Origin of the sequence: Rhizobium sp. 57MFTsu3.2 (assembly GCF_012932765.1) — a bacterium.
Taxonomy (GTDB): Bacteria; Pseudomonadota; Alphaproteobacteria; order Rhizobiales; family Rhizobiaceae; genus Rhizobium; species Rhizobium altiplani.
In genome coordinates this window covers 1-56,076 of the sequence record NZ_JDWI01000015.1, presented here as the reverse complement: position 1 = coordinate 56,076, position 56,076 = coordinate 1, and the positions used below count along the sequence as shown (strand labels likewise).

Here is a 56,076-nt window from a genome sequence, read left to right as displayed (position 1 = left end):
GCTGCTAAAGATCTCGACGGCCGCCGCGACAAGCTCGGCATTGTTCGCGGCGATCATCCCGCTGGGAAGGAGCTTTCCATCTTCCAGGCCGACGCGGGTGGAATAGCGTCGTTCCTTCGCCAGCCGGACAAACGGCCAGACGGTCGCGTCGAAGCCATGCATCAGGACGGACCGCTGCACATTCCCACGCTGTAGCGTGCCGACGATCCCCTCCGCGACATCGAAAGCGCCCCTCAGGTCCTGTTCGTTGTCAAGTTCGATGAGGATGCGCAAAACGCGCTCATGGGCTTCAAGTCCGATGTACCGCTCCGCATCCGCGACTGACGCCAACCCGACTTCAATCCCAACTCCCTTATCGCGGAGCAATGCCATGACGGCGGGGGCATCGTCCTCCGAGAGGTTCACCGACGCATAGTCGGGCAGGACACTCCAGCAACGAATGGCCTCAAGGGTGCGGTGCGCGTCGCCTTCAATCCAGGCACCGGTGGATATGCCGAGAAACGAACCCGGACAGGAGCCCCGAACCGCAGCAATGGTCTCATCAACAGCGCCGAGACTTTCCTTCCCGTCAACGGCACGCGGATGAATGTGGAGTTCCGCGGCACCGGCAGCGACCACGGCGGCGGCATCCCGTGCGATTGCTTCAACCGTGACAGGCAATTGCGGATGATAGTCGATTGGCCGCGCGCCGTTGATACAGGCCTGAACGATCATGGAAATTGAACCTCTTTCGTGTCTGCCTGGCGCAGTTGATACCTGCTGACGAGAAATGGCAACAAACGCGATCCGTCGTCGACGATCCGCATCTCCGTCGTGAGGAGACGATGGCCACGTTCCGAAGACGCTACCGGTTGACGGTCTGGAGTGAGGACGCCCCATCATGAGGCCCTCGCCCCCTTAGCGCGGAATGTCCGTTCGTCGTCATCATCGTAGGGCCGCTTCACATCGGACTCGGCTTGCGAAAAAGCGCACGTTGCGTTAATGACTGTCCAGTCAGTCATAATTGGATGCAAGAGAATGGCAGAGAGAAAGCGGGAGAAACGAGACCCCGAGCAGCGCCGCGCCGAGATCCTCGCCGCCGCCTTCGCCTGCTTTGCGGAGCGCGGTTTCGCGGCGACCCGCATGGAGGACGTCGCGGCGCGGGCGGGCATCGCCAAGGGCACGGTGTACTTGCATTTTCCCGACAAGGAGCGGCTGTTCATCGATCTCGTCTCCGGCATCGCCTCGCCGATCCTCGGCGAGGTCGGCGGCATGGTTGAGAAGGATGCGATCCCGGCGCGGGCCGCCGTTGCGATGTTCTATTCCATCTTCAAACGCGAGGTTTTGGAGACAGAGCGCCGGCACCTTCTGCGGTTGATCCTCGCGGAAGGACCGATGTTCCCTGTCGTGACCGAATTCTATTACCGCGAGATCATCACCAAGGGTCTAGCGATCCTGCGGATCGTGCTTGCCCGCGCCGCCGCACGCGGTGAACTGCGCAATCCCGCCGTCGCAGACGTTCCGCAACTGGTTATGGCGCCTGCTTTGATGTCGATCGTCTGGGCGACGCTCTTCGAAGGCTACGAGCACCTCCACGCGCAGAAGCTATTCGACACATTCCTCGACACGCTCTTCGTGCCCCAAGGAGGCGCGATATGAGACGAATCCTTACCGTCGCTCTCGTGGCCGCCGCGGCACTTGCCGCTCTGCCCCTCCTGTTTTCTGACAGGTCTCAACGTGCCTACCAGGGGTGGGTCGAGGCCGACACACTTTTCATCGGCGCCGACACCGGCGGGCGGCTGGTCAAGCTCGACGTCGTCGAAGGCCAGGCGACTGCGCCCGGTTCGCCGCTCTTCAGCCTGGATTCGCGGAGCGAGGAGGCAGCCGTCGGCTCCGCACGCGCTTCGCTGGCGCGCCTGCAGGCAGAACTGGAACTCGCCGAGGCCGCGCAAAAGCGACCGGAAGAGATCGATGTACTGCGCGCGAGCGAACGTGAGGCGATCGCCCGGCTGGAGCTTGCCGCACAGGAGCTCGACCGCACCCGGGTGCTGGTCCAGCGCGGCACCGCGACAAAGGCGGACCTCGATACGGCGACGGCCACCGAAGCCGCCAACCGTGCCGTCCTCGATAATGTCCGCGGCCAGATCACGCTCGCCAACCTGCCTGCCCGCATCGAAACGCTGCGCCAGTCGAGGGAAGCAGTCGCGGTCGCAAAGGCCGATCTCGCCGCTGCGGAAGCCGCGCTCTCCCGTCGCTTCGTCTCGGCGCCGGCAACAGGCAGTATCGAGACCATCTACTATCGCGCGGGTGAGGTCGTCCCTGCCGGCCGGCCGATCGTGGCGCTCCTGCCGCCGGAGAACATCCGTGTCCGCTTCTTCGTACCCGAAACCGAGCTTGCGCTTTTCTCGCTGGGCCAGCCGATCCGCGTTGCATGCAGCGCGTGCCAGCCGACCGACGCGACGATCAGCTTCATCTCAAAGAACGCCGAATACACGCCGCCGGTAATCTACAGCCTCGATGAGCGTGCCAAACTCGTCTACCGCGTCGAGGCGATCCCGACCGATCCCACGGCGCTGCGTCCTGGCCAGCCGGTGGATGTCACCGCGGGAGCGCGACCATGAGCGACACAGCCATCGCCGTCGATGCTCCGGAGACCGTCATCGACGTCCATCACCTCACCAAGAGTTTCGGCAGCCGAAAGGTGGTCGATGACGTGTCGATGACGGTCAAGAAGGGCCGCATCCACGGCTTTCTTGGCCCCAACGGTTCCGGCAAGACCACGACAATCCGTATGCTCTGTGGTCTGCTGACGCCAGACAGCGGCAATGGCACATGTCTTGGCTTCGACATCCTGACCGAGAGCGATCGTATTCGCCGCCGTGTCGGCTACATGACTCAGAAGTTTTCGCTTTATCAGGATCTGTCGATCCGGGAAAACCTCGAGTTCGTCGCCCGCGTCTACGGTCTGGCCGATGCCCGCGGCAAGGCAAGCGCCGCCATAGACCGCCTTGGCCTGAAGGGCCGCGAACAGCAGCTTGCGGGGGAGCTCTCGGGCGGCTGGAAACAGCGTCTCGCGCTCGGCGCCTGTATCCTGCCCGAACCGGCGCTACTCCTCCTCGATGAGCCGACCGCCGGTGTCGACCCCAAAGCCCGCCGCGACTTCTGGAACGAGATCCACGCCCTCGCCGCTGACGGCCTCTCTGTCCTGGTCTCCACCCACTACATGGACGAGGCCGAGCGCTGCCACGAGATCGCCTATATCGCCTACGGCAAACTGCTGGCGCAGGGAACGGTGGACGAGGTGATTGCCGGCACCGGCCTCGTGACATGGACCGTCTCCGGGCCCGAGGTGCATCGTCTCCAGTCCGAACTTGAGAATGTGCCGGGCATCGACATGATGGCACCGTTTGGGACCAGCCTGCATGTTGCCGGCCGCGATCCGAAGGCGCTCGAAAAGGCAATCGCGCCTTATCGCGAACGGCCCGACCTCAAGTGGCAAAAGGGTGAAGCGACGTTGGAAGATGCCTTCATCGACCTGATGCGTCGCGCGGAGGATAATTTCCAATGACGACGCGACCGGCAAACCGCAACGGCATCTCATTCGGGCGCTTCTGGGCGATGACCATCAAGGAATTCATCCAGATGACCCGCGACCGCATAACGTTGGCGACGATGGTCGCCTTGCCGATCATGCAGTTGTTCTTGTTCGGCTTTGCGATCAACACGACGCCGCACAATCTGCCGACCGCTGTGTTGATGCGCGAGAACACGGATGTCGGCCGATCTATTTTGGCCGCCCTCGAGAACACCGATTTCTTCCAGATCCGCTCTGTCGTTACCCGAGCCGAAGACATGGATTCGCTTCTGGAATCCGGCAGGGCTTTGTTCGTCGTGGAAATTCCGGAAGGGTTCGAACGCTCGCTTCGGCGCGGCGACACGCCCTCGCTACTGGTCGCGGCCGATGCCACCGATCCGGTCGCATCGAGCTCGGCGCTGGGTGCGCTATCAGGCATCGTGACGTCGGCGCTCGCCAATGACCGCCAGGTCGAGTTCTCCGAGCCGACCAGGCCCGCATTCTCGATCGTCCAGCACCGGCGCTACAATCCGGCCGGTTCGTCGACTTTGAATATCGTGCCCGGCTTGCTCGGCACGATCCTGACGATGACGCTGCTGATCTTCACGGCTCTTTCGGTCACCCGGGAATTGGAACGCGGCACCATGGAAAACCTGCTTTCCATGCCGATCAAGCCGCTGGAAATCATGCTGGGCAAGATCGCGCCCTATGTGCTGATCGGCCTCATCCAGTCGCTGCTCATTATCACGGCCGGCCTGTTTGTGTTCGGCGTTCCAATCCTCGGCAGCCCGGCTTCGCTCGCGGCCGCAACCGCGCTCTTCGTCATCACCAATCTGTCGATCGGCTACACCTTCTCGACGATTGCGGCCAATCAGCTGCAGGCGATGCAGATGGCGATGATGTTCTTCCTGCCGAATATCCTGCTGTCTGGGTTCATGTTTCCGTTCGCCGGCATGCCGCAATGGGCGCAATGGATCGGTGAGGCACTACCGCTGACCCACTATATCCGGATCGTCAGGGCAATCATGCTGAAGGGCGCCAGCATCCAGACCCTTGCCTACGACACCACTGCCCTGGCCTGCCTGATGGCGGTCGCCATGTTCATCGCCGTGCGCCGCTTCCGCAGGACATTGGACTAGTCACAGGCCGAACTCGCGGTTTCCCGCGCCGACCGCGCACATGCGCGAGCACGGTCTGACTATTTCGGCCGGCGGACGGCCCGGATCTTGCCGCTGTTTCCACCGCCGCAAAACAGCCGGTCCGCGCCATCGGACTCAAGTCCCGATACACCGATACCAGCCGGCATCTCGACCCGTTCCAGGACCTGCCCGGTCTCTGGTTCAATGTGCCTGATATCGCTTTCGTCGCCCTCCCAGGTGGCATGCCAGAGCTCATCGCCGATCCAGGTCACCCCGGTAACAAAACGGTTGGACTCGATACTGCGAAGGACAGCGCCGGTTTCGGGATCAATCTGATGGATCTTCCGGCCGCGATACTCTCCGACCCAAAGCGTTCCCTCCGCCCAGGCGAGCCCGGAATCACCGCCATTGCCGGGGGCCGGAATCGTCGAGACTATCTCGCCCGTCTTCGGGTCGATCTTCTGGATCCTGTCCTCGGCAATCTGGAAAAGATAGCGCCCATCGAAAGCCGTTCCGGCGTGTGCCGCAACGGCGATCGTATTCACGACCTCACCGACATCGGGATCGAGGGCATTCAGCCTGTCGCCGGACGCGAACCAGACATTCCGACCGTCAAAGGTCACGCCGCCCACCTGCTTCACATCTGGAAAGGGGCCATATTCACGAAGGATTTCAGCTTGGGAGTGTTTCATGGGCTTATCCTAGTCGTTGGGCAGTGGACCTGGGAGTAACAAAGTTGACGGGAATCCCGGTAGTGACGGGATAGTCCAGCGGCGTGCTGGTCCTCGTCCGAAAAACTGCACCTTGCCCGTTTCAGCGAGGGCATCAAGCGCGCGTTGCACGGTGCGCGCGCTCGCACCAATCGCGATTGCCAGCGCCGAACTCGACCAGGCCTCCCCATCGGCCAAAAAAGCAAGGATCTCACCATGCTGCTCCTCGACCGGTGGAGCCAGGATGACCACCTGGTCGGCACGCCGCGGCGCGAGCACAAAGCCGTCCTTGGTTGCCTTGATATCTGCTATGCGGTGAAGCTCGCCGCGCAGCCGCCCGATTTCGACGCGCAACCTGGCGCGATGCGATTCATCGGCATCCTTCGCCCTGAATGCACGGGCAACGAGCACGTTCCTCGATACATCCGCCGGCCAACTCTCCGCCAGTGCACGGGCGAGCGCGAACAAGACCGGGCGCGTTGTCAGCGACACGAACGCGTCGCCCTCCCGCACGACGTAGCGGCACGCGTCGACGACAAGCGTGCCGGACGACAGGACTGTCTCGACTTCTTGCAGCAGCAGCAACCGCTCCTCGCCGCGGCTGGTCAGTCGCGCCGCCGGCGCCTTCAGAACCTCGGAGACCCCTTCGACCTCCGCACGAAGCGCGGGGATTCCCGCCTCCCTCGCCGCATTTTCCGCCCGGAGCAGTGCCGCGCGCGCAACGCCCGTCTGGAGCCGGCGGATGGCGATCCCTGCGACGACAAGCTCGTTCGCCGTTCGCAAGGGCGGCGGGAGCGGTGTTGGATCGACCCCGGCGAGCAGCCGTTCGGCTTCGTCGAGATGGCCGATGAGCAGCGACCGCCTGGCTTCGAGATGTCGCGCATGTGCGGCGTTCAAGCGGTCATCATGCGCTTCGAGCACTTCCCGCGCGGAGCTGAGTGTCTTGGCAGGCCAGGTTAGATCGCGCGAGACCAGAGCGATTTCCGCCTCGGCGACGAGACAGCGCGCCCGTGCGACCGGCTCCCTTGGCCCAAACGCACGGGCAGCCGTCTTCAGCAGGACCTTTGCCCTCGCGAGATCCCCGAGCTGGGCCATCGCGATGCCGCGAAGGGCGAGCGCGGGCGCGTCATTCCGCAGCGCCACCCTCTTCAGCGCACCGAGAAGATCGCCTGTCGCAAGCAGCCTCGCCGCGGCGATGATCATCGAGTCCATCGAAATCCCGTCAAACTTGTAACTCCCACCCTCGCCCACTGCGGTCCTAGTCTGCTCACGATCACCAAGCAGCCGCAAGGAGCGGCATGCTACGTCAACAGGCACCAAGAGGAGAAGTATGATGACGATGCACATGACAGGCACACGCGAAGAATGGCTTGCGGCGCGGCTCGACCTGCTCGCAGAAGAGAAGGAACTGACCCGTCGCAGCGACATGCTGGCACAACGCCGTCAGGAACTGCCGTGGGTACGGATCGACAAGGACTACAGGTTCGAGACCGACAGCGGCAGCGCTTCGCTGGCCGACCTTTTCAAGGGCCGCTCGCAACTGCTCATCTACCACTTCATGTTCGGTCCTGACTATACAGCCGGATGCCCCTCTTGCTCCTCGATCGCGGACGGCTTCAACGGCGTTGTCGTTCACCTCGAGAACCATGACGTCGCCTTCACCGCCGTTTCCCGCGCGCTGCTTCCCAAACTACAGGCCTTCAAAGAGCGGATGGGATGGACCTTCGACTGGGCCTCTTCCTTCGGTAGCGATTTCAACCACGACTTCAGCGTTTTGTTTAGCCAGCAGCAACAGCGCGAAGGCGGGATAGAATATAACTACCGGCGTGAACCGCCGGCACCGGGGCCGCAGGAGAGCGAAACCGTACAGGAATGGAAGTTGCGCGGCAGCGAGACCCCGGTCGGCCAGATCGCCGCGATGACTGGAACCGACATCGCCACCTATACGCGCGACAGGCCGGGCCTCAGCGCCTTCGTGCTCGAGGACGGCGTGGTCTACCACACCTACTCCAGCTATGCCCGCGGCCTGGACGGTATTTGGGGCGTGTATCAATGGCTCGACCGCGCGCCCTTCGGCCGCAATGAGCAAGGTATCTGGTGGCGGCATCATGACGAATACGGCCGGAGGTAGAGCCGATGCTTTCCTCCGACCAGACAAGGCGCAGCGCATCGGTCGAGAAGCCGGCCGACAATGCAGCAAACATCGCCGACTGGCTGTGTATTGCGGCAGCGCCCACCTTCGCCATCATGGCGGTTGTCACCATGGCAAGCGGCGGAGCAGAGACAATCTGCTCCGCAATGCAGGATGTCTTTCCCATGGATGGCATGGCCATGATGTACCTGCTGATGTGCGCTTTCCACCTGCCGCCGTGGCTGCGTCTGATCTCCGGGCGCACGGTCAAGTCTGAACAGTCCTGACTTGCATTGCTCCCTGCCCGCTCCACTTAAGGCCCGAGCAAATCCACCTAACAGGCAATCGGGAGAAGATCAGTGCCAGGCAATTCCACGATCTCAGCGGCTGCATCGGGCCAATTTTCGATCGGTAGCATCGCGATCAACCGTCTCGGCTTCGGCGCCATGCGCATTACCGGACCCGGCATATGGGGACCGCCTGCGGACAAGGCCGGAGCACTGGCAACCCTGCGTCGCCTGCCCGAGATCGCGGTCAACTTCATAGACACGGCAGATTCCTACGGCCCCGACGTTTCGGAAGAACTCATCAGCGAAGCGCTGCATCCTTACAAGGGGCTGCTGATCGCGACCAAGGCAGGGCTGACCCGCGAAGGACCGGATCTCTGGACGCCAAACGGGCGGCCGGACTATCTTCTCGAGCGCGCGAAAGGCAGCCTCAAGAAACTCCGTGTCGACCGGATCGATTTGTGGCAATTGCATCGCATAGACCCGAAGGTTCCTCGCGACGAGCAATTCGGCGCGGTCAAGATGCTCCTGGATCAGGACATCATTGCCCATGCCGGCCTAAGCGAAGTTTCGGTTGAAGACATAAAGGCCGCCCGAAAGGTCTTTCCCGTCGCGACGGTCCAGAACCGCTACAACCTCGTCGATCGCGCCAGCGAGGACGTGCTTGACTACTGCGAGCGCGAGGGCATTGGCTTCATACCGTGGTACCCGCTGGCCGCAGGCGAGCTTGCCCGTCCAGGGTCCATCCTCGACAGATTGGCCAAGAGGTACGACGCGACGCCAAGCCAGATTGCTCTGGCGTGGGTGCTCAAACGCAGCCCTGTGATGTTGCCGATACCGGGAACCTCCAAGGTAAAGCATCTTGAGGAAAACGTAGAGGCGGCAAGCATCGCTCTCGATGAAGCGGATTTTATAGCGCTGGACACAGCGGCTCGCCAATCCGGCTCCTAGCGCCGACCTGGCCTCTAGTAGCATGTCCAACCGACGCACGAGGTGGTTCCTCACCTGCCTCTTATAGTCGGACGGGGTACCGCAACGAGCAGCGATCGCTTTTCTTGTGAAAGATCGCTGCGGTTGCATTCCCGCTCAGGTTTTTGTCATCAGGACGTTTTATCCCGATGCCACCGCTCTATATCGTGAAAGAGTTGCCTCCACCTAGGACTGTGCAACCGAGCGGAGAGGTAATTGGCAACAGAAACAGAACTGAAACTTGAACTGAGCGCCGACGCGGTGGACACATTGCTGGGATCCGGCTTGCTGGGAAGCCCGATCTCTGTCGATTCCATGACCTCCATTTATTTCGACACGCCCGACCGCCAGGCATGGGAGGGCGGCTATTCTCTGCGAATCCGTACGGTTGGCGAAGCGCACGTCCAAACGGTCAAGGCTGCGGGACCGAACAGGGCCATCTTTGCGCGCTCCGAGTGGGAAACGCCGCTCACGGGCAACACTCCTGTGATCGATTACACGACCCCGCTGAGGTCCGAACTCGATATCGAGGACGGCACTCTCGTCCGGCAGTTTTCCACCCTGGTAAAGCGACATCGTTGGAACGTCGATCAGGACGGGAGCCAGATTGAAGTTGCCCTTGACATGGGCTCGATCGTTGCCGGCGACCGCGAGATGCAGATCCGGGAATTGGAGCTGGAACTGAAGGACGGCAAGCCATATACGCTGTTCACCCTTGCCCGCAGAATCGAGGCGCTTGTCCCGATCCGTTTCGGTGTCGCTTCGAAAGCGGAGAGAGGATACCGCCTGCTCCGCGAGCAACAAACGGCATACAAGGCGGAACCCGTGCATCTCGACCGCGACCTGCGGGTCTCGGCCTCGTTCCAGGTCATTGCTGAAGCATGTTTCCGGCAGTTCCGGCTGAACGAATCGATCGTCATAAATCGCCCGAACCCATCGGCACTTCATCAGGCCCGCGTGGCACTCAGGCGGCTGCGATCTGCCTTCTCGCTCTACAAGGTGATCCTGGTCGACGCCGAATCTCAGCGGTTGAAGGAAGAGTTGAAGTGGCTGGCGGGCGTTCTCGGAGAGGCACGCAACATCGATGTACTGATTGCCAGGGTTGGAAACAGCGACGTAAAAAGTCGTTTGCTCGAAGCACGCGACAGCGCCTATGAGCAGGTGCTGAACGCGCTTTTCAGCTCGCGTGCCGAAGCCTTTATGCTGGACCTTAACGAGTGGCTGCATTGCGGAGAGTATCTCGCGCTGGTGGAAACGGCAGAGATTCGGAACGGACCGGTGGTCGATTTCGCAATCGACATCCTTGACCGTCAACGCAAGAAACTGAAAAAACGCGGCAAGTCTCTGGTCGAAGCCGACGATGAGCATCGGCACGAAACCCGCAAGGCGGCAAAGAAGTTTAGATATGCGAGCGAATTCCTAAGGTCCCTGTTCTCCAGCAAGCAGGCCGAGCGACGCTACGAAAAGTTCATCCAAGCGATGGAGAAATTGCAGGACGAACTCGGTCTCCTGAACGACATGGTAACCGCGCCGACTGTCATTCACAATTTGGAGCTGGAATCACATCCCGGCGTCGAATCCCTGATGGTCGCTGGCAACAGCGAAAAACTGATCACCGCCGCTCAATCGTCGTTGGACGAACTGATGGAGCGAAAAAGGTTCTGGCGGGGATGAAGCAGCCGCTCCGCGCTGCCGGGATGCTGTCCCACGCCGCGTGCCGAGATCGCCTGGCGCCGAGCGTACTCTTCTCATGTGAGATATCAGGAACAGAATATAAGCACTTTGCGGACGGCGAGAGTTAGTGCAGTCTGCGATATCAGTTCAGGTCGATGAATCGGGGCTATTGTGACCTGATCGCGAGAGGGGACAGGTTCATCATGAATAGCAGGATTTCACTGATCGCATGCGCCGCTGCCGCAATGGCGTTCGTCACACCCACGCATGCAGCAGATCTCCTGCCCGCCACGGCGCCACAACCTCAGGCCGTGCAACCGAATGGCTGGACGTTTTCCTTCGCACCCTACTTCTGGGTTGCGGGCCTCGACGGCAAGACTCAGGTGTTCGGCCTCCCGACCGTCGACATCAATCAGAATTTCAGCGACATCTTGAAGGATCTGGACTTTGCCTTCATGGCAGCCGGTGACGCCCGCTATGACCGGTTCAGCGTCTTCACTGACATAATCTATGCTCGCATAACGACGGATGCGGCAACACCGCGGGGCGTCGTCGCTGACGAGGTCGATGTCAAGTCAGTCACATTCAGCGCACTGTTGGGCGTCGGATACACCGTCTACGAAGATCCGAAGACTCGCTTGGATGTGGTTGCCGGTGCCAGATACTGGCATGCCGAAACAACGATAGGGCTAAGCGGTGGCCTCATCGGCAACGTGTCGCGGACCGATAGCGCCAATTGGGTGGACGGGGTCGCGGGCATCAAAGGCAACTACTCGCTGACCGACACGGTCTATCTCACCGGCTGGGGCATGATCGGCGGCGGAGGTGCCGACCTGGACTGGGACGTGCTGGCGGGCATTGGCTATAAGTTCAACGACACCGTCTCGGCGGTTGCCGGTTACCGCGCCCTCGGCGTCAACTACAGCAACGATGGCTTCACCTACGACGTGATCGAGCACGGCCCGATTTTCGGAGCGATCATCCGCTTCTAATCGCCGTTTCCTGATATACCGCCCCGGAGGCCTTTCACCCCGGGGCAGTGCCCGCCGGCATCAAACCGAACGGGTTAGTCCGCCGTCAACGCGAATATTCTGCCCCGTCATGTAGGCTGCACCGGTCGATGCAAGGAACGCAACCGTCGCTGCGATTTCCTCGCTCGTGCCATAACGCTTCATCGGAACGCTGTCGCGGCGCTCCTCCGTCGCCGGCAGGCTGTCAATCCAGCCCGGAAGAACGTTGTTCATGCGGATATTGTCGGCGGCATAGGTGTCGGCGAATATCTTGGTGAAGGACGCCAGCCCGGCGCGGAACACGGCCGACGTCGGGAACATCGGGCTCGGCTCAAACGCCCATGCGGTCGAAATATTGATGATCGCGCCGGCCTTCTGCTTCTGCATGTGCGGCGTCACCAGCCGTGTCGGACGGATGACGTTCAGAAGGTAGACCTCCATGCCCCGGTGCCAGTCCTCGTCCGATATGTCGAGGATGGGCGCGCGCGGACCGTGGCCGGCGCTGTTCACGAGCACGTCGATGCGTCCCCAAGTGGAGATCGCGAGATCAACGAGCTTGCGGAGATCGTCATTTGATTGGTTGGAGCCGGTGACGCCGACGCCCCCCAGCGCCTTTGCAAGCTCTTCGCCCTTCCCCGACGATGATAGGATCGCCACCTTGAACCCATCGGCTGCAAGACGCTTCGCCGCGGCGGCGCCCATTCCGCTGCCGCCGGCCGTGATCACCGCTACCTTTTCTACTGACATCATACTCTCCTGCCTTAAAGAGGACCCGCATGCAATTGCGGTCTACAGTTGCCTGCAAAGCGTGATATCACTCGTGTGGCATCGGTGCGAGCCAGTTTCGTTCTCAGAAAGCAGTAGAAAATCTATTGAATGGCAGAAGGTATTAGACGTCTTCCCTCGCTTAATGGCCTTCGCATGTTCGAGGTCGTCACACGGCACCTGAACTTTCGCCTGGCAGCCGAGGAAATCGGGGTCACCCAGGGTGCTGTCGCCCAACAGATTCGGGGCTTGGAAGCAGAGTTGGGCCTGAAGCTGTTCGACAGGCTTCCGCGAACGCTGGCGTTGACGGAGGCTGGCCAGAGCTATGTGACCAACATCCGCCGTGCTTTCGAGCTGATCTCGGAGGCAACCGAGACATTGAAACCAGAACCGCTTCACCTGACAATCAGCGTGACGCCGACATTCGCCTCGAAATGGCTGATCCCTCGCCTGCCGGATTTTACCGCGGCTCACCCCAACATTGATCTGCGCATCTTGGCGAGTGATCGCATTGCCAATTTCCAAACCGATGCGGTGGATCTCGCCGTCCGTCATGGCCGGCCACCCTTCGGACCGAACTTGAATGCGGAGCTGCTGTTCGATCACGTGATTATTGCCGTCGGCAGCCCGCTACTGGTGGAGAAGCTCGGCTTCCCCGACCAAGAGGACAATTTCTCGCGCTACCCGCGCCTTCACGATGGCCACGATCTCTGGCCGCAGTTTCTGGAATTGGCGTTTCCGAACGGAGCGCCGGCGACCGCCAAGAATATTCGGTTTAATCAGACCTCCCTGGCGATTGAGGCCGCGATTGCTGGCCAGGGCCTTGCTCTGACGAGCACGTTTTTTGTGGACGAGGACATTGCGTCGGGCCGCCTTCTCCGTGTGTTGCCAACCGAACTTACCGCTGGGTCGGATTTCTACGTCATCTCGCCACGAAAGCCCCGTCATGCGGCATCCGTGGCTGCCGTAAAAAGCTGGCTCGCGGACGCTGCGCGCCAGAACTGATAGGCCAGACGACGATCAACCGGCACCCGCGGGGCCGTGAATCCGCAATCAACGGACTAGAAGGTCACCCGGCGGGTCGGGATGGCCGGGCAGCATCGTTGAACGCCGACTTGGGGCAGGCGCGCAGTCGGTGGAACTCACAAGCAATGCGTCGAAATGAACGGAACTGGCTGGCACTGCGCCCATTTCTATAGTAGTTCCTCAGGTAGCTGTCAGAATTGCACGCTACGATGCGGGAGAACTATCATCGGAAAGTCTAGATGACGCGAAAGAACATAGGCGTGATGCAATTGGCCCTCGCGGCCTTGCTGTTGGCGGGATGCACCAAGGTAGAACCCTTGGAAACCACCGCGATCCCGCAGTCGAGTCCGACGCCTGCGAAGACGGATCAGGCGGTCATCGCAGATACGGTCAGTCGCGGCGCGGTCGGAGTGAACCCCCTTGCCTGGGCGAATCCGTCGACGGGAAGTGTGGGGGTGATCGAAGAAATTGGCGTTGATCCTGAAAGTTCATGCCGCGCCTTTGTAACGACCCAGCGGACGCTGGAGGGAGAAACCCGATTCAAGGGTCTCGCCTGTCCGTCTGGCGACTCGGATTGGAAGCTCGGACCCGCGCGATAGCCGGAATGCCACGCGTCCTCGCGTGGCCAAATCAAGCGCCGCCCGCTAGCCGAACAGACCCAACCTTGTTCTTGTGAGCCATTGCCGGCGGTCGACGACACGCCGGGATCTCTGCCTCGAACACCTAAAGCGCGTCGCCCGTTTTTTGATTCAGGTTCTCGAATCGGCCGATTTGTGATTCCTTCGTAGCTGGAAGGAGACCGGTCATGGGCAAATCACATCCGATCGAGTTGCGTTCCCGTGTTGTTGCGTTCGTTGAAGAGGGTAACACCCATCGCGAGGCGTCTCGTCATTTCCGTGTGTCGCCTCGATTTGTGAATAACCTTGTTATCCTGAAGCGTGAAACGGGCTCTCTGTTGCCAAGACGACAGGGCCATATTGGCGGCGGGAAGTTAAGCGACCACGGTGCGTGGTTCCGTGAACGTATGGCTGAGAAGGGTGATTTGACGCTTGACGAATTGTGCCTCGAGCTTGCCGAGCGCGGCGTCATTGTGCATCGCTCGAGCGTCGGGCGCATGTTGCACCGGCTCGGTTTGAGCCATAAAAAAAAGCCTCATGGCAAGCGAGCAGCTTCGTCCGGAAATCGCTCGGGCGAGAAGTCTATGGCTCGAAAGGCGCAAGCCATTCTTCGATAAGGCTCTGGCTCGCCTTACTTTTATCGATGAGACGTCGACGAATACAAAACTGACAAAACGCTCCGGTTGGTCGTTAAGGGGCCACCGTTACCGCAGTCATGCGCCTTTCGGATCCTGGAAGACGCAGACGTTTATCGCTGGCCTCAGATCGCATTCCATGGTTGCGCCGTGGATCGTCAACGCACCAATGAATGCCGAGATATTCGAGACTTGGATCGAAACGCAACTCGTCCCAACTCTATCCAGGGGCGACATCGTCATTGCCGACAATGTCCGTTTCCACAAAAGCCAAAAGGCCGAAAAACTCATCAGACAAACCGGTGCCAGGCTGCTGTTCCTACCTGCCTATTCGCCCGACCTGAACCCGATCGAAATGGCCTTCTCGAAACTCAAGTCGCTTCTACGAAAGAAAGCCGCAAGGAGCTTCGACGCAATATCGAATGCCCTCAGTGACATCTGTGCACTGTTCTCCGTTGAAGAATGTCGAAACTACTTCAAGGCCGCAGGGTATGAGGCGATTTAAGTGCGACAAGCTTTAGCGGATGCAGTCCCTACGGACTGATGACCGGCTTACGCGTGGATTTGATCTGAGATCTCACCGCGAGGCTTGATCGTGCTTTGCGTGGTTGCACGGTCAACTGCCTTGCCTGCAGGCGCTCGACCAAATCCGCCTGGATTGGTGATCTCCTCTTGTGCCTGGGTGGAGCTCGACTGTCCGAGCGACGGACCGGCCTGGTCGGGAAGCGATTGTGCGCCGCAAGGCGCAAACAGCCAGACCAACAGCAATGCGGATAAGGCAAGAGAAATACGCATCTCCATCATTGGATTGTTGGAGAGCCGTTCGAAACGCTTGATGTTCCGCGCGTGCACCCGTCCAATTCGGCAAGCGCCACAAATTGCATGGGCCCGCCAGAATGCCTGACGGGCCCGAGACGCAATACAAGCGGCCGCATCTGGCCGGCCCCATAAAACCACAACCGCGCATTGACTGCACGTACCTCATTGGCGGTAAAGCGGCCTACCTTTCGGTGATTTTCTGGTGCGAGCGCTTCAGCACCGTCACGTCGTCATAGACGTTCTACGCTTCGCACTTGGCGTGCTAACGGGCGTGGCTCATTGGCGGCGGTGCCGTCCTGCATCGAGGAACCGGCGTCACAACGGCTGATGCTGAATTTCTATATCAACCGTGCAGGTCAGCAACTCTCCAAGGCACAGCGAACAAAGCTGGAGAAGGCGAAGGACGAGCTTCGCAAGGATTTCGGGCGGAAGCCCAAGGGATGAGAAAGCAGAAAGCTGCTCAACCGGCGACCGAGACCTTCACCACAGCCGAGCGCGGTGACAATGAGGACGGATGCATGGACGCGGCTTACCGCCGCGCCCACCAATATTTTATCGATCAGGCCAGATCGAAACGATCGGCGTTCATCACCTTGTTCCAGGCTGCGACGAAGTCCTTGACGAACTTCTTCTTCGCATCGGACTGGCCGTAGACTTCTGCAAAGGCGCGGAGCTGCGAGTGCGAGCCGAAGATCAGGTCGACGCGGGTGCCGGTCCACTTAAGTTCGTTCGTCTTGCGGTCGCGTCCCTCGTAAACGCCTTCCTTACCCGCAACCGGGGACCACTGGGTGCCCATGTCGAGGAGATTGACGAAGAAGTCGTTCGTCAGCGCCTCGGGACGAGACGTGAAGACGCCATGCTCGGGCTGACCAGCCTTCAGCACGCGCAGTCCGCCAACGAGAACGGTCATTTCCGGCGCGGTCAGCCTCAGCAGTTGGGCGCGATCGACAAGGGCCTCTTCCGGCTTCATGAACTGCCGGCCGCCGACATAGTTGCGGAAACCGTCAGCACGCGGCTTCAGCGCGGCGAAGGACGCCACGTCGGTCTGTTCCTGCGAGGCATCCATGCGACCAGGCGTGAACGGCACGGTGACGTCATGACCGCCAGCCTTTGCCGCCTTCTCGACACCGGCAGCGCCGGCGAGAACGATCAGGTCGGCGAGCGAGATCTTCTTGCCATCGGTCTGGGCGGCATTGAAGTCCTTCTGGATAGCTTCGAGGACACCGAGCACCTTGGCGAGCTGCGCCGGCTGGTTCGCTTCCCAGTCCTTCTGAGGCGCAAGCCGGATGCGCGCACCGTTGGCGCCGCCGCGCTTGTCGGAGCCGCGGAAGCTCGAGGCAGAAGCCCAGGCGGTCGAGACGAGCTCCTGCACGGACAAGCCGGTCAAAAGAACCTTCTCCTTCAGCGCGGCGATGTCAGCATCGTCGACAAGCTTGTGGTCGACGGCCGGAATGACATCCTGCCAGATGAGGTCTTCCGCCGGGACTTCCGGACCGAGGTAACGGACCTTCGGACCCATGTCGCGGTGGGTCAACTTGAACCAGGCGCGCGCGAAGGCATCCGCGAACTGATCAGGATTTTCGAGGAAGCGGCGCGAGATCTTCTCGTATACAGGATCGAAGCGCAGCGACAGGTCCGTGGTCAGCATTGTGGGAAGCTGCTTTTTCGACGCATCAAAAGCATCAGGAATGGAAGCTTCGGCATTCTTGGCCTTCCACTGCTTCGCACCGGCCGGGCTCTGCGTCAGCTCCCACTCGAAGCCGAACAGATTCTCGAAGAAGTAATTGCTCCACTGAGTCGGCGTCTGCGTCCAGGTCACTTCAGGACCGCCGGTGATGGCGTCCTTGCCGACGCCGGTACCGAAGGTGCTCTTCCAGCCGAGGCCCTGCTCCTCGATCGCACCGCCTTCCGGCTCCGCGCCGATCAACGAAGGATCGCCGGCACCATGCGTCTTGCCGAAGGTGTGACCGCCGGCGATCAGCGCCACCGTCTCTTCGTCGTTCATGGCCATACGGGCGAAGGTTTCGCGGATGTCGTGGGCAGCCGCGACCGGATCGGGGTTGCCGTTCGGGCCTTCGGGATTGACGTAGATGAGGCCCATCTGCACGGCGCCAAGCGGTTCAGAGAGTTCACGCTCGCCGCTGTAGCGCTCATCGCCCAGCCAGGTTCCCTCAGGACCCCAGAAGAGTTCCTCGGGTTCCCATACGTCCGCGCGGCCGCCGGCGAAACCGAAAGTCTTGAAGCCCATGGATTCCAGTGCAACGTTGCCCGTCAGGATCAACAGGTCGGCCCAGGAGATCTTGTTGCCGTATTTCTGCTTGATCGGCCACAGCAGGCGGCGGGCCTTATCGAGGTTGGCATTGTCAGGCCAGCTGTTCAGTGGCGCGAAACGCTGCTGACCGGCACCGGCGCCGCCGCGGCCATCAGTGATGCGGTACGTGCCTGCGCTATGCCATGCCATGCGGATGAACAGGCCGCCGTAATGACCGAAGTCGGCCGGCCACCAGTCCTGCGAATCGGTCATCAGCGCATGAAGGTCCTTCTTCACCTCATCGAGGTCGAGCGTCTTGAATTCCTCGGCATAGTTGAACGCCGTCCCCATCGGATCGGACAGGTCGGAATGCTGGTGAAGGATCTGAACGTCCAGCCGGTCCGGCCACCAGTCGCGGTTGGATCGACCACGGGGCGTATTGCCATGCGCAACAGGACATTTGCCCGCGCTGTCGGTTTTCTGGTCCATAACGTTCTCCTTGATTACCTTGAATTTTCTGCCGTCTAAAGGGGGATCTGCCAAACCAGTCAACGGCGCTGCGCCGTTTCCAAATGAGGTTCAGCACTCAAGCCAAGGGTACACCGATCGACATACATCCTCCCTTTCCTCCTTCATATCGGAAAATGGCGATAATTCTAAGTTGGATTTACTGATCGTTACGATAACCAAAACCTATGAGTTGGATGGATTACGCTCCCCGCAGGATTTGCTGAACTTGTGTGGCAGAGATGGGGAAACAAGGAGATCCTGGCTCCAATCCCTCGGCCAGCCCCCCCGAGCGGGCGGCAAGGCCACGGGCGGAAGACCAAGTACCAAGCCTCTTTGCCGAACCCTACGACAAACCTCCCTACGGCGCCTTCGTTGACATGTTCATTTGACAGATATCCTACAAGTGGATATGTATCTCGGCATCTGAATTTCTGCAGCGAGACCCGGCATGCCCCTAAAGACCATGAAGCCTTTGACAAGAGCCCCCCTGCTGCATGTGTCCGTGCAGGAGAGCCTGCGTGCTTACATCAATGACAATGGCCTGAAGCCCGGAACCCTTTTGCCGGCAGAGAGCGAACTTGCGACCCAACTCGGCGTCAGCCGCAACTCCCTGCGAGAGGGCATCAAGGCGCTGGAATCCCTGGGCGTCCTGGAATCGCGCCGCGGCGTCGGAATCTTCGTGAAGGCCTTCTCGTTCGAGCCGCTGCTCGACAACCTTGCCTATGGCCTTGGCGGGGCGCTTCGCCAGATTGAGGAAGTGATCGAGATCCGCCGGACGCTCGAAGTCGGCCTGATCGGCAAGACCTTGGAGACGATCAGCAAGGACGACATTGCCGAGCTCCGCGCCACCGTCAACCGCATGAAAGCGCACGCCGAGCGCGGTGAATCCTTCGCCGAGGACGACCAGCTATTTCATCGTCTGCTCTTCCGCTGCCAGGAGAACGAAACGCTGAGCCGGCTAATCGACGTGTTCTGGCTCGCTTTCTACAAGGCCTCGGATTTCGTCAATCTCGATAACGTCGACCCGATGGCCACCTGGCGGGATCACGCCGCCATCGTCGATGCCGTCGAAGCCCGGGACCTGGAGGAGGCTCGCCGCCGCCTCGACCGCCACTACGAAGGCATCGCGCAGGTAATCACAAACAACAAGACAAGTTCCAATGTGGGAGGAACGCAATGAACACTCTGTCCCGACTTTCGGCGATCGCAATCGCCGCGATGATGGCAACAACAGTCGCGTCAGGCCTCACCCGCCCGGCGCAAGCCGCAACCCTGTCGGGCGGCTTCGACGTCGGGCCTGGCGGATTCCAAGGCAATTTCAATCCGCTTGCAGCCACCGCCGGCTTCACATGGCTCAGCATCTATTTCGAGCCGCTCGTGACTTACGATGCGAAGCTGCAGAAGCCGGTCGGCGTTCTTGCATCGTCCTATGAAGTGAGCCCCGACCAGCTGACCTACATGTTCAAGCTCGTCGACGCGAAGTGGCACGACGGAAAGCCGTTTACCGCCAAGGACGCCAAGTTCACGATGGAGCTTGCCAAGAACGCCAAGACCGGCTCCGTTCTCGCGGCCCGCCTGACGCCGGTTTCATCCGTCGAAGCTCCCGATGAGCACACGCTTGTTCTCAAACTCAGCGCCCCATCTGCAAGCCTCATGGATACGCTCACCAAGGTCATGATGCTGCCCGAGCATGCGCTCGCCGCAATACCGGCCGACCAGCTCGCCAAGAACCCATGGTGGTCGACGTCACCGATCGGCACCGGCGCATTCAAGTTCACCAAGTATGTCAACGACCAGTATGTCGAACTCGCCGCCAACACGGACTACCGCGGCGGGAAGCCGGCCCTGGAGAAGATCATCAATCGCTACTTCGCCGATCCGGCGGCGGCGATCGCCGCTCTTCGCGCCGGCGAAATCCAGTTCACCTATGTCGATTCCAATGAGGTCCCAACATTCAAGGAAGACAAGTCTTTCCGCGTGATCGAAGGCAATTCCTTCGTCGTCAACTATCTGGGATTCAATCATGAATCACCGATCTGGAAGGATTTGCGTGTTCGTCAGGCGGTGATGCGCGCCATCAACCGTGACGCAATCATCCAGAGTCTCTACGGCGGTGCTGCGAAGCCGGCCAATTGCGCCTATGTCGCTGACCAGCTCGTTCCGAAGGACATCGATCCCTATGCTTATGATCCGGAAAAGGCAAAAGCGCTCCTGAAGGAAGCTGGCTGGGACCAGATCAACGGCGGCAAGCCGATCACGCTCCTGACCTACTACACGACGCCCTTGGCGACCAATGTGCTGGCCGCCGTTCAGGCGATGCTGGCGCAGGTCGGCATTAACGTCGTGCCACGTGCCGTCGATGCGCCGACCTATAACAGCATCGTCCTGAAGCCGGACGCGGATATTTCGCAGTTTCAGCTGGTTTATGCCGGCCTGCAAAACGGACCGGACGCCGGCAGCATCAATGTCGGGCTAAACGAAAAGCAGATCCCGCCGGCCGGCCCGAACGTCGTTCGCGCCCGGATGCCCGATCTGACGGCCGCGCTCGATGCCGCCCTCGGCGAGCCAGACGCGGCAAAGCGCGACGGGCGCTATCAGCAGGTCTGCAAGGTCATGAACAGCCAGCTCCCGTGGGGCACGCTCTGGGTGGCAAACCGCTATGGCGTCGTCTCCACCAAGGTCAAGGATTTCGTCTGGACTCCCGCTCCCGGAGGCGGTCCCTACCAGGCCGATCCGCAGCGCTGGTCGATCGCCGAGTAAAGACCGCCCATTGGTACGAGGGGGTGGCATCTGCCACCCTTTCAGGACGGAGTTGCAATGCTGAGATACAGTCTCCGGCGCCTGGCGATTGGGATAGGCATGCTGCTTGCCTTGAGCATGCTGATTTTCCTTCTGCTGCGCCTCACCCCTGGCGATCCGATCGACGCCTATATCGATCCGAATATTCCCATGTCGCCAGCTGATTTGGCCGAGCTGCGCAGCAGGCTCGGTCTCGACCAGCCGCTGCCCGTACAATATCTGGCCTGGTTGCAGCAGGCCTTGGCCGGCAATCTCGGCTACTCGATCAAGCGGATGGATCAGTCGGTGCTCGGCCTCGTCTTGTCGCGGATCGGCCCCACCGTCCTATTGATGGGAACGGCTCTCGTCATCTCGATCATCGTCGGCATCGCCACCGGCATCGTCAGCGCCGTACGGCGCAACTCCTTCGCCGACCTCTCGTTTTCGGTACTTGCCCTCACAGGCATTTCCAGCCCGGCTTTCCTTAGCGCGTTGATCGGACTTTACGTCTTCGCGGTGCGGCTCAAATGGATGCCATCCGGCGGCATGCTGACGCCTGGCGAGGCCTTCTCGATCCTCGATCTGGTGCATCACCTGATCCTGCCTGCATCTCTTCTTGCGGTCGCTCAAGCGGCTCTGATCATGCGCTATATGCGCGCCTCCCTGCTTGAAGTGCTCAATCAGGATTATGTTCGTACGGCGCGGGCGAAGGGTGTCGTCGAGTTCTGGGTGATCGTCAAGCATGCCTTGCGCAATGCGCTGCTGCCTGTCGTTACGCTCATCGGCTCGACCATCGGCCTTGCCATCGGCGGCGCAATCTTCATCGAGAGCGTCTTCAACTGGCCGGGTATGGGCCTGCTGCTGGTCGATTCCGTCGAGACCCGCGACTACCCGGTCATCATGGGCGCGACGCTCATTATCGGAGCCTGCGTGATCGTCGTGAACCTTCTAACGGATATCACCTACGCGGTGATCGATCCGCGCATCAAGGTGGCGTAACTATGCTGGCCAGAACCCCTAGCCGCAGTCCCGGCCCCCTCGCCCGTGCACTCGACCGCTTCCTGATCAACCGCGCCGCCGTTTTCGGTGTCTGCCTGGCTGTTCCTGTCCTGGCAATGATCCTCACCTATCCCCTTTGGTGGAGCTTCAAGCCGAACGACATCGACCTGTTGGCGATGAACTCGGGCCCAAGCCTGAAACATTGGTTCGGTACCGATGGCGTCGGGCGCGATGTGTTTGCCCGCGTCATGGAAGGCGGCCGCATCTCGCTCCTCGTCGCTATTGCGTCGACGCTGCTGTCGGCCGTCATCGGCTTTCTCTTCGGTGCTGTCTCAGCCCTTGGCGGCCGCTGGGCCGACGCCGTGGGCATGCGGTTCGTCGACCTCGTGATGACGTTGCCGCCGGTGATTTTTCTCCTCGTGCTCGCCTCCATCGCCGGCACGGGCATCTGGCCGACGGTACTCGTCATCTCGTTGCTGTCCTGGCCACTTCTGGCGCGAATGGTGCGTGCACGGCTTCTGGAACTCCGTGAGCGTGACTTTGTCATCGCCGCTCGGGGAATGGGCGCCGGCCTGCCGCATCTCCTCTTCCGGCATGGCTTGCCGAATTCGATCGATATCCTTGTTGTCTACGCGACTTTGCAGATTGCCAACGCCATCCTGCTTGAAGCCGGACTTTCCTTCCTTGGCCTCGGCATCGCCCCGCCGGCCGCAAGCTGGGGCAACATGCTGAATGCTGCCCGGTCGACGGCGGTCCTCGAACAATATCCCTGGCAATGGCTGTTCCCGGGTGGGGCGCTCATCCTTGCCGTGCTTGCCATCAACTTCATCGGCGACGGTCTTCGGGACGCTTTTGACCCTCGTGCTGAACTAAACTGATCATCCGAAAGAAAGAGACAATGACGAAATTCAAAGGTGTAATTCCTCCGGTCGTGACGCCACTCAATGCGGATTTCACGGTCGACTATCCGTCCTACACGCGGGTCCTGGAGCACCTCATCGAGGGCGGCTGTCACGGTGTTTTCGTGCTCGGCTCGACAAGCGAAGTAATTTTCCACGATGACAAGACCCGCCGCGAGATCATCGAGCATTCGGCAAAGGTGGTGAATGGCCGCGTGCCCCTGATCGTCGGCGTCATCGATCCGACAACAGATCGCGTCATTCATCACGCTGACGTTGCCAAGCGTGCCGGCGCCGACGCCGTCGTTGCCACCGCGCCTTTCTATACTGTCACCAGCCAAGCCGAGATCCTCGACCATTTCCGCTTTATCCGCGACGCCGTCGACGTACCGCTCGTCGCCTACGACATTCCGGTCTGCGTTCACGTCAAGCTGCAGCGCCAGACGACGGTGACTTTGGCAAGAGAAGGCACGATCATCGGCCTCAAGGATTCGAGCGGCGATGACGGCAACTTCCGCTATGCCCTGCTCGATCTTGCCGATCAGCCGGACGTGTTCCTGATGACCGGCTCGGAGATTGTCGTCGACAACGCCCTGCTGATGGGCGCCCACGGCGTAGTCCCTGGCATCGCCAACGTCGATCCGCATGGTTACGTGCGCCTGTGGGATGCCGCCCAGCGTGGCGACTGGGTCGCCGCACGCAAGGAGCAGGAACGGCTTTGCCGGCTCTTCGAAATCGTCTGGGTTGCCCAGGGCCGCGTCAGCGGCGGCGCCTCCGGCATCGGTGGCTTCAAGACCGCGATGAAGAGCCTCGGCATCATCGACAACGCCGTCATGCCGCGCCCGCGAGCAGCGCTCGACGAAGCTGAAACAGCGAGGATCAACGAGATCCTGCGTGCAACCGGTCTGCTTCGCGGGTGATCTCCATGCAGTCAACCGAACCGATCCTCGCCATTCAGGGCCTCAAGACCATCTTCCGCATTCGCGGAGGCGATGTCACGGCTGTCAACGACGTCGACCTGACCGTCGGCGCGGGAGAGACCGTGGCCTTGGTGGGAGAATCGGGTTCGGGCAAATCGGTAACCAGCCTTTCCGTCATGCGACTTCTGACCCGCAACATCGGGTCGATAGCGGCAGGCAGCATCCGGCTGCGCCGAAAGGACGGATCCGGGTGTAATCTGGTTTCGCTGACGGAAGTCGAGATGCGCGACATTCGCGGCGACGACATCGGCATGGTCTTCCAGGAGCCGATGTCCAGTCTCAATCCCGTCTGTACGATTGGCGACCAGATCTCCGAGCCCATTCGCATTCATCGCGGAGCAAGCCGGAGAGTCGCGATGGCCAACGCGATTTCGCTGCTGGAGAGCGTCGGGATTCCAGACGCCAAACGTCGGGCTGGCCAGTATCCGCACGAGCTGTCCGGCGGCATGCGTCAACGTGCGACGATCGCCATGGCGCTTGCCTGCGATCCAACCTTGCTGATTGCGGATGAGCCGACCACCGCACTTGACGTGACGATCCAGGCGCAGATCCTGGACCTGTTGCTGAAGCTCCAGCGCGAGCGCGGCATGGCCATACTGTTCGTCACGCACAATCTCGGCGTCGTCGCCCAGATCGCCCATCGCGTCGCCGTCATGTATACCGGCCGCATCGTCGAGGAAGGCCCGGTCGGCGAGGTCTTCAACAATCCAAAGCACCCGTACACGAAGGGCCTCCTCGCCTCGATGCCCCGGCCTGGCGATGCGACCCGGATGAAACAGTCGGGCGAAAAGCTCGCGGCCATCCCCGGTGTCGTTCCGAGCCTCATGAACATGCCTTCCGGCTGCGCCTTCGCACCGCGCTGCCAATTTGCAATCGAGGCCTGCGGGAAAGCGGTTCCGGCACTCGAAGCCGTCGGACCGCTTCATAAGAGCCGATGCATTCGCTGGCGGGAGATTTAGATGACCGAGCCTTTGCTTTCCGTTCGCGACCTGTCGAAAAGCTACGCATCCCACGGTACGCAGCTGACAATCCTGAAGGACATTTCCTTCGACATCGGTAAGGGTGAAGTCGTAGGGCTCGTCGGCGAATCCGGCAGTGGAAAAACGACAATCGGCCGCTCTGTCCTTCGCCTGGTCGAGCCGTCATCTGGCAACGTCCGCTTCGATGGCGTCGAACTGACCGGCCTTTCATCCACGGCGATGCGACGCATGCGTCCGCGCATGCAGTATATCTTCCAGGATCCCTTCGCCAGTCTCTCGCCGCGCATGACCATCGGTGAAATCCTGACCGAGGGCCTGAAAATCCAGCGCATCGGAACCCGCAAGGAACGGCTCGAACGCGCCCGTGTGGCTCTCGAACAGGTCGACTTGCCGGCAGAAGCGATCAATCGCTACGCGCACGAGTTCTCGGGCGGCCAGCGCCAGCGCATCGGCATTGCGCGAGCGCTGACCCTGGCCCCGGAACTGATTGTCGCCGACGAGCCGGTGTCGGCGCTCGACGTTTCCATTCAGGCGCAGGTCATAAACCTGCTGCGCGATCTGCAGCAGCGGCTCGGGCTGACCATGCTGTTCATCTCGCACGACCTGGCCGTCGTGGAGTACATCTGTGACCGGGTGATCGTCCTCTATCTCGGTCGCATCATGGAAATCGCGACGAGCAGCGATCTCTATGCCCGGCCGCAGCATCCCTATACGCGCGCGCTTCTCTCCGCCATTCCCTCCACGGATGTCGGCGCCAAACGCGACCGGCAGGTGCTGAGGGGTGAAATTCCAAGCCCCGCCAATCCTCCGAGCGGCTGTGTTTTCCGCACCCGCTGTCCGCACGCAATCGAAGCCTGCAGCCAGGCCGTTCCGGAGTTGCGGGAAGTCGCGCCGGGGCATCTCAAGGCGTGCATTCGCGACGACATACCTTTGGGAGCCATGCCTTGACGACGCAGAGACGACATTCGATCGCCGGCAATTGGGCGAGCCTTCTCCTGCCGCTCATGGGGAACGACGCGATCGATTTCGCGGCACTCGGCGAAGAGATCGACATCCTGATCGAAGCGGGGGTCGATGGCATCTATTCGAACGGTACGGCTGGCGAGTTCCACAATCAGACCGACGCCGAGTTCGAGAGGATCCAGATCACCCTCGCGGAGCGTTGCACGAGTGCCGGCATGCCCTTCGTGATCGGCGCTTGCCAGCCCGATCCGCACATCGCTCTGTCGCGTGTTGCACGCGCATCCGCTCTGAAGCCGCTGGCGATCCAGGTCATTCTGCCGGACTGGTGGCCGGTCACGGATGTTGAGGCAATCGATTTCCTGAAACGCGCGGCGAATGAGGCAGAGGCAATCCCCCTGATCCTCTACAATCCCCCACATGCCAAGCGGGCACTGTCGCCGCGCGATCTGGCTGCCATCTGCCGCCCGTTGCCTGCCGTCGTCGGCATCAAGCTCGCCGATGGCGATGCCGCTTGGTATGCCGCTGCCCGCGAATACCTTGACGAGTTCGCACTTTTCATTCCCGGCCATCACCTCGCGACCGGCATGAAACACGGCGTTGCCGCCGGCGCCTTTTCCAACGTGGCCTGTCTCAGCCCGCGCGGCGCCCAGTGGTGGACCGATTTGATGGCAGAAGACATCGACGCGGCGCTGGCCATCGAGAAGCGGATTTGCGCGTTCATGGACAGCCACATCGTTCCATTCCGCCAAACTTACGGCTATTCGAATGCCGCGCTCGACAAACTGCTCTGCGCAATCGGCGGCTGGGGCCCCGTCGGAACGGAGCTGCGCTGGCCATACCGCTCCATCGAGAAAGCCGAGGCAGACCGGCTCCGAGCGATCGCCCGAGCGGAGTTGCCCGAACTCTTCCGTTGAGCATGCGAAGATCCAACTTCAAGGACCGGACGGATTTCGCGGACCCTACGCACTGTGGCGCCAATGTATCTGACGGAAGAGCGCAAGCGCTCGACCGTCTGGATCTCGCCGTGCCATTTCGTCAATCGTCAGTCGGAATATGCGAGTCAGCCGCTATTGTCTCGATGTTGTTCCGGACATGCCGCACGCCATCGACAGCGAGTACCGCGAGTTCAACCTTGCGTGCCATTCCTATCGTTTCGACTTGTCCCTCAAGGGTCACGGTATGGCCGTCCGCGTGAACGTCAATACTGTCGATATCAAGGTCAGGGATGTTCTCGAGGTTCTCAGTCACCTTCGCTTCCAGTTCACCGCTGTCGTCGCGATCGATCATACCTGGGCGCAGCGAATCCTTGAGAGGATTCTCATTGCCATCCTCGTCCACACCGTCCACCCGGAAGCCACTATTGTCGTCTCGGCCGGAGTCATCTGAACCATAGGCGCGATTTGCCGAAGCGGCTCCTTTTGGCCCCTTATCGGCATAAGGCCAGCCTTCATCGATATTGCGCTCTTCGAGATCGCGATAGTCTTCTTCACGCGACAGTTCCTTGTCCTTCCCGGGCATGATGATCTCCATCGGTTGCGCTGTCTTGAAGAAACTCATCGGTCCCGAGATTGTTCAGGACCGGGTCCGGCGCTCAATGCCGGCGGGACACAATGGCACGCTGATCGCATCGCACTAGATATGGCGGCGAAAAGGTGATTGCATGGCGCCGTTTTCACAGGCTGCTTCGGCGCGTTGAGCCGGACGACGCAGAGCGCCGTTTGCGAAGGGAGCAGCAATGTCCGTATCATCTTTCAGCCTTGAGGGCCGTATCGCCGTCGTGACCGGTGCCAGCCGTGGGCTCGGCCAGGCGATCGCGCTGGCGCTTTCCGATGCAGGCGCGGATCTGTGTGTGACGGCGCGCGAGGAAGCTGCCCTTGCTGAGACCAGAGCGCGCATCGAGGCGCGCGGCAGGCGCTGTTATATTGCGGCCCAGGACGTGACCGACCTCGCGTCGATCGAAACGACCCTGTCAGCCTTTGAGGATTCGGCCGGCCATATCGACATTCTGGTCAACAACGCCGGCGTCGAGCAGGTGTCCCCGTCGCTGGATGTCCATGGCGAGCTCTGGGACCGGATCATCGACACCAACCTCAAGGGCTCCTTCTTCTGGGCACAAGCGACGGCCCGGCAGATGGCGCGGCAAGTCTCGGGCGGCAGCATCGTCAATCTCTGCTCACTAACTTCCTTCGTCGGCATTCCGACCGCGGTGCCCTACGGGGCATCGAAATCCGGACTGCTCGGGATGACGCGGGCGCTGGCCACGGAGTGGGCGGGAATGAACATCCGCGTCAACGCGATCGCGCCCGGTTATTTCCGTACCGCGATGACGGAGGACTTCTATCGTGACGAGGCCTGGCAGGCGCGCATGCTGGATCGGATCCCGCAACGCCGCTTCGGCGAAGCCGCCGACATCGGCGGCGCCGTGATTTTCCTCGCCAGCGACGCGTCCGCCTACATCACCGGCCACTGCCTTCCAGTCGACGGCGGTTTCCTTGCGTCAATCTGAGAGATCTTCCGCAGAACTCAGCCCTACGGCCGACCCTATCTGAACCGGTACGCGGCTTGCTCGGCTAATGAGTAGCGGGCGCCGCCGCCCAGGATCGGACTACCTTCCTGGCAATGCCGGCAGCAGCCTTTTGCATAAGTGTTTTCGCATGTTAGTGCCGTGGAGGCCAAACCGGTGCGAAGGGCAAGGCGGCTGCGGCGACGATCATGGAACACCTCGCAGCTGTGCGAAAAAGGCGTTGAAGGCGCCGATGGCGAGAGGTACGTACATAACGGCTACGGTGAAGCGCAGAGACCGCATGAGCGCAAAACCGTGCGAGGACTATCCGCGCCGTTTCCGGCGCAAACGAGGGCACCTGCAATGAGCGACGTTTCCTTTTACGACTATGCCAAGCTGAGTGCGGAGGCGAAAGCCAATCTCCTGCGCCGATCTGAGACCGATATTTCTGGTTTCATCGAAAAGGTGCGGCCGATCCTTGAGGCGGTGCGCGCTGAAGGCGACCGCGCGGTGGCGCGCTTCGGGCGGGAGCTCGACAAGGCCGACATCTCCGAGGATCGCATCAAGGTCAGCGAAGCCGAGTTCGACGCCGCCTTCAAGCTCGTCGATGACGCTGTCATCGACTCTATCAAGTTCAGCATCCAGAACATCCGCTCCTTCCACGAGGAGCAGAAGCCGCCGGCCATGTCGCTGAAGGAAATCCGGAACGGGGCCTTTGCCGGTGACCGGTTTACGCCGATCCGGTCCGTGGCACTCTACGTGCCGCGCGGCAAGGGCTCGTTTCCGTCAGTGACGATGATGACTTCGGTGCCGGCCGTGGTCGCAGGTGTTCCCGAGCTTGCCATCGTCACGCCACCGGCACCTGATGGCACGGTGGACGCGGCAACGCTGGTGGCCGCCCGCCTTGCCGGCGTCGAAACGGTCTACAAGGTCGGCGGCGCACAGGCGGTTGCGGCCGTCGCTTACGGCACGGAGACGATCAAGCCGGCGCTCAAGATCGTCGGTCCCGGCAGCCCTTGGGTGGTCGCGGCCAAGCGCAGCCTTGCCGGCGTCATCGACACCGGCCTGCCCGCCGGCCCCTCGGAAGCCATGATCTTCGCCGACGATACCGTGCATGGCGGCCTTGCGGCACTCGATCTCTTGATCGAGGCCGAGCATGGGCCGGACTCCTCCGCCTATCTCGTCACCCACAGTCGCCGCGTCGCGGAAGAGGCGCTCGCGGCCCTGCCGCAGCATTGGGCGCGGATGACCGAACAGCGCGTCGCCTTTTCCCGGACGGTCCTCTCGGGCACCTGCGGCGGCATCGTGCTGACTTCGTCGCTCGAAGAGAGCTACGAAGTCGTGAACGCCTTCGCGCCCGAGCACCTGGAAATCCTGTCGCGCGACGCCTTCGCCCATCTCGGCCATATCACCGAGGCCGCCGAAATACTGCTCGGCCTCCACACGCCTGTCAGCATTGCCAACTTCTGCCTGGGGCCGAACGCCGTGTTGCCCACGAGCCGCTGGGCGCGCACCTTCGGGCCGCTCTCGGTCACCGATTTCGTCAAGCGCAGTTCGATCGGCTACGTCACGGCGCCGGCATATCCTGAGTTTGCCCAACATGCCCACCGGCTCGCCGTCTACGAGGGCTTCTCCTCGCATGCCCACGCGGTCTCGCCGGTCCGCGACGCCTATCTGCGAAGGGATGGCGAACGCTGAAGATAGATAGCAGTGGCGTTGCCGATTATGCCTAAATCAACAACTCAAAGGACAAAGAGAGGGTAACCATGACAGACCAATCCATCAGACACCAATTCTCTCGCCTCGCCTTCGCCGTCGGCCTCGTCGGGCTGCTGACGCAGGCGCTGCCTGCCGGTGCGGCCGACATTCCAGCCAAGCCGGAGGCGGGCAGCTTCAAGCTCGGCATCGAGCCCTGGCTCGGCTACGGCCAGTGGCACGTGGCAGCCGCCAAGGATCTCTTCAAGAAGCAGAACCTCGAAGACGTCCAGATCGTCAATTTCACCGAGGACAAGGACATCAACGCAGCGCTGGCGAGCGGCCAGCTTGATGCGGCCAACATCGCCACCCACACCGCCATGGCGATGGTCGCCGCAGGCCTGCCTGTCAAGATCGTCTCGCTCCTCGATTTCAGCCTCTCGGCCGACGCGATCCTCGCCGGCGGTGACATCAAGAGCGTGGAAGACCTGAAGGGCAAGAACATCGCCTTCGAAGAAGGAACGACGAGCGACATCCTCCTCAACTACGCGCTGGCCAGCCACGGCCTCACCATCGATGACATCACCCGCGTGCCGATGCCGGCCGCCGATGCGGGCTCGGCGCTGATTGCCGGCCGCGTCCCCGTTGCCGTCACCTACGAGCCCTATATCTCCGCCGCCCGCGCCCAGGACAAGAACATCAAGATGCTCTTCGAGGCCGGCAAGGATCCGGGCCTCGTCTCGGACGTCTTCGTGGTGCGCGAGGAAGTGCTGAAGTCGAAGCCAGGCCAAGTGCTGGCGATGCTGAAGGCCTGGGACGCCGCGCTCGCCGACTACAAGGCCAACACGGCGGAAGACCGGACGATCATCGCCAAGGCAGTCGGCGCCTCGCCGGAAGATCTCGCGACCGCCTTCGACGGCGTGCAGTATTACTCGACCGCTGAAGCAGCAAAGGCCTTTGCCGGCGACTTCACCAGCAGGACCTTCGGCGACGTGCTCAAGGCGGCCAAGCAGGCTGGCATTCTGACCGCCGACGTATCGGCCGAGAAGATCATTGATCCCTCCTTCGTCGACGCTGCCAACAAGTAGCGGCGCTTCAAGAAACGGATAAGCCATGTCTGCTCCCGAAGCCTCCTCCACATCCAAGGGCGGCTCCCGAGCGCAACCGCGCGCGGGCGTCGGCCGACCGCCGAGCGCCTTCCGCATCGGCGATCCGCTCGGCGCGCACGCGTTCGTGGCGATTGCAGTCTGCGTCTTTGTGCTGCTCTTTGCGTTGTGGTGGGCGGCGACGGGGACGGGCTGGGTCAAGCCGATCTTCCTGCCGCACCCTGGCGCTGTTCTTTCCAAGATGGTGGAACTGGCGCTGGACGGTACGCTCTTAAGCGACGCCGGCGTCAGCCTTTACCGTATGGCGGTCGGCTTCGCGCTCGCCTCGGCGATGGCGATTCCGATCGGCATCATGATCGGCTGCTTCAAGACCTGGGAAGCGGCGATCGAACCCTTCGTCGATTTCGTGCGCTACATGCCGGTCGTAGCCTTCGTGCCGCTGACCATCCTGTGGGCCGGCACCGGCGATATTCAGAAATTCGTGATCATCTGGATCGGCACCTTCTTCCAGCAGGTGCTGATGGTGATGGACTGCGTCAAGCGCGTGCCGCCCGATTTCGTCGGGCTCGGGCGCACGCTCGGCCTCTCGGAAACGCGCATTCTGACACGCATCGTGCTGCCCTCGTCGCTGCCCGGCATCTGGGATACGCTGCGCATCAGCCTCGGCTGGGCTTGGACCTGGCTGGTGCTCGCGGAACTGGTCGCCGCCACGTCGGGGCTGGGATACCGCATCGTCGTCTCGCAACGCTATTTCCAGACGCAGACGATCATCGGCTACATCCTTCTGCTTGGCGTGCTCGGCCTGATCACCGACCAGAGCATGAAGGCGCTGGAGCGCGTCCTCTTCCGTTATGCGTCGAGGCATTGAGATGAGCGAGCCGAAACTGAAGCTACAGTCCCTCAACAAGTGGTACGGTTCGAAGAAGAACCGCATGCACGCACTGAGCGACATCGACCTGGAACTGGCCGATAACGAATTCGTCTCACTGGTTGGCGCGTCCGGCTGCGGCAAGAGCACGCTCCTGTCGATCGTCGCGGGCCTGCAGGGCTTCGACGACGGCGTGCTCCTGACGGACGGGGTGCCGATCGTCGGACCGGGCCTCGACCGCGGGGTCGTCTTCCAATCCTATACGCTTCTGCCCTGGCTGACGGCGCAGCAGAACGTGGAATTCGCGCTGAGCGCCGCGGGGCTCACGGGTGCGGAGTGCCGCGACGTCGCGCGCCACCATATCGAGTTGGTGAAACTCGGTCGCTTCGCCGACAGCTTTCCCTCCGAACTCTCCGGCGGCATGAAGCAGCGCGTGGCGATCGCTAGGGCCTTGTCTTATCGGCCCAAGATGCTGCTGATGGACGAGCCGTTCGGCGCACTCGATGCCCTCACCCGCCACCAGATGCAGGAGCTTCTGACCCAGATCTGGGAAGAGCACCGCCTGACCGTGCTCTTCGTCACCCACGACGTCGAGGAGGCCGTCTACCTTTCGGACCGGATCGTCGCCATGAGCATCAATCCCGGCCGCATCAACGCGACCTTCCACGTCGGCCTCGCCCGGCCACGGCATCAGGACATGATCGCCACGCCGGACTTCATCGCCCTGCAGAAGGACGTGCTCGCCGCCATCCGCGCCGGATCACAACAGGACGACGGCCACTGATCTCGTTCGCGGTGCTTTGTCGAGCATCGGACGGGGGACGAACCAGCAGGGTCAGGGCCCGCCGTCCTTACCCGCGCGGCTCCAATCGCCGATGAACCCTCTTTGGCGCGGCGTATCGGTTCCAGACCTCTCGGCGTCTTCGCCTAATCGGCGACCGATCAATGTCGGCGACGTGTCAGCGCAATGCGAGACAACTGCCTCCTTCCAACTTCTCGTCTGACGGCAGGAGCGCGTGGTAGTGGAAAACCATTGCAGGGAGCCTTCCGAGGAAAAATCTTTCACCCTATGACCGCACACACGAAAAAATAAAATCTATGTAATCTATATACTATGTGCCAGTCTTTCCCGACTTGCCCGCCTGCCCGTCCGGCAGCAGCGTGAAGCAGCAACGGGAGATTGAAAATGACGCGACAGATCAAGCTTGGTGCATTCCTTCCCGGTGGCGGGCAGCACATTGCGTCCTGGCGTCATCCGGATCAGCCGCTCGACGGGGCGACGAGCCTGAAGTTTCACATCGAGCTTGCGCAGGCGGCCGAACGTGGTCTTTTCGATGCCTATTTCCTGGCGGACGGGCTGGCGGTGGCTTTCGGCGGCGGCATCGAAGGCGGCAATGCAAAGGTAGCCGGGTTCGAGCCCGTCACGCTGTTTTCAGCCCTGGCGCCCTTCACCGAAAATCTCGGTTTCATAGCGACGGCGTCAACCACTTACGAGGAACCCTATTCGGTCGCCCGCAAATTCGCTTCGCTCGACCTGATCTCCGGCGGGCGCGCCGGATGGAACGTGGTGACCACCGCAACCGAAGCCGCGGCACGGAATTTCAACCTCGACAAGCAAATCCCTCATGCCGCACGCTACCGCCGGGCCGAAGAGCATCTCGCGGTGGTGAAGAAGCTTTGGGAAAGTTTCGAGGATGACGCCTTTATCCGCGACCGCGAAAGCGGTGTCTATTTCGATGTTGACAAGGTGCATCGCACCAATCATCGCGGCGAGCACTTTTCCGTCGAGGGGCCGCTCAATGTTCCGCGTTCGCAACAGGGACATCCGGTGATCGTGCAGGCCGGACAATCCGATGACGGGCGCGGACTTGCGGCGGCGACCGCCGAAGTCATCTTCACGGCACATCAGAAGCTCGAAAGCGCGCGGGAATTCTACCGGGATGTCAAGAACCGTGCCCGCGCCTTCGGCCGCGATCCGTCCCATGTCCTGATCATGCCTGGTGTCTCGCCTTTCGTCGGCCGGACAGAGGCCGAGGCGCGTGAAAAATACGAGCGACTGACGAGCCTGATTGTGGAGGAGGACGGACTGGCGCTGATCAACGCGCTGACCGGTGGCGAACTCGACCTTGCCGGCTGCGATCTCGATGGTCCGCTGCCGCTGGCGCCGCCGACAGAGGGGATGAAGAGCCGGCAGGAGCTGATCCGCCGCATCGCGGACGACAACGATTTTTCTATTCGCCAGCTCTATCAATGGATCGCGTCCGCGCGCGGCCATTTCACGATCGTCGGCTCGGCCGAACAAGTCGCCGATACGCTGCAGGAATGGTTCGAGAACGAGGCTGCGGACGGCTTCAATATCCTGCCGCCCTGGCTGCCTACCGGCCTCAACGATTTCGTGGATCTCGTCATTCCCGAACTGCAGCGCCGCGGGCTGTTCCGGACTGCTTATGAAGGCAAGACGCTGCGCGAAAATCTCGGGCTGCCATTTCCCCACACGAGGTGGAGTGCCGCCTACACCGAAGCCGCCGAATAAGCGAAACCGCAAAAGGAGCACTGGCCATGGCCCTGGATACGGAACAGCAGATCGCCCTGCAGAGCTATAACATCACCTCTTTCTGGCGGCAGAAGCCGGTGCGGGAGGCCCTGGCATTCTTGCGCAATTTCCTGTCGCGCTATGGTCTGCTGATTGTCTTTGCGCTCTTTTGGGAGATCGCACCGTCGCTCGGCTGGACCAATCCGGCTGTGTTGCCGCCGCTGGGCGCGATTTTGCGGGCCCTCTGGAACGGCGTTACCGTCGGCACCTTCTCCGGCGACATTCTCATCAGCCTGCAGCGCGCGGGCACAGCCTTTGGCGCGGCAGTCGGCGTCGGCATTCCGCTCGGCCTGTTCATGGGGCATATCCGGATCATCGAGCGCAGCCTCGATCCCATCCTGCAACTGTTCCGCCAGACCTCGGCGCTCGCGCTTTATCCGGTCTTCATCCTGCTGCTCGGTCTCGGCGAAACCTCGAAGATCTTCGTGATCTTCTGGGCGACGCTCTTCCCGATCCTGCTCGCCACCATCGGCGGCGTGAAGCAGGTGGATCCGAAGTTGATCGAGATGGCACGCGTCTATGGCACCAAGCCGCTCACCGTCTTCCGCCGTGTGGTTTTGCCGGCGGCCCTGCCGCAAATCTTCGTGGGCCTTCGACTCAGCGCCACGACCGCACTTCTGCTGCTCATCGCCGCCGAAATGATCGGCGCCAATTCCGGCATCGGCTTTCAGGTGATGAACGCCCAATACAACTTCCAGATTCCATTGATGTTCGCCGCCATCCTTTTGCTCGCCCTCCTCGGTCTGTCGGCGAATTTCATTCTGGAGACCCTGCAGGCCCGGCTCTGCCGCTGGTCCAAGGTCAAGAACTGATCATCCGCATATCTCAGCCCTTCCACTCCAAACTTTCCACGGAGACTAACATGCAGATTTCCCGTCGCTCCTTCGGCCGCATGGCCGCCGCCGCTAGCCTTCTCCTCGCGGGCACGGCTGGCACCGTCTTCGCAGCCGAGCCCGAGCAGGTCACCATTCGCTATCTCGCAAGCCAAGGCGGCCTTTCCGGTCACGAGCTTGCCGAAGCACTCGGCTATTTCAAGGATACGGGCATCACCTTCAAGAATGTCGGCTATGCCCAGGGCGGGCCTGCCTCGCTCTTCGCGCTGGCTTCCGGCGACGTCGAACTCGGCAGCGCGGCGACGGCCGCCGTCCTGAACTCGATTGCTGGCGGCAATGATTTCGTCGCCGCCTATGCGTCGAACGGCATCAACAAGACCACCGAGAGCATTTTCTACACGCTTGAAGGCAACCCGATCAAATCCATCAAGGATCTCGCCGGCAAGACGATCGCTGTCAACACGCTTGGCGCCCACCTCGACTATACCGTACGCGAGGCGCTCCACTCCGTCGGCCTGCCGGAAAACGCCGCCAAGCTCGTGGTCGTGCCCGGCCCGCAGCTGGAACAGGTCCTGCGCTCAAAGCAGGTCGACATTTCGGCTTTCGGCTATTGGCAGAAGACTTTTGAAGGCGCCGCCCTGAAGAACGGCCCCCTTCAGAAGGTTTTCGGTGACACGGATGTTCTCGGCGAAATCGCCGGCGGCTTTGTCGTGCTGCGCCGCGACTGGATCAAGCAGCATCCGGCCGCCGCCAAGACCTTCGTCGAGAAGTCGCAGGCCGCGCTCGAATATGCCCGCCTCCATCCCGAGGAAACGAAAGCTGTCATCGCCAAGGTTCTTGCCTCGCGCAACGAGAACCCTGATATCGCGCAGTATTTCACCGGTTACGGCGTGCGCGAGGGCGGCAAGGCCGTTCCACGCGACTTGCAATTCTGGATCAACATCCTCGCCCGCGGCGGCGTCCTGCAGCCGGGACAGCTGAAGGCCGAGGATATTCTTTACGATCCGGCGAACTTCGCCGTCGCCGCGAATTGAGGAAGCAGACAGATGGCACTCGCTGAACTTGCCACGCGTGGAGAGGTGACGATCCGGAACCTTTCCAAATCCTTCTCGATCAACGGGCGCCATCTCAATGTGCTCCAAGCGGTCAATAACCAGATTCGCGCCGGTGAGAGTCTGGCTATTGTCGGAGCCTCTGGCTCCGGCAAGACGACCCTGCTCAGGGTTCTCGCCGGCCTCGAAGAGGCCGACCGAGGCGAGGTATTGATCGACGGTCAGCCGGTCCATGGTGTGGGCACCGATCGTGCCGTGATCTTTCAGGAGCCACGGCTTCTCCCTTGGCTGAGCGTGCTCGACAACGTCGCCTTTCCGCTGGAAAACCGCGGATTGCGAAAAGCAGAGGCTCGGGATCGCGCCCGACACTACGTGGAACTCGTCGGTCTCGGCGATTTCACCGAGGCGCTGCCGGCCCAGCTCTCGGGAGGCATGGCGCAGCGTGTCGGCATCGCAAGGGCGCTAGCGGTGAAACCGGAAATTCTGCTTCTCGACGAGCCCTTCGGCGCGCTTGATGCCATGACCAAGATCACGATGCAGGAAGAGCTGGCGCGCATCTGGCGGGAGGAAAAGGTCACCATGATCCTGGTAACCCACGATCTCGAGGAGGCCGTCTACCTTGCCGACCGGGTCCTCATTCTCGCCAAGGAGAAAGGCGGCCGCACACGCGAGATCGACATCGACCTGCCACGCCCACGTAACCGGAGCGAGGCGCGTTTCGTCAAGTTCCGCGAGCAACTCTTGAACGAGTTCGGGCTGCACTGACCGCGGGCCTGGAACACAAACAGAAGAACGTTATCCAGCAGATCAGCGACCGTGCGGCGAACGCCGTCCGCCCACGATCGAGGCCGAGGGTCGGGAGGCTGTTCGCGAGATCGTTGCGGCCGGCGGCTGTGTTGGTTTGTTTCCCGGGCCGAGTTTGGACGGGGCCGATGCTTTGTTCCTTTGGAAATCGTGGGGGCCGACGACATGCTTATGGACGAGGCCCTGATCTGTCTCAAGGAGCGAACCGGAGCCAAGCCAGTCAACGCCTTCTTCAAGATCGCGCGGTCGGAGGACCTCGTCAAACATTGATGAAGGCGGGTGCCGGCCGTTCTATTCCGCGACGGCGTCCCTCAACGATCGACAACACCTTATCGCAAACTCCGAAATGCCGCCCTGATCTCTTCGCTGAACAGTTTCGGTTCCTCCCAGGCGGCGAAGTGGCCTCCCTTCGAGGCGCGGTTATAGTAGACCAGCTTGGGATAGGCGCGGGAGAGCCATTCCTTCGGGGGCTTGTAGACCTCGCCGGGGAAAACAGTCACGCCGACGGGCACCTGAATCGCCGTAAGCTTCACGCCTGAGACCGTGTTCTCCCAGTAGATGCGTCCGCTCGAAGGCCCGGTGTTCGTCAGCCAGTAGAGGGTGATGTTGTCGAGGATCATGTCCTTTGTCAGAGCCTTTTCAGGTTCACCGCGCGTGAAGACCCAGTCTGCGATCTTGTCATAGAGCCAGGCAGCTAGGCCGACTGGAGAGTCCGCAATACCGTAACCGACAGTTTCCGGACGCGTATTCATGATGGCGGCGTACCCGAAGCCATTATTCAGAAAATCCCTGGCATCGTCGAAGATCTTCTTCTCGTCGGGAGAAAGAGTCGCGGGGGCCGGGGCGCCGTTCTTGAGCGCCTGGGCAGCGTCCGGCGGAAAGGTGGTGCCCCGCTCGATCCGGTTGACGTGAATGCCGAGTAGGCCTTCCGGTGCCCGCCGGCCAAGGGCATCGGAAATGATCGCGCCCCAGTCACCGCCTTGGGAGACGTAGCTTTTGTAACCTAGACGCTTCATGAGCACGTCCCAAGCGCTCGCGATGCGCTGGGGGTTCCATCCGGTCGTGTTCGGCTTCTCCGAAAAACCGAAGCCCGGGATGGACGGCAGCACGAGGTGGAAGGCGTCTTCGGCCTTGCCTCCGTGCGTCGTTGGATCGGTTAGCGGGCCAATCACATTGAGGAGTTCGAACACTGAGCCCGGCCAACCATGCGTCATGATCAACGGCAGCGCGTTCTCGTGCGGGGAACGCACGTGAATGAAATGAATATCAAGCCCGTCGATGTTCGTCAGGAACTGCGGAAAGGCATTCAGCCTCCTCTCGGCGTTGCGCCAGTCGTAGCCGGTCTGCCAGTATTCGACGAGACCGCGCAGCTTTTCCGGCTGGACGCCTTGGGATCGATCTGTGACGGTCTCACCGTCAGGCCAGCGCGTGGCGGCGAGCCGCCGCCGCAGGTCAATCAATTCCGCTTCAGGAACCTCGGCCTTGAAAGGGCGAATTTCGCCGTTCCAGCCCGGTTTCGCCATTCTGGTTTCTGCCGCTTTCGCAAGCGACGGCAACACCGCGGTCGACAGGGCGATAGCCGTTCCCCCGAACAACAGCGTCCGACGAGAAAGGTCGATGGCTTCTACCTTGGCACTTGCTGTCATGACGTATCCTCCTCCTTTGTCGGACTATTTCACGGTCTCAAGGAGCTTCGCATTCTTGGTGACGATGTATGTCGCCAATTCCGAAGCCTTGCCTTCGCCGACGTTGCGCGCGGAATGGACAACGCCATCGGGGATGAACAGGGTCTCGCCAGCTTTGAGCGTCAGGGCTTCCCTGCCCTCTAGCTTGTATTCGAGTGTCCCTTCGAGAACGTAGGCAACTTCCTCGCCAGGATGTCTATGATTCACTGCGAAAGCGCCGGGATTGAAGTCGACGCGCACCTGGACGACTTCCTTGCCGGCGACGCTGATGTCCTCCTTCACCAGATCGGTCCGCTGAATTTCGGGCTGCTGGGCCTGCGCGGGCTGGTAGATGACGGCGGCAGCGACAAGAGCCGCGGAGACGATAAACCGTGCGTTCATGGATTGCTCCTTCGTTGGCACTAGCAGGCGCAACCAATGCCCCATGCTTCCGAGCCAAAATCGGACCGTTCGGTATCCCGGATATTTCTGATGCCGGTCGCAAATGTATCGGAACCAAGCCAACCGAGGGTCTGGATACAATGCAATACAAAATCGTCCGCCGCAGATTCTGCGTGGCTTGACGATATGTTGCATATGCATCATTATGCCTTACAGGGAATGAGCCCAACGGTCTCTCCTGTACAATATCATCATTCTAGAACAAACATTCTGTTGCGTACGCAACATACAGGCAAATTGGTACGGAACTGGTTGGCGACGGTCTCGCCAAGCTTCCGCAATCACTATCGTCGCCTCCAGAGGCGAGCAACAACACACGAAGGAGCCTTGAAATGTTGAAACACTCGATACCCCTCCTTTCCTCGCTCATGCTGAGCGCGGCATCGGCTGGTTCAGCCGGCGCTTCTCCCAGCAGCATCCATGCCGAGATCGGATACATAGAGGTAGCCCCCGACATCACGCTTCGACGCATGGTCGCCCACAGCGCCGCGCCTAAGGGGACTGTTCTCTTCCTCCACGGATTTCCGGAGACGCTACTCGTCTGGAAGGATATCGCGAACGCACTTGCGCGGGACTACGAAGTCCATGCTATCGATTGGCCAGGCTACGGAATGTCATCGCGACCCGCAGTCGCGACGTTCTCGTATTCGCCACGAGACTATGCCGACATTCTGAGAGCCTACATCAAGTCTGCGCATGTCGATCGCTCAAGGCTGACAATTTACGCGACCGATATCGGATCGCTTCCCGCATTGCTGGCAGCGATTGAGGAACCTGATATCGCCAAGAACATCGTCGTCGGAGACTTCGCTCCGTTCAACAGGCCCGAATACATGTACAAGAGCCTCCAGAACCTCAAGAGCGAGCCGGCGGCATCCAAAACCCGTATCCACATGAACGGGACGAGCGCGGAAATCCTCGCAAACGCCTATCGCCGCGGCCTGCCACCCGAGGAACAGTTCGACCTTCCGGCCGAGGTGCTGAAGGACATGACGGAGGGATGGGGGCACGGCGACATCACGTCCGCTGACGCGTTCTACCAATACTACTCGCACTTCACGCGCGACCAGGACTATCTCGAAGAGCACCTCGGTGAACTCAAGACTCCCGTCAAACTCGTCTGGGGCGAAAAGGACCTCTACATCAAGAAAGAGATGGGAGAGGAATTTGCGCGGCGAACCGGTGCGCCCATGACTGTTTTGCCGGGTATCGGCCACTACCCGCACCTCCAGAAACCTCAGAATACTGTCGCTGAAATACGGGCGGCGAAGTAGCGCCGACGAAGCGTGGTCTGTAAGACAACGGCCCTGCCCGATGAGCGCAAAGGCTATCGTGCAGGACTGGGATCAACGGCGTCGCCGAGGCTTTGCTTCACGTTGAGAAAGTTAAGGAACCGAGGCGCCGAGATCGTCTTCACTTCTGCTCGTCTACTCTCGGAAGACTCTCGGCAACGCCAATGATGGCTTTTGCACCAACATCGCCAACGAGCTGGCTGGCTTTCCGCTGCGCCTCGCGCCAGGCAGGCGCGGCGTCATTGAGGAGCTTTTTTCCAGAATCCGAAATGACGACCGGTCTACTGCGGCCGCCATCCGTCGGAAGCTCTTCGATCCAACCTTCTGCAAGAAGCGGTGCAAGACTGCGGGTCAAGGTCGTCCGATCCTGAAAGTTTGCGCGGCCGATCTCGGCGCGGCTAGCACCACCCAGTTTTGCAATCATGATCAACATCGAGAACTGCGATGCATTGAGGCCGTAGTCACGCAATTCCTGATCATAGATGTTTGTAATCACCCGGGAGATGCGCCTGCTCCTCGTCATCAAGCACCGGGATACGACCTCGCTGACGATATCAGAGTTGGAATCACGTCGATCCATGGCCATCTCGCCCCAGCATTCAATCGGATCTCGTTTTGTAGTGCATATGCAACATTTCGTCAATTGAGCTGCTTTGTCGACATGTCCATTAGACTTTCAGATCGCCAACCTACTCCGGCAGACCCGCTAGTCGTAGGCCTTCGATGTATTTGGCCATGAGCGTCTTATCGAGATAGGGTGCACGCGAACTGTAACGCTCGATCGAGAAGTCAGGATTGACCTTCAGAAGTTCGCGCGCGGCCTGGCGCGCCTCTTCAAGCCGCCCCAGTTGGGCGTAGGTCGCTGCAAGCAGGCGATAGGCGGGCCCAAGCTCGGCCATTTTCTCCAGAAGGGACAGTGCCTCCAAATATTTTCCCGAAAGAAATTTGGCTGCGGCGATATCCCAGAGATACCAGTCGGGGCGGCTCGGATTGAGGCGAACGGCAAGCTCTCCCATCCTAACGGCATCGTCAAGGCGCCCAAGATAACCAAGGGCATCGCAATATTCGGCGAGGAGGTCACAGTTGCTGGGAGCCAGTTCTCGGGCGCGCTCATAGCAGGCTACGGCTCGCTCGGCCTCTCCCCTCCAAAGGTGAACGACGCCAAGAGCCCAGTGGGTATCAGCGTCGATCGGGTTTAGCTTCAGGGCTTTGCTTAGCAGGGCCGATGCGGTCGCAAGCGCGGTATCGATTTCAACGATTTCGTTCCATTTCAGCTTCCGAAGCTCGATCCAGGCCAACCCGATGTAAGGCCGCGGAAACTCCGGATCATCGGCTATCGCGGCGAGATACATTTCCCGCGCAAGTCGCACATCCTCTTGGCTCGAGCCCTGATGAAGATGCCGGCCCCGCAAATACAGATCGTAGGCTTTCAGCGATGTAACAGGCTTGCTCAGGGCGCGTTGACGCTCCGCCTCTTCTATCTTGACGCTCAGCGCGGCCGGTATGGAGCGGGACAGCTCGTCCTGAATGTGAAAGATGTCGATAAGGTCGAAGTCGTATTTTTCCGCCCAGATTCGTTCACCCGAAACATTGATGAGGTTGGCACTCACCCTGACACGATTGCCAAGTCGCCTCACGCTCCCCTCGAGGACGTAGTGCGGGATTGACTCGGCGTGCTGTTGCCCTGAGGGCGGTTGTTGAGCGACAACGATCAGCCTGGAGAACCGCGCCAAACCTGCCGCGACATCTTCTGTTAATCCCGCCGCGAAATAATCCTGGTCTGGATCGCCGCTGAGATTTGAGAACTTCGAAACGTACAGCAATGTTCTGTTCGGCGAAAACTCCGGCCCAAGGCGCGTTCCGACCGACTGCACGGCAGGCTTGGGTGTCGCAATAAACTCAGGATTCGCCCCTTCTGCACCGTCGTCGACGATGATGTTGAAGATGCGAATTGGCCGCTCGATGTTCTTCAGTGCGTGCTCGCCCACATCTTCGAAGCGGATGCCCAGACGCTTGCCTAAGGTGTCGCGCACCGATGCGGATATCGCTATGCCTCCCGGTTTCGCGACATTCTCAATGCGAGCTGCAACGTTCACGCCATCGCCGTAAACATCGTCGTCCTCGAAGATAAGGTCGCCGATATTTATACCGATCCGAAATTCTATCCTGCGATCGCCGGGGACACGCGCATTGCGTTTCTGCATCTCCGATTGGATCTCGATCGCGCACAGGACCGCCTCTTCAGCAGTCTGAAACTCCGTCAGCATCCCATCGCCAACAAGCTTGATTGTATGGCCCTGATACAACGCGATTTTCACGTCCCAAAGTTCGTGTCGGTGCAATTTTAGAGCGGAAAGTGTGCCTTTCTCGTCGATCCCCATCAGTCGACTATAGCCGACCACGTCAGAGGCCATGATGACAGAAAGCCGTTGCTTCATTGTCGCCCACCCCCATCAAGTCAGCCAATGGCCACTCAGATTAGCATATACGCAATGTCGAGACACTTCCTGGCGCGCTCAAGAATTCGTCTTCGCTCGCCCCGTGGCGGACGGTGTCCACTTCGCGCCAGAAGCAGCCTGCGCTATAAGTTACAACCTGGACATGGACCTTGAGGTCTGCACCCACGTCGAATGTTAGTAGCCTCCGTGTCAGGGCGAGTGATACAGAAATTCGAGGTGCCCATATGAAACTCATAACGGGTTGGCTCACCTGCAAGCAGGGAATGCGAGAGGCGTTCCTTGCCGCTATGGAGCCGCATGTTGTGTCCACGCGCGCTGAGCCAGGCTGTGTGTTTTTTGAGTATCATCGGCACAAGGATGAAGACGACGTGGTGGTTCTGATCGAAGGCTTTCGCGATGCGGAGGCACACGAGTTCCATAGGCGAACCCCGCACATGATCGCGATGCAGGCCGATGTGCGGCGGCTCCTGGCAAGATTGAGTTTGATCGAGACGGTCTCGGATGAAGTCGCACGTTATGATCTCGATTTCATCGCAAATCCGCCGGGCCCCTATCGTCCTTAGTCCTGCAGGCAGCTTGCACGTCGATGTGCGTGCTCCCACAGCACCGTTCGCACCCGCCGCTGTCGTTGGCAATCGTAAAACACCCAAGCCTGTTGATGTGCTACATTGTCACCACGTGCTTTTGTGGCGGGAGGGATCGAGAATGCAGCGCAAGCTGGCCACGATCATGGTCGGAGATTTCGTCGGCTCCACCCCTGCGATGGAAACGGACGAGGAAGGAGCGATCACCCGGATTGACGCTGTCCTCGACACTGTTCGCATGGTCATCCAGCGCCATGATGGCCGCGTCTTCGGCACCGCGGGCGATGCCCTGCTCGCCGAGTTCGGCAGCCCAGTCAATGCGCTTAGGGCCGCCATCGAGGCGCGCGCCGAGATCGCTGCCCTTCCTGGCTCGAGTGGCGGCGACATGCGTTTCGGCCTGCATGTCGCGGATGTCGTCGTCGTGGGCTCGGACTTGCGCGGCGATGGCGTGAACATAGCCGCGCGAATTGAGGCGTCTGCGCCACCTGGCGCAATCGAGGTTTCGGGGGTGCTTTACGACCAGGTCCGTCGGGTCTCGCCTTGTGGATTTGAAGACATCGGCGAACGTCGACTGAAAGGAATTTTCGAGCCGATACGGATTTACCGGGTTACTGAACTGGTGGACCGCCACCTCTATCAGTTCGCTCCAACACGATCCTCTCCCAATGCTGCACAGCCTCCCCGGACAAACTCGATCGCCGTGGCGCGGTTCGACATTGCGCCCGGCGCCATTGCGGATCAATCCTTCCTGGCGGACGGCATCACCGACGACCTGACTCTTGAACTGAGCCGGCTGAAGGGGTTGTTTGTCAGTTCCCGTTCGGCCGCGACCGCACTGACGACCAAAGACCCGGTCGAGATCGGCCGCCTTCTCGGCGTCGGCTACGTCGTCAGCGGCTCGATCCGGCAAGCGGGCGACGACCTCAGGGTCAACATCTCGCTGACGGAAACCGGAGAGGGTCTCGTCATCTGGTCCGATCGCATAACGCGTCCGTTTCGCGAACTGCTTGATGTCATGGATGAAATCATCGCGCGTGTCGCAGCAACCGTGTCCGGACGGGTCGAGCAGTCGGAACTTGCGGCCGCGCGGCTAAAGCGCCCGGAGAACATGACGGCCTATGAGTATTACCTACGGGGACTGGACCATCATCGCTTGGTTGGCGTTTCGGACACCCACATACACGAAGCCATGACCTGGTTCGAGCGGTCAATGACCGCTGATCCCGGTTTCGGCCGCCCCTTCGCCATGCACGTCTGCTCGTGGAGCAACTTGCCAAGCTTTGACCTTCATGAGGCCGAAAAGCAGGTTGCGCATGCGCTTGCACTCGACCCGACCGACCCGGAAGCCCATCGCATCATGGGCGCGATCAAGATGAAATCGGGCGACTTCGCCTCGGCGCGTTACCATCACATACGCGCCAAGGAACTCGCTCCGAACGACGCCTATATTCTCGGCCGCAGCGCCGCGTTCTATGTCTATGTCGGAGAGGCTGAGCACGCCCTTGGAATGCTTGATCGTGCCGAGACACTCGATCCCTTTCTGCCGGTCTGGATCACTGAAGAGCGGGTGGCGGCCCTCTACGCGCTGGACCGCTTCGAAGACATGATGCGCGTCGCCCTGACACTACCGTTTCAGACCAGGCGGACGTTGCTTTATCAGATCGCGGCTAGCATGGCCTGCGGCAACAGCGGAAAGGCTGAACTCTTGGTTCGGCAAGCGCTTTCCCTCGATCCGGGCCTGTCTGCGATATACATCCGGATGCAGGAGACCTATGCCGACGAGTCCGTCACCGAAGCCCTGATCGAGCGGAACTGCGATGCCGGCCTGCCGCCAAAGCCGCGGAAGCCTACACCCCGCAAGAAATCAACTTTGCTGAGATGACGAACGGCCGATCAGCCACCCACGCGGCGCAGAACAGGTGGCGTCACGGAGCTTCACCTGGCTCAGCATGGAGCGCGGAAGCCCGGCCGCCCCGCACTGGACCGGCAGAGCCGCCACGGTCGATCACTACTTAATCTGGCGCCCCTACTCTCCAGCCTGCCTGAGGGGCGTGAAGCCGATCTGCATGCGCTGCGGATTTTCCTGGCGGAGCGTGCGCAGCATCTCCTCATACTCCCGTTCGGCTTCTGCCGTGACCGACGGTCGAACCTCCTGCAGGGCCATGGCGAAATTCTCCTTTGTCACCGTCGACGCAGTCAGAGACTGACGCAGTGCAATCAGCCCTGCTCGCCGTGTCAGGTCTTCGAGATCTGCCCCTGTAAACCGCTCCGTCTTGTCGGCGAGTTCATCGAGATCAACATCGTCGGCGAGCGGCATCTTCTTCGTATGGATGCCAAGGATCTTCCGCCGCGCTTTTGCATCCGGCACGGGAACATAGACCAGTTCGTCAAAGCGCCCCGGTCGCAGCAGTGCCGGATCGAGCAAATTCGGCCGATTGGTCGCTGCCATCACGACGACGCCCTGCATGTCTTCCAACCCATCCATTTCGGCCAGTAGCGTGTTGACGACCCGCTCGGTCACCGCCGGCTCACCCAGCCCGCCGCCGCGGACGGGGGCCAGCGAGTCGATTTCATCGATGAAGATGACGGTCGGGGCAACCTGTCGTGCGCGTTCGAAGAGCCGCGAAACCTGCTGCTCGGACTCGCCGTACCATTTCGAAAGCAGATCGGACGATTTGGTTGCCACGAAGTTCGCTTCGGCTTCGCGCGCCACGGCCTTTGCCAACAGTGTCTTCCCGGTCCCAGGAGGTCCAAACAAGAGAAATCCCTTTGCAGGGCGAATGCCCATCTGCCTAAAGGACTGCGGTGACCTGAGCGGCAGTTCCACCCCTTCCTTCAGTCTCATCTGCGCTTCGTCCAAACCTCCGACATCGTCCCAACGGACGTTCGGCGCCTGGATCATGATTTCGCGCAACGCGGAAGGTTGAATGCGCTTCATGGCGGACGTGAAATCGTCCTGAGAGACCGTGAGCTTTTCAAGGATCTCGGTTGGGATACCCTGCTTCAGATTGATATCGGGAAGAACACGGCGCAGCGCATCCATCGCCGCTTCGCGAACCAACGCACCGAGATCCGCTCCGACAAAGCCGTAGGTCGTCCTCGCGATCTCATCGAGATCGGTGTTCTCGGCGAGTGGCATGCCCCTGGTGTGGATCGCGAGCACCTCGCGCCGGCCGCGCTGGTCCGGTACGCCAATGACGATTTCGCGGTCGAAACGCCCGGGACGGCGGAGCGCCTCGTCAATCGCGTCTCGCCTGTTCGTCGCGCCGATGACAACAATATTCTGCCTCGGCTCCAGCCCATCCATAAGGGTTAGCAACTGGGCGACAATTCGCCGTTCGACTTCTCCGGTCACCTGCTCGCGCTTTGGCGCGATGGAGTCGATTTCGTCGATGAAGATGATTGATGGCGCATTCTGCGAGGCTTCCTGAAAGACCTGCCGCAAACGTTCCTCGGACTCCCCGTAGCGGCTGCCCATGATCTCGGGACCGGCGATGTGGTAGAAGTTGGCTTCCGTCTCATTGGCGACAGCACGGGCCAACAGCGTCTTGCCGGTGCCCGGGGGGCCATAGAGAAGCACGCCCTTTGGCGGTTCGATGCCGAGGCGCTGAAACAACTCGGGATGGCGCAGTGGCAGCTCCACCATCTCGCGGACTTGCTCGACAGAGGTGCCGAGTCCGCCGATATCGTCGTACGTTACGTCAGCTCGGCGTGCTTCCTTCGGTTCCTCAAACTGCGAACGCAATTCGACAACCGTCTGCTCGTTCATCTGGACGATGCCTCTCGGCTGTGTCGAGACAACGACGAGCCTGATTTCCTGCAGACCGTAGGCGGGAAGATCGAGTACGCTCCGTAGCAGCGGGTCCGCAGCGCGGGGATCTCTTACGCGTTGCTGGACTGAGGTCGATACAACGTCGCCGGCCACCATTGGGCGGTGAAGAAACGTGCGCTGCAAAGCTTCACCCGGTCCCTGCAACACCAGGTTCTTCTGCGCCGGCGCGAGGACAACCTTCGTCGCCGGCCTGACCTCCGCCTTGCGAACTTCGATATGGTCGCCGCTTGTTGCGCCTGCATTTACGCGCTGAAGGCCGTCGAGCCTGATCAGGTTCAGGCCCTCATCATCGGAATAGGGCCCCATCGCGATCGCGGCCGTATGCCGCTTGCCGATGAGCTCAATAAGCTCGCCTTCTCGTACGCCGAGCTTGGTCATCGCCTTCGTGGAGACGCGGGCGATGCTCGCTCCCGTATCCTGCGGTGGCATATTGGCAACCTGCAGCGTGAGGATCTGATCGTCGGGGACAGACATGATACCTCCAAAATCGCTTGTGATGAAACGCTGCGCTGACAGCTAGAGAGCTTACGGAAAAGACAAGCGGTTTTCATGCGAACACGTAAAAAGACTTGCGCTTCCTTGCCGCCGACACGACGGATCCGCCTACTGATATTCGAAACGCGTGATGGAGCGAATTATACAGAGGTATAGGTGAGCGACCGTTTCACGGTTGGACAAAGTGCTCCAGTGGTCCACCGGTTGAGCCTCGGTGGAAAGCCGCAAAACTCGGAAGCTTCACAATCCCCTCGAGTTTTACGCAGCCTTCGCCCCCAGGCAGCCATCCAAGCTCTCCCCAAGCCCGTTATTCCGCCAGGCTATCGACGAATGCGCGGATGCCGCCGACTACTACAGTGGTTTAGCGGACCGGACTGACCGTCGAACAGGTGCGGACCCGTATGGACACAAAAAGGGCCGGCTGGGATAGCCGACCCTTCTTTACTGTCAGGTTTACGCTGAGTTAGAGGCCGTTGTCCTTCATGATCTGGCCTGCATTTTCCTTTGTCACCTTGAGCGTCGGCAAGACGACATTCTTTTCGACTTTTTCTCCGCCGAGATACTTGATCGCCTGACGCAGGCCTTCCGCGCCCGGCGTTGCATAGAGGAAGGTCGCACTGAGTTCACCATTGTTCACCCAGGTCACGCCTTCTCCGGGAAGCGCATCGATGCCGATGAACTTGATGTCCTTCTCACGTCCGGCATCCTTGGCAGCGAGGTAGGCGCCATAGGCCATCGGATCGTTGTGGCCATAGACGAGGTCGATCTTCTCATTGTTGCGGAGCGCGGTGGCCATGATGTTGTAGGCCTGGTCCTGCTTCCAGTCGCCCGACTGCTGGTCGAGCAGGTTCTTGATGCCCGGCTCCTTGTCGGTAAATTCGTGGAAGCCGTCGTGCCGGTCGTGTGCCGGCTGGGTTCCCATGCCGCCCCAGATCTCGACGACATTGCCCTGCGCCTTACCGGGCCCGCCGAGAAGTTCAACGGCATATTCCCCCGCAGCCCGACCGATCAGCTTGTTGTCGCCGCCGACGAACTGGACGTACTTGTCGGTTTCGACGTTGCGATCCAAGACGAAGACCGGAATCTTGGCGTCGATCGCCTGCTGGACGACGCCGGTGAGGCCAGCGGATTCCTTCGGCGAGATCAGCAGCGCATTGACTTCCTGGCGGATCAGGTTTTCGACATCCGCAACCTGCTTTTCAGTCTTGTCCTCACCGTCGGTGATGATCAGCTCGACTTCGGGATGCTTTGCGGCTTCCGCGATGATGTCCTTGTTGAACTGCGCCCGCCAGGGCTCGATCGTGGTCGCCTGGGAGAACCCGATGCGCCACTTCTTGTCTTGCGCCAGCGCGCCATGCGTAGCGAAAAGGGATGTAGTGGTGAAAAGCGCGGTAGTGACGACCGCGAACTTCAACATGTCACGACGTTTCATTTCCGTTTCCTCCAGTGTTGAGAGACATGGTCTCCTTGCGCGGACGCTCCTCCCCGGACGCCTCCGATCTCGCGGGCCGCGGCAGTGTCAGCCGCAACCGCGCCAGAATATCGCGGGCATTGCGCTCCTGAACGAGCACGGTGCCGATGATGATCAGTCCCTTCAGCACCAGCTGAAGGTTGGAATTGATGTTGTGGAGCTGCAGGATATTCGACAGCAGCCCGAAGATCAGCACGCCGCAGAAGGTGCCGGCAAGGCTGCCGCGTCCCCCCATCAGGCTCGTGCCGCCGATGACCACCGCGGCGATGGCGTCGAGCTCCAGCCCAGCCCCGGCATCGGGCTTGCCCTGGCGATACTGCGCAACGTAGAGGATCGCGGCGATGCCCGCGAGCAGGCCGGAGACGGCATAGGTGACGATCTTGACCCGTCCGCTGTCGATGCCTGAAAGCCGCGCCGCCTCCTCGTTGCCGCCGATCGCATAAACGAAGCGGCCGAACGGAGTGAACTTCAGCACGACCGCATAAATCGCAATCGCCGCAATGAAAAAGATACCGGGCATGGGAATGATGCCGAAGACCAGCGAGCGGAGGATATCGAAATCGGCCGTGGCGTTCGACCCGGTATAAACCGGCAGGACCGCATTGTTCTGACCCGCCGTCAGCCGAGCGATGCCGAGCGCAGTCACCATCATCGCCAGGGTGACGATGAAGGGCTGCAGGCGGCCGACGACGATGATGATGCCGTTGATGGCGCCAAACAGAAGGCCGACGGCCGGTACGACGAGCAGCACGCCGAGCACACCGAACTTGGTTTCGCTCTGCGGCACGATATAGAAGAGCAGCACGGTGCAGAGGGCGATACCGACCAGCGCCGGGACATAGATGCCCCGCGTGCGGTCGAGCGTCAGGTCGCGGCTATGGCTGAAGCCAGTGCGGCTCTTTTCAAGATTGGAGAAGATGAACCGGGTCACGGCGGCCCCGATGACGAGGGCGGCAAGCAGCACCGACGGCACGCCGAGCAGGAAGGCGGGTGTGTCCCCCGGAACCGTCAACAACATGGCACAGACGACGCTGCAGATTGCCATCAACGAACCGACCGACAGGTCGATGCCGCCGGTGATGATGACGGCCGTCATGCCGGTCGCGATAAGCCCCGTCGTCGAGACCTGACGCAGCACGTCGAGCAGGTTGCCGCTGGAAAGAAATATGTTCCTGCCCGACGACGTCACCGGCGACCAGGCGACACCGATCAGGAAAATCGCGATCAGGCCCCAGTACAGTTTCGTGCGGGAAACAAGCTTTATCACATTCATGCGGATGCCTTCTCCTGCCTGTTGCCGGATCGCGGTGCCGCCAATTGCATGATCCGCTCCTCCGTCGCGATCGCGCGGTTCAGGATACCGGTCTGGTGTCCTTCGGACATGACGAGGATGCGGTCGGAAAGATGCAGGAGTTCCGGCATTTCCGAACTCACGACGACGATCGACATACCCGCTTCGGCCAGGCGGAAGATCAGGTCGTAGATGTCGCTCTTTGCCCCCACATCGATGCCGCGGGTCGGCTCGTCGAGCAGCAAGATGCGCGGCGTCGTGGCGAGGCACTTGCCGATCACGACCTTCTGCTGGTTTCCGCCGGAAAGCGTTGCCGCGACCTGTTCAATGCCCGAGGCCCGAATACCCAACGTCTTGATGGCGTCGGCGGCAACCGCCGCTTCCGCCGCAAAGTCGCGCAGGCCGAAGCGCGCCATTCGGCTGACGAGCGGTAGCGCGACATTCTCCGTGATCGTATCGTGCAGGTGAAGTCCCTGCATCTTGCGGTCCTCAGTGACGAAGGCAATGCCCAGTCGGCGCGCGTCCGTCGGCGAGCGGATCGTGACCGGCTGCCCGTCGATCAGAATCTCACCGCCGGCCTCCCCGTTGCTGGCGCCCGTTATCGCCTGCAGGATCTCGGTACGCCCGGCCCCGAGCAGGCCGCCGATGCCAAGGACTTCACCTGAGGCGACCTCGAAATTGACGCCGGTCAGGACCTGCTTCCAGCCGTGCCGGTTGGCCACGGACAATGACAGATTTCTCACCGACAGGACTGCACCGCCAACGGCGGTCGCTTCGTGCCTGATGGTTTCGGCACGGCTGAGATTGCGGCCAACCATGCCGGCGATGACCATGTCTTCATCGATCTCCGACTTCGGCCTGGTCCAGACGTGCCGGCCGTCCCGGAACACCGTGACGCGATCGCTGAGTTGCATTACCTCGTCGATCCGGTGCGAGATGTAGATGATGCCCACCCCTTCCGATGCGAGCTGGCGCATGATCGTGAAAAGCCGCTTGCATTCATTCGGTGACAGCGCCGATGTCGGCTCGTCCATGATGAGCATCCGGGCGTCGAGCGACAGCGCCTTTGCGATCTCGACCAGCTGCTGTTCGCCGATCCTGAGCGACGACACCCGTGCTTCGGGATCAAGATCGATGCCGAGCCGCGTGAGCAGGGTCCGGGCGGCATTCATGCTTTTTCGGCGATCGACAAACAACCCGGCGATCAAGGGCTCCCTGCCTAGGAAGATATTGTCGGCAATCGACAGCTCAGGGACGAGATTGAGTTCCTGGTGGATGATGGCGACACCGGCAACCTCTGCGTCGCGCACCGTCGCGAAGTGAACCGGAGCCTGGTCGATGATGACGGCGCCATCATAGTCGGCGTAGACACCGGACAGGATTTTCATCAGGGTCGATTTGCCGGCGCCGTTCTCGCCCATCAGCGAGTGGATCTCACCGGCGAACAGATCAAATTTCACATGATTGAGCGCGGCAATTCCGCCAAACGACTTCGAGACGTCGACCGCTTCCAGCACAGGCGCGGTGGACGAAGGTGGCGCGTCGGCGCGCGAAGACAAATGGCCCACTTCTTCCTGCATGACAATGACGGCCTCCCTTCCATCTTTGTCTCGCGGCTGTAAGCGACAGTAGAAGCTAATCTAAACGTTTCGAATCTGTCAAGAGATCAGTCGCCCTCCAACGCTTTGATCTTGCTAAGAACTTGCCATTTTCGTAACATGTTGGACAACGCATCGATCTAAACGTTTTGAATTATGGACCGGATTTCTTCCAAAAGACGAAAATCCCAGCCGACCATGCTAGACGTCGCTGCGACGGCAGGCGTCTCGGTTGCCACGGTCTCGGCGGTCGTCAATGGTACCGCGCCGGTCAGTTCCGAACTGCGTGGCAGAATCGAAAATGCGATTGCGGCCATCGGCTATAAACGCAACGCCATTGCCCGAAGCCTGAAGACGGGCGCCACCAAGACGATCGGGCTCGTCATCGCCGATATCACCAACCCGTTCTTCACGGATGTCGTCGCCGTCATCCAGGATGTGCTGCATCGCGCCGGTTACGCTGTGATGCTCTGCTGCACAGACGAAGATCCGGTGCAACAGGAGGAGCAGATTTCGCTTCTCCTGGACAGGATGGTGGACGGCCTGATCATTGCGCCGGCTGGCGACGACCATGCGCTTGAGCGCGTCCTCCAGCGCGCCGGTATCCCGACCGTACTGATCGATCGCATCAGCCACGGCATCGCGGCGGATGCCGTCGTCCTCGACAACCAGCGCGCGGTACAAGACGCGATCGACTATCTTGTCGGCCTCGGCCATCGCCGGATCGGCTACATCTCGGGTTCGCTTGATACCTCCACCGGCCTCGGCCGGCTGGCCGGCTATCGCGGCGCGCTTGACAATGCCGGCATTCCCCAGGACGACGCATTGGTGCGCATCGGAAACTTTCGCGAGAAAGACGCCTATAATGCCGCCATGCAGTTGCTCGTGATGCCGGAACGGCCGAGCGCCATTTTCTCGGCAAACAACCTGATGGTCATCGGCGTGATGAAGGCGATCCGGGACATGGGGCTGCGTTGTCCCGATGACATCTCGGTGTCGAGCTTCGACGATTTTCCCTGGGCGGATGTTTTCCAGCCGAACCTGACGACCATCGCCCAGCCGGTACAGGCCATCGGTGAACACGCAGCCCAGCTCATTCTCGACCGCCTTGCCAATCGCTCCGACCGCCCTCCCCGGCAGATCGTACTTTCGGGCCGCTTGACGATCCGCTCGTCCTGCCGGCCTTTCTCTGCAGCTGACGGAGGTTAAAGATTTGCGCGAGATGGGCGGACGAGCGGAGCTCCCGACGGGCCTCGTTCTAGCTCTGCATCAGTTGCTCGCCCGCTTCTCTACTCGTCACCAGCCCATCGGCGCCGCGCAATAGGCTTCCCGGCCGGCGACCCAGGTGCGCCGAACCACGGGGGCGCCGCCCTCTGGCCAATCGACCAATATGAGGTCCGCCCGCTTTCCGACTTCGATCACGCCGCGATCGAAGAGCCCCGACGCACGCGCCGGATTGCCGGATACGAGCGGCCAGAGCGCGTGGACCGGTGCCACGCCATCGGCCTTGAGCCTGGCCAGGCCAAGCAGCATCGCAGGATAATAATAGTCCGAGGCGAGAATATCGCAGAGACCCTCGCGAATCATATCGGCGGCACCGATCGAAACAATGTGGCTACCGCCGCGCGTGGCGTTCGGCGCGCCAAAGACGATGAAGTCACCAGCCTCACGGGCGGCCCGCGCCACCCGCTTGTTCGTCGGGAACTCACTGATCCGTGCGCCACGGACGCGGAAGAAGTCGCGCGTTTCAATCTGGCTATCGTCATGCGACAGCATCGGTGCGCCGGCGGCCTGGCCGAGGGTCGCCACCTCTTCAATCGCGGCTGGTACTTGCGGACGGCGATCCCACATGTTCCTGACGAGCGCGACCATGTCAGACACCGGGATCTTGGCCCGCTTGGCGCGTTCCGCCATCTTCTCCGCGAACGCAGGCGTTTCGGGGTCGACTGCCGGGAAGGCCGGATCGAGGTCAAACGGCCGCTCCTGCAACGGTATCGAGGGATGCAGCATTGCCATTGATGTGTGGTCGTTGAAGGCAATCGACGGCAGGCGCGGTCCGGCGAGCGCCTCGCGAATAAGCTCGATCGCCTCGAAGCAGAAGGTTTCCCAACGGAGCTGGACACGATTGTCCACCGTCAGACGCGGGCCGAGTGCGTCGAGAGCGCGGACGACGGCGTAACCGTTTTCCACAGATCGAAGCCCCGGCTCCCAGCTCAGCGTCAGGGCGTGGTAGGCAGTCGCTATCCCATTGGCGGCAAGCTGACGGTCTGTTTCGAGCAGCGCAGGAGCGACGGGGAGCATCGTCCCCGGCCGCGGCATGATCTGCCGCTCGAAGGCATCGCCATGAATGTCCACAAAAGCCGGAGCGAGGAGAGAGCCGCGTCCATCCACAATGTCCGCTCCGTCGCGTGCACCGTCGACCGCCATGATCCGGCCGTCTTCGATGCGCACGGAAGCGGGCTCCAGACGGTCGCCAAAAATGACGGTCGCGCCCTCGATAATCACTGCCGAATTGTTCTGCATTGGTGTCATTCCACGAAAAGGAGAGTGCAGCAGCCCCGTTTCATCGGAGGCCTGAGTGCCACGCCGCTTCGAACCAGCCGATATGACAGATTTGAGAATGTCGCTGTGCACAGGCATACGTTGACTGACACGGTAGCGCAGGTCCCCAGCGGTGTAATCCGTCCACAGTGGAGGTGCGTTGCATGTGGCGCGATGGCCAACCTCCGCCAGTCCGTTCTGGCGATTTCTCCGTCTACAACCGTATCGTTAGTTGCGAAACGATAGTACCTTGCGTGGTGGGCACAAATGCCTTGGACCAGACGGGAGACGACAAGTATGTACAACCATATTCTCATTTCTACCGATGGATCGGAAGTAGCGCAGAAGGGTGTCGATCATGGGCTGTCGCTTGCAAGCAGCCTCAAGGCCCGCGTGACGATAATCATGGCAACAGAGCGGTTCCCTGTCTACGCGCATGCCGGGATTGCCGGCGCCTATATTCCCGGGCCGACAGAGATGGCCCAGTATGAAGCCGGTCAAAAGGAAACAGCCGAGAGAGTGCTGGCTGGGGTCAAGAGAGCAGCAGAAAAGCTCGGCGTGCAGGCGAACACTGTCCATATCCCGCAGGCTTATCCGGCCGAAGCGATTGTTGAGGAGGCCAAGGCTCTCGACTGCGATTTGATCGTCATGGCATCACACGGCCGTAGGGGTTTAAGAAAGCTGGTGCTCGGGAGCCAGACATCGGAAGTCCTCGCGAGCAGCCCGGTGCCTGTCTTGGTGGTCCGGTAAGTCGTCACTTCTGGGAAGCGGTGTCCCGCGGGGCCTGCGCCGAAACCGACCAGCGCGGCTGGCTCCAAATCTCGGTCATCGGCGAGCGAAATCGGGGACGGCACCGCGTCTGAGGTTGCGGAGCCGAGCTCGACACGGAGTCCAAAAAGAGAAAGCTCCTCGGCGCTTGCGCGGACGTTATGTATCCGATGTATAAGTATATTCGCTCGCTTCAGGAAGACGCCGAGCTAGATCGCCTGGGAAGCGCTCGCTTTTCGGCGAGCCATAGATTGTCCGACCACGGGCGATTTGGTTGCGGGGGCAGGATTTGAACCTGCGGCCTTCAGGTTATGAGCCTGACGAGCTACCGGGCTGCTCCACCCCGCGCCAAGTGCAAAACCCTTTGGGTTTTGTCACGGTGCGTAAACTGCGAAGCAGTTTACGCTACTGCCCGAGCAAATTGCCGAAGGCGATTTGTCTCGTGTAAGGGACGCACTGCATGTTTCCGG

Annotated in this window: 50 protein-coding genes, 1 tRNA gene and 2 pseudogenes (1 of these 53 only partly in view); 37 read left to right on the top strand and 16 right to left on the bottom strand. The window is 60.9% G+C overall.

Going from position 1 to position 56,076, the window contains the following annotated elements; all coding sequences use genetic code 11:
• Positions 1-714, bottom strand: partial view of a 3-keto-5-aminohexanoate cleavage protein gene (locus AF71_RS17005; protein WP_018857289.1) — the 5' portion only. It extends 9 nt beyond the left edge of the window; the window shows 714 of its 723 coding nt (coding positions 1-714); the start codon lies at positions 712-714; its stop codon lies beyond the left edge, outside the window.
• Between the two features lie 303 nt (positions 715-1,017).
• On the opposite strand from AF71_RS17005, the gene AF71_RS17000 reads away from it, so the two are divergent.
• From AF71_RS17000 to AF71_RS16985, 4 genes are read left to right on the top strand one after another with little or no spacing between them, the layout of a single operon-like run.
• Positions 1,018-1,638, top strand: a complete 621-nt coding sequence (locus tag AF71_RS17000; protein WP_018857288.1) for a TetR/AcrR family transcriptional regulator — start codon at positions 1,018-1,020, stop codon at positions 1,636-1,638.
• The gene (locus AF71_RS16995) at positions 1,635-2,600 is read left to right on the top strand and encodes an HlyD family efflux transporter periplasmic adaptor subunit (protein WP_018857287.1); all 966 of its coding nucleotides are present in this window, start codon (positions 1,635-1,637) and stop codon (positions 2,598-2,600) included. The genes AF71_RS17000 and AF71_RS16995 overlap by 4 nt, the downstream gene beginning before the upstream one ends.
• Positions 2,597-3,547: an ABC transporter ATP-binding protein gene (locus AF71_RS16990; protein ID WP_018857286.1), complete on the top strand. Its 951-nt coding sequence runs from the start codon at positions 2,597-2,599 to the stop codon at positions 3,545-3,547. The genes AF71_RS16995 and AF71_RS16990 overlap by 4 nt, the downstream gene beginning before the upstream one ends.
• Positions 3,544-4,692 carry an ABC transporter permease gene (locus tag AF71_RS16985; protein WP_018117179.1) on the top strand — a complete coding sequence of 383 codons (1,149 nt, stop codon included), beginning with the start codon at positions 3,544-3,546 and terminating at the stop codon, positions 4,690-4,692. Before AF71_RS16990 ends, AF71_RS16985 begins: the two co-directional genes overlap by 4 nt.
• 59 nt (positions 4,693-4,751) lie before the next feature.
• Here the strand turns inward: AF71_RS16985 and AF71_RS16980 are convergent, their stop codons facing one another.
• Entirely contained in the window at positions 4,752-5,384 is a 633-nt protein-coding gene (locus AF71_RS16980) for a PQQ-binding-like beta-propeller repeat protein (RefSeq protein ID WP_018857285.1), read from the bottom strand.
• Positions 5,385-5,393: 9 nt separating this feature from the next.
• On the bottom strand, positions 5,394-6,614 hold the full coding sequence (locus tag AF71_RS16975) for a hypothetical protein (protein WP_018857284.1): 1,221 nt from the start codon (positions 6,612-6,614) through the stop codon (positions 5,394-5,396).
• Positions 6,615-6,735: 121 nt separating this feature from the next.
• Here AF71_RS16975 and AF71_RS16970 point away from each other — a divergent pair, with 121 nt between their 5' ends.
• From AF71_RS16970 to AF71_RS16950, 5 genes are all read left to right on the top strand, one after another.
• On the top strand, positions 6,736-7,533 hold the full coding sequence (locus AF71_RS16970) for a thioredoxin family protein (RefSeq protein ID WP_018857283.1): 798 nt from the start codon (positions 6,736-6,738) through the stop codon (positions 7,531-7,533).
• 5 nt (positions 7,534-7,538) lie between these two features.
• Complete coding sequence (locus tag AF71_RS16965) at positions 7,539-7,820, top strand: hypothetical protein (protein ID WP_018857282.1); 282 nt, start codon at positions 7,539-7,541, stop codon at positions 7,818-7,820.
• Positions 7,821-7,892: 72 nt separating this feature from the next.
• On the top strand, positions 7,893-8,771 hold the full coding sequence (locus AF71_RS16960; RefSeq protein ID WP_169682244.1) for an aldo/keto reductase: 879 nt from the start codon (positions 7,893-7,895) through the stop codon (positions 8,769-8,771).
• Positions 8,772-9,005: 234 nt separating this feature from the next.
• Positions 9,006-10,463 (top strand): CHAD domain-containing protein, encoded by a 1,458-nt coding sequence (locus AF71_RS16955; protein WP_018857280.1) that lies wholly within the window; start codon positions 9,006-9,008, stop codon positions 10,461-10,463.
• Positions 10,464-10,666: 203 nt separating this feature from the next.
• Positions 10,667-11,455, top strand: coding sequence for a DUF481 domain-containing protein (locus tag AF71_RS16950; RefSeq protein WP_018857279.1), 789 nt, complete (start codon positions 10,667-10,669; stop codon positions 11,453-11,455).
• Between the two features lie 60 nt (positions 11,456-11,515).
• On the opposite strand, the gene AF71_RS16945 is transcribed toward AF71_RS16950, so the two are convergent.
• Positions 11,516-12,220 carry an SDR family oxidoreductase gene (locus AF71_RS16945; RefSeq protein WP_018857278.1) on the bottom strand — a complete coding sequence of 235 codons (705 nt, stop codon included), beginning with the start codon at positions 12,218-12,220 and terminating at the stop codon, positions 11,516-11,518.
• A 129-nt stretch (positions 12,221-12,349) separates the two neighbouring features.
• On the opposite strand from AF71_RS16945, the gene AF71_RS16940 reads away from it, so the two are divergent.
• The 5 genes and pseudogenes from AF71_RS16940 to AF71_RS16925 all read left to right on the top strand — a co-directional run.
• On the top strand, positions 12,350-13,243 hold the full coding sequence (locus tag AF71_RS16940) for a LysR substrate-binding domain-containing protein (RefSeq protein ID WP_025660063.1): 894 nt from the start codon (positions 12,350-12,352) through the stop codon (positions 13,241-13,243).
• 260 nt (positions 13,244-13,503) lie between these two features.
• Positions 13,504-13,863, top strand: coding sequence for an RT0821/Lpp0805 family surface protein (locus tag AF71_RS16935; RefSeq protein WP_018857276.1), 360 nt, complete (start codon positions 13,504-13,506; stop codon positions 13,861-13,863).
• Positions 13,864-14,069: 206 nt separating this feature from the next.
• Entirely contained in the window at positions 14,070-14,498 is a 429-nt protein-coding gene (locus AF71_RS31775; protein ID WP_246733719.1) for an IS630 transposase-related protein, read from the top strand.
• Positions 14,419-15,021: an IS630 family transposase gene (locus tag AF71_RS31770; RefSeq protein WP_246733718.1), complete on the top strand. Its 603-nt coding sequence runs from the start codon at positions 14,419-14,421 to the stop codon at positions 15,019-15,021. Before AF71_RS31775 ends, AF71_RS31770 begins: the two co-directional genes overlap by 80 nt.
• A 641-nt stretch (positions 15,022-15,662) precedes the next feature.
• Positions 15,663-15,779 (top strand): annotated as a pseudogene (locus tag AF71_RS16925) (DUF3175 domain-containing protein); the annotation flags it as partial.
• A gap of 115 nt (positions 15,780-15,894) precedes the next feature.
• Here the strand turns inward: AF71_RS16925 and katG are convergent.
• The gene (katG, locus tag AF71_RS16920; protein WP_169682242.1) at positions 15,895-18,075 is read right to left on the bottom strand and encodes a catalase/peroxidase HPI; all 2,181 of its coding nucleotides are present in this window, start codon (positions 18,073-18,075) and stop codon (positions 15,895-15,897) included.
• Between the two features lie 469 nt (positions 18,076-18,544).
• Here katG and AF71_RS16915 point away from each other — a divergent pair, with 469 nt between their 5' ends.
• The 8 genes from AF71_RS16915 to AF71_RS16880 are packed head-to-tail and all read left to right on the top strand — an operon-like array spanning position 18,545 to position 26,609.
• Positions 18,545-19,276, top strand: coding sequence for a FadR/GntR family transcriptional regulator (locus AF71_RS16915; protein ID WP_026371801.1), 732 nt, complete (start codon positions 18,545-18,547; stop codon positions 19,274-19,276).
• A complete protein-coding gene (locus AF71_RS16910) occupies positions 19,273-20,856 on the top strand; it encodes an ABC transporter substrate-binding protein (protein ID WP_018857271.1) in 1,584 nt (527 codons plus the stop codon). Before AF71_RS16915 ends, AF71_RS16910 begins: the two co-directional genes overlap by 4 nt.
• Positions 20,857-20,913: 57 nt before the next feature.
• Positions 20,914-21,873 (top strand): ABC transporter permease, encoded by a 960-nt coding sequence (locus AF71_RS16905; protein ID WP_026371800.1) that lies wholly within the window; start codon positions 20,914-20,916, stop codon positions 21,871-21,873.
• 2 nt (positions 21,874-21,875) lie between these two features.
• Positions 21,876-22,751 carry an ABC transporter permease gene (locus tag AF71_RS16900; protein WP_018857269.1) on the top strand — a complete coding sequence of 292 codons (876 nt, stop codon included), beginning with the start codon at positions 21,876-21,878 and terminating at the stop codon, positions 22,749-22,751.
• Positions 22,752-22,771: 20 nt separating this feature from the next.
• Positions 22,772-23,692, top strand: coding sequence for a dihydrodipicolinate synthase family protein (locus AF71_RS16895; protein ID WP_018857268.1), 921 nt, complete (start codon positions 22,772-22,774; stop codon positions 23,690-23,692).
• Positions 23,693-23,697: 5 nt separating this feature from the next.
• Positions 23,698-24,711: an ABC transporter ATP-binding protein gene (locus tag AF71_RS16890; RefSeq protein WP_169682240.1), complete on the top strand. Its 1,014-nt coding sequence runs from the start codon at positions 23,698-23,700 to the stop codon at positions 24,709-24,711.
• The gene (locus tag AF71_RS16885) at positions 24,712-25,680 is read left to right on the top strand and encodes an ABC transporter ATP-binding protein (protein WP_018117159.1); all 969 of its coding nucleotides are present in this window, start codon (positions 24,712-24,714) and stop codon (positions 25,678-25,680) included. It begins immediately after the preceding gene.
• Positions 25,677-26,609: a dihydrodipicolinate synthase family protein gene (locus tag AF71_RS16880; RefSeq protein ID WP_113471484.1), complete on the top strand. Its 933-nt coding sequence runs from the start codon at positions 25,677-25,679 to the stop codon at positions 26,607-26,609. The genes AF71_RS16885 and AF71_RS16880 overlap by 4 nt, the downstream gene beginning before the upstream one ends.
• Positions 26,610-26,730: 121 nt before the next feature.
• Here AF71_RS16880 and AF71_RS16875 read toward each other — a convergent pair whose 3' ends face one another.
• Positions 26,731-27,213, bottom strand: coding sequence for a BON domain-containing protein (locus AF71_RS16875; protein ID WP_018857266.1), 483 nt, complete (start codon positions 27,211-27,213; stop codon positions 26,731-26,733).
• A 217-nt stretch (positions 27,214-27,430) separates the two neighbouring features.
• On the opposite strand from AF71_RS16875, the gene AF71_RS16870 reads away from it, so the two are divergent.
• From AF71_RS16870 to AF71_RS31340, 10 genes and pseudogenes are all read left to right on the top strand, one after another.
• Positions 27,431-28,201, top strand: coding sequence for a glucose 1-dehydrogenase (locus AF71_RS16870; protein ID WP_018117156.1), 771 nt, complete (start codon positions 27,431-27,433; stop codon positions 28,199-28,201).
• A 360-nt stretch (positions 28,202-28,561) separates the two neighbouring features.
• Positions 28,562-29,896, top strand: coding sequence for a histidinol dehydrogenase (hisD, locus tag AF71_RS16865; protein WP_018857264.1), 1,335 nt, complete (start codon positions 28,562-28,564; stop codon positions 29,894-29,896).
• Positions 29,897-29,964: 68 nt separating this feature from the next.
• Positions 29,965-30,981: an ABC transporter substrate-binding protein gene (locus tag AF71_RS16860; RefSeq protein ID WP_018857263.1), complete on the top strand. Its 1,017-nt coding sequence runs from the start codon at positions 29,965-29,967 to the stop codon at positions 30,979-30,981.
• A gap of 25 nt (positions 30,982-31,006) precedes the next feature.
• On the top strand, positions 31,007-31,867 hold the full coding sequence (locus AF71_RS16855; protein ID WP_018117153.1) for an ABC transporter permease: 861 nt from the start codon (positions 31,007-31,009) through the stop codon (positions 31,865-31,867).
• A 1-nt stretch (position 31,868) separates the two neighbouring features.
• A complete protein-coding gene (locus tag AF71_RS16850; protein WP_018857262.1) occupies positions 31,869-32,651 on the top strand; it encodes an ABC transporter ATP-binding protein in 783 nt (260 codons plus the stop codon).
• Between the two features lie 402 nt (positions 32,652-33,053).
• A complete protein-coding gene (locus tag AF71_RS16845; protein ID WP_018857261.1) occupies positions 33,054-34,400 on the top strand; it encodes an LLM class flavin-dependent oxidoreductase in 1,347 nt (448 codons plus the stop codon).
• A 26-nt stretch (positions 34,401-34,426) separates the two neighbouring features.
• A complete protein-coding gene (locus AF71_RS16840) occupies positions 34,427-35,272 on the top strand; it encodes an ABC transporter permease (protein ID WP_018857260.1) in 846 nt (281 codons plus the stop codon).
• A gap of 50 nt (positions 35,273-35,322) precedes the next feature.
• Positions 35,323-36,327 carry an ABC transporter substrate-binding protein gene (locus tag AF71_RS16835; protein ID WP_169682237.1) on the top strand — a complete coding sequence of 335 codons (1,005 nt, stop codon included), beginning with the start codon at positions 35,323-35,325 and terminating at the stop codon, positions 36,325-36,327.
• A gap of 12 nt (positions 36,328-36,339) precedes the next feature.
• Positions 36,340-37,110 (top strand): ABC transporter ATP-binding protein, encoded by a 771-nt coding sequence (locus AF71_RS16830; protein WP_018857258.1) that lies wholly within the window; start codon positions 36,340-36,342, stop codon positions 37,108-37,110.
• Positions 37,111-37,180: 70 nt separating this feature from the next.
• A pseudogene (locus tag AF71_RS31340) lies at positions 37,181-37,419 on the top strand (LysR family transcriptional regulator); the annotation flags it as partial.
• A gap of 59 nt (positions 37,420-37,478) precedes the next feature.
• Here AF71_RS31340 and AF71_RS16825 read toward each other — a convergent pair.
• Complete coding sequence (locus AF71_RS16825; protein WP_169682235.1) at positions 37,479-38,795, bottom strand: epoxide hydrolase family protein; 1,317 nt, start codon at positions 38,793-38,795, stop codon at positions 37,479-37,481.
• A 24-nt stretch (positions 38,796-38,819) separates the two neighbouring features.
• Complete coding sequence (locus tag AF71_RS16820) at positions 38,820-39,215, bottom strand: cupin domain-containing protein (RefSeq protein ID WP_018857255.1); 396 nt, start codon at positions 39,213-39,215, stop codon at positions 38,820-38,822.
• A 392-nt stretch (positions 39,216-39,607) separates the two neighbouring features.
• On the opposite strand from AF71_RS16820, the gene AF71_RS16815 reads away from it, so the two are divergent.
• The gene (locus AF71_RS16815) at positions 39,608-40,549 is read left to right on the top strand and encodes an alpha/beta hydrolase (protein WP_018857254.1); all 942 of its coding nucleotides are present in this window, start codon (positions 39,608-39,610) and stop codon (positions 40,547-40,549) included.
• 139 nt (positions 40,550-40,688) lie between these two features.
• Here AF71_RS16815 and AF71_RS16810 read toward each other — a convergent pair whose 3' ends face one another.
• Together AF71_RS16810 and AF71_RS16805 are read right to left on the bottom strand one after the other, a co-directional pair.
• On the bottom strand, positions 40,689-41,147 hold the full coding sequence (locus AF71_RS16810) for a MarR family transcriptional regulator (protein ID WP_246733717.1): 459 nt from the start codon (positions 41,145-41,147) through the stop codon (positions 40,689-40,691).
• Between the two features lie 109 nt (positions 41,148-41,256).
• Complete coding sequence (locus AF71_RS16805; protein WP_169682231.1) at positions 41,257-43,005, bottom strand: tetratricopeptide repeat protein; 1,749 nt, start codon at positions 43,003-43,005, stop codon at positions 41,257-41,259.
• 245 nt (positions 43,006-43,250) lie between these two features.
• Here AF71_RS16805 and AF71_RS16800 point away from each other — a divergent pair, with 245 nt between their 5' ends.
• Positions 43,251-43,589, top strand: coding sequence for a putative quinol monooxygenase (locus AF71_RS16800; RefSeq protein WP_018857251.1), 339 nt, complete (start codon positions 43,251-43,253; stop codon positions 43,587-43,589).
• A gap of 142 nt (positions 43,590-43,731) precedes the next feature.
• Entirely contained in the window at positions 43,732-45,492 is a 1,761-nt protein-coding gene (locus AF71_RS16795; protein WP_018857250.1) for an adenylate/guanylate cyclase domain-containing protein, read from the top strand.
• Positions 45,493-45,636: 144 nt separating this feature from the next.
• Here the strand turns inward: AF71_RS16795 and AF71_RS16790 are convergent, their stop codons facing one another.
• From AF71_RS16790 to AF71_RS16775, 4 genes are all read right to left on the bottom strand, one after another.
• Positions 45,637-47,916: a CDC48 family AAA ATPase gene (locus AF71_RS16790; protein ID WP_018857249.1), complete on the bottom strand. Its 2,280-nt coding sequence runs from the start codon at positions 47,914-47,916 to the stop codon at positions 45,637-45,639.
• Positions 47,917-48,400: 484 nt separating this feature from the next.
• Positions 48,401-49,369, bottom strand: a complete 969-nt coding sequence (locus tag AF71_RS16785) for a substrate-binding domain-containing protein (protein WP_018113584.1) — start codon at positions 49,367-49,369, stop codon at positions 48,401-48,403.
• The gene (locus AF71_RS16780; RefSeq protein ID WP_018857248.1) at positions 49,356-50,681 is read right to left on the bottom strand and encodes an ABC transporter permease; all 1,326 of its coding nucleotides are present in this window, start codon (positions 50,679-50,681) and stop codon (positions 49,356-49,358) included. The genes AF71_RS16785 and AF71_RS16780 overlap by 14 nt, the downstream gene beginning before the upstream one ends.
• Positions 50,678-52,279, bottom strand: coding sequence for a sugar ABC transporter ATP-binding protein (locus AF71_RS16775; RefSeq protein WP_169682229.1), 1,602 nt, complete (start codon positions 52,277-52,279; stop codon positions 50,678-50,680). The genes AF71_RS16780 and AF71_RS16775 overlap by 4 nt, the downstream gene beginning before the upstream one ends.
• A 216-nt stretch (positions 52,280-52,495) precedes the next feature.
• Between AF71_RS16775 and AF71_RS16770 the strand changes: the two genes are divergently transcribed.
• Complete coding sequence (locus AF71_RS16770) at positions 52,496-53,506, top strand: LacI family DNA-binding transcriptional regulator (protein WP_018113060.1); 1,011 nt, start codon at positions 52,496-52,498, stop codon at positions 53,504-53,506.
• Between the two features lie 87 nt (positions 53,507-53,593).
• Here AF71_RS16770 and AF71_RS16765 read toward each other — a convergent pair whose 3' ends face one another.
• A complete protein-coding gene (locus AF71_RS16765) occupies positions 53,594-54,820 on the bottom strand; it encodes an alpha-D-ribose 1-methylphosphonate 5-triphosphate diphosphatase (protein ID WP_018857246.1) in 1,227 nt (408 codons plus the stop codon).
• 315 nt (positions 54,821-55,135) lie between these two features.
• On the opposite strand from AF71_RS16765, the gene AF71_RS16760 reads away from it, so the two are divergent.
• A complete protein-coding gene (locus AF71_RS16760; RefSeq protein WP_025660092.1) occupies positions 55,136-55,588 on the top strand; it encodes a universal stress protein in 453 nt (150 codons plus the stop codon).
• A gap of 289 nt (positions 55,589-55,877) precedes the next feature.
• On the opposite strand, the gene AF71_RS16755 is transcribed toward AF71_RS16760, so the two are convergent.
• Positions 55,878-55,954, bottom strand: a tRNA-Met gene (locus tag AF71_RS16755).
• Positions 55,955-56,076 lie beyond the last annotated feature (122 nt).

What these genes read in the sequence shown, in the direction of transcription:
- AF71_RS16760 (WP_025660092.1), top strand. Translation starts at nt 55,136, where the DNA reads ATGTACAACCATATTCTCATTTCTACCGATGGATCGGAAGTAGCGCAG.
- AF71_RS16945 (WP_018857278.1), bottom strand. Translation starts at nt 12,220, where the DNA reads ATGTCAGTAGAAAAGGTAGCGGTGATCACGGCCGGCGGCAGCGGAATG.
- AF71_RS16845 (WP_018857261.1), top strand. Translation starts at nt 33,054, where the DNA reads ATGACGCGACAGATCAAGCTTGGTGCATTCCTTCCCGGTGGCGGGCAG.
- AF71_RS16780 (WP_018857248.1), bottom strand. Translation starts at nt 50,681, where the DNA reads ATGAATGTGATAAAGCTTGTTTCCCGCACGAAACTGTACTGGGGCCTG.
- AF71_RS16895 (WP_018857268.1), top strand. Translation starts at nt 22,772, where the DNA reads ATGACGAAATTCAAAGGTGTAATTCCTCCGGTCGTGACGCCACTCAAT.
- AF71_RS16950 (WP_018857279.1), top strand. Translation starts at nt 10,667, where the DNA reads ATGAATAGCAGGATTTCACTGATCGCATGCGCCGCTGCCGCAATGGCG.
- AF71_RS16800 (WP_018857251.1), top strand. Translation starts at nt 43,251, where the DNA reads ATGAAACTCATAACGGGTTGGCTCACCTGCAAGCAGGGAATGCGAGAG.
- AF71_RS16980 (WP_018857285.1), bottom strand. Translation starts at nt 5,384, where the DNA reads ATGAAACACTCCCAAGCTGAAATCCTTCGTGAATATGGCCCCTTTCCA.
- AF71_RS31770 (WP_246733718.1), top strand. Translation starts at nt 14,419, where the DNA reads ATGGCAAGCGAGCAGCTTCGTCCGGAAATCGCTCGGGCGAGAAGTCTA.
- AF71_RS16915 (WP_026371801.1), top strand. Translation starts at nt 18,545, where the DNA reads ATGCCCCTAAAGACCATGAAGCCTTTGACAAGAGCCCCCCTGCTGCAT.
- AF71_RS16815 (WP_018857254.1), top strand. Translation starts at nt 39,608, where the DNA reads ATGTTGAAACACTCGATACCCCTCCTTTCCTCGCTCATGCTGAGCGCG.
- AF71_RS16795 (WP_018857250.1), top strand. Translation starts at nt 43,732, where the DNA reads ATGCAGCGCAAGCTGGCCACGATCATGGTCGGAGATTTCGTCGGCTCC.
- AF71_RS16805 (WP_169682231.1), bottom strand. Translation starts at nt 43,005, where the DNA reads ATGAAGCAACGGCTTTCTGTCATCATGGCCTCTGACGTGGTCGGCTAT.
- AF71_RS16810 (WP_246733717.1), bottom strand. Translation starts at nt 41,147, where the DNA reads ATGGATCGACGTGATTCCAACTCTGATATCGTCAGCGAGGTCGTATCC.
- AF71_RS16885 (WP_018117159.1), top strand. Translation starts at nt 24,712, where the DNA reads ATGACCGAGCCTTTGCTTTCCGTTCGCGACCTGTCGAAAAGCTACGCA.
- AF71_RS16900 (WP_018857269.1), top strand. Translation starts at nt 21,876, where the DNA reads ATGCTGGCCAGAACCCCTAGCCGCAGTCCCGGCCCCCTCGCCCGTGCA.
- AF71_RS16835 (WP_169682237.1), top strand. Translation starts at nt 35,323, where the DNA reads ATGCAGATTTCCCGTCGCTCCTTCGGCCGCATGGCCGCCGCCGCTAGC.
- AF71_RS16935 (WP_018857276.1), top strand. Translation starts at nt 13,504, where the DNA reads ATGACGCGAAAGAACATAGGCGTGATGCAATTGGCCCTCGCGGCCTTG.
- AF71_RS16995 (WP_018857287.1), top strand. Translation starts at nt 1,635, where the DNA reads ATGAGACGAATCCTTACCGTCGCTCTCGTGGCCGCCGCGGCACTTGCC.
- AF71_RS16985 (WP_018117179.1), top strand. Translation starts at nt 3,544, where the DNA reads ATGACGACGCGACCGGCAAACCGCAACGGCATCTCATTCGGGCGCTTC.
- AF71_RS16965 (WP_018857282.1), top strand. Translation starts at nt 7,539, where the DNA reads ATGCTTTCCTCCGACCAGACAAGGCGCAGCGCATCGGTCGAGAAGCCG.
- AF71_RS16970 (WP_018857283.1), top strand. Translation starts at nt 6,736, where the DNA reads ATGACGATGCACATGACAGGCACACGCGAAGAATGGCTTGCGGCGCGG.
- AF71_RS16990 (WP_018857286.1), top strand. Translation starts at nt 2,597, where the DNA reads ATGAGCGACACAGCCATCGCCGTCGATGCTCCGGAGACCGTCATCGAC.
- AF71_RS16940 (WP_025660063.1), top strand. Translation starts at nt 12,350, where the DNA reads ATGGCAGAAGGTATTAGACGTCTTCCCTCGCTTAATGGCCTTCGCATG.
- AF71_RS31775 (WP_246733719.1), top strand. Translation starts at nt 14,070, where the DNA reads ATGGGCAAATCACATCCGATCGAGTTGCGTTCCCGTGTTGTTGCGTTC.
- AF71_RS16855 (WP_018117153.1), top strand. Translation starts at nt 31,007, where the DNA reads ATGTCTGCTCCCGAAGCCTCCTCCACATCCAAGGGCGGCTCCCGAGCG.
- AF71_RS16785 (WP_018113584.1), bottom strand. Translation starts at nt 49,369, where the DNA reads ATGAAACGTCGTGACATGTTGAAGTTCGCGGTCGTCACTACCGCGCTT.
- AF71_RS16905 (WP_026371800.1), top strand. Translation starts at nt 20,914, where the DNA reads ATGCTGAGATACAGTCTCCGGCGCCTGGCGATTGGGATAGGCATGCTG.
- AF71_RS16870 (WP_018117156.1), top strand. Translation starts at nt 27,431, where the DNA reads ATGTCCGTATCATCTTTCAGCCTTGAGGGCCGTATCGCCGTCGTGACC.
- AF71_RS16840 (WP_018857260.1), top strand. Translation starts at nt 34,427, where the DNA reads ATGGCCCTGGATACGGAACAGCAGATCGCCCTGCAGAGCTATAACATC.
- AF71_RS16820 (WP_018857255.1), bottom strand. Translation starts at nt 39,215, where the DNA reads ATGAACGCACGGTTTATCGTCTCCGCGGCTCTTGTCGCTGCCGCCGTC.
- AF71_RS16875 (WP_018857266.1), bottom strand. Translation starts at nt 27,213, where the DNA reads ATGCCCGGGAAGGACAAGGAACTGTCGCGTGAAGAAGACTATCGCGAT.
- AF71_RS16850 (WP_018857262.1), top strand. Translation starts at nt 31,869, where the DNA reads ATGAGCGAGCCGAAACTGAAGCTACAGTCCCTCAACAAGTGGTACGGT.
- AF71_RS17000 (WP_018857288.1), top strand. Translation starts at nt 1,018, where the DNA reads ATGGCAGAGAGAAAGCGGGAGAAACGAGACCCCGAGCAGCGCCGCGCC.
- katG (WP_169682242.1), bottom strand. Translation starts at nt 18,075, where the DNA reads ATGGACCAGAAAACCGACAGCGCGGGCAAATGTCCTGTTGCGCATGGC.
- hisD (WP_018857264.1), top strand. Translation starts at nt 28,562, where the DNA reads ATGAGCGACGTTTCCTTTTACGACTATGCCAAGCTGAGTGCGGAGGCG.
- AF71_RS16825 (WP_169682235.1), bottom strand. Translation starts at nt 38,795, where the DNA reads ATGACAGCAAGTGCCAAGGTAGAAGCCATCGACCTTTCTCGTCGGACG.
- AF71_RS16770 (WP_018113060.1), top strand. Translation starts at nt 52,496, where the DNA reads ATGCTAGACGTCGCTGCGACGGCAGGCGTCTCGGTTGCCACGGTCTCG.
- AF71_RS16860 (WP_018857263.1), top strand. Translation starts at nt 29,965, where the DNA reads ATGACAGACCAATCCATCAGACACCAATTCTCTCGCCTCGCCTTCGCC.
- AF71_RS16775 (WP_169682229.1), bottom strand. Translation starts at nt 52,279, where the DNA reads ATGCAGGAAGAAGTGGGCCATTTGTCTTCGCGCGCCGACGCGCCACCT.
- AF71_RS16765 (WP_018857246.1), bottom strand. Translation starts at nt 54,820, where the DNA reads ATGCAGAACAATTCGGCAGTGATTATCGAGGGCGCGACCGTCATTTTT.
- AF71_RS16890 (WP_169682240.1), top strand. Translation starts at nt 23,698, where the DNA reads ATGCAGTCAACCGAACCGATCCTCGCCATTCAGGGCCTCAAGACCATC.
- AF71_RS16790 (WP_018857249.1), bottom strand. Translation starts at nt 47,916, where the DNA reads ATGTCTGTCCCCGACGATCAGATCCTCACGCTGCAGGTTGCCAATATG.
- AF71_RS16910 (WP_018857271.1), top strand. Translation starts at nt 19,273, where the DNA reads ATGAACACTCTGTCCCGACTTTCGGCGATCGCAATCGCCGCGATGATG.
- AF71_RS16975 (WP_018857284.1), bottom strand. Translation starts at nt 6,614, where the DNA reads ATGGACTCGATGATCATCGCCGCGGCGAGGCTGCTTGCGACAGGCGAT.
- AF71_RS16830 (WP_018857258.1), top strand. Translation starts at nt 36,340, where the DNA reads ATGGCACTCGCTGAACTTGCCACGCGTGGAGAGGTGACGATCCGGAAC.